Genomic DNA, 57,671 nt, shown 5'->3' with positions numbered 1-57,671 from the left:
CGACATCAAGACCTTCCCCGCGCAGCTCCCTTATTCTGTCGAGCAGATACTGGACGACGACTTCATACCGTAGCCATCACGCCTGAGCGTTGCAGCAGCGTGGCGCAGCGTTTGGAGAGGTGCTGCACTTGCAGCGTCTTGCCGGCGCGGGTATAGCGTTCGCTCAGCGCGGCGACCGCCACCACGGCCGAATGGTCGGCCAGACGCAAATGGCGACAATCCAGCACGGTCTGCACGGGATCATCCTGTGGATCGAACAGATCGTTGAAGCGCGCCACCGACGCAAAGAACAGGGTGCCGTGCAAGGTGTAGGTCTTCACCTCGCCCTCCATGGCGACATCGGCGCGGATCTCGCGCGCGTGGCGCCAGGCGAAGCCCAGCGCCGCGATCACAATCCCGCACAACACCGCGATCGCCAGATCGGTAGCGACGGTAATCGCGGTGACCACGATAATCAGCAAGGCATCATGACGCGGCACCTTGCCCAGCACTTGCAGCGAGCTCCAGGCAAAGGTCTGCTGCGCCACCACGAACATCACGCCCACCAGCGCCGCCAGCGGAATACGTTCGATCAGCGGCGACAAAAACAGTATAAACAGTAATATCATTATGCCGCTGACCGCGCCCGAGACGCGCGTACGACCACCGGAACTGAGATTGATCATGGTCTGGCCGATCATGGCGCAGCCACCCATGCCGCCGAACAGGCCGGAAGTGACGTTGGCTACGCCCAGCGCCACGCATTCGCGGTTTGGCAAGCCACGCGTTTCGGTGATTTCATCGGTCAGATTAAACGTCAGCAGCGTTTCCAGCAGGCCGACCACCGCCATCAGCGCCGCGTACGGCAGCACGATGTGCAAAGTCTCCATATTCATCGGCACGGAAGGCAAGGCGAACTGCGGCAGGCCGCCTGCGATGCGCGCCATGTCGCCCAAGGTCCGCGCTGGCAAATTCAGGAAATGCGACAGCAGGCCCACGCCAAGGATCGCCACCAATGCTGGCGGCAATGCCTTGGTCAGACGCGGCAGCAGATAGACGATCACCATGGCCAGCGCCACCAGCCCGCACATCCAGGCTAGTGACGTCCCCTGCATCCACACGCCATCTACCTTGAAATGTTGCAGTTGCGACCACGCGATCACAATCGCCAGGCCGTTGACAAAGCCCAGCATCACCGGATGCGGCACCATGCTGACCAGCTTGCCGAGCCGCAGCATGCCAAATAGCAGCATGAACAGTCCGCTCAGCACCACGGTGGCAAGGAAATATTGCAACCCGTGCTGCGCCACCAGCGCCACGATCACCACCGCCATCGAGCCGGCCGCGCCGGAAATCATGCCCGGACGACCGCCGAACATCGCGGTGATGGTGCAAATAAAGAAGGCGCCGTACAAGCCGGTGAGCGGATTCAGGTGCGCCACCAGCGCAAACGCAATACATTCGGGAACCAGAGCGAAGGACGTGGTCAGACCCGCCAGCGCGTTTTTAGAAAATTGGGACGGCCACATTGAGGAAGAATCCAGCAAGAAACGATGCGAAAACGCAACAGCCCGCGTATTTTACACGGCTGAGCTGCTTTTCTCATCGTTATGGGTGAAGTGGCGCACATTCAGGACTGGGGCGAGGCGGGCACAATGGCACTGCATTACCGATCAACCGAACCAGTCAAACTACGCCATGACTACCCTGCTCTCCGCCAGCTACGCCCTGCGCCGCCAGAAAATTGCCGTGGAAAGAACGCTATACGCGCGTTCCGCCGAAGAATCCCTGCTGGCCGCCCGCTGGGCCAGCGCCTGGCACAAGCTGGTGCAGCGCAAGCTGGATCAGGATCTGGCTGCGCGCCTGCCGGCCCGGCCGGAGTTCGACGGCTTCCTGATCGAACCGCCTTCGCGCGTCCTGCACTGATCAAGCGGCGTAACGTTGTGGCGCCGGGGTGGCGATCACAGCGCCACGTGCTTGATAGCAGCTGCCGGCGCGGCGTTCCATGCCATCGCGGTCCAGCACCGTGACGCAGCCGCGGCGATACGTAATCAAACCTTCCTGCGACAACTTGCCGGCGGCGCCAGTAATGCTTTCACGGCGCACGCCCAGCATATTGGCGATCATTTCCTGCGTGACTTTCAATTCGTTGCTGAGCGAGCGGTCGAGCCGTTCCAACAGCCAGCCGCACAGCTTCTGTTCGATGCTGGTATGACGGCTGCCGGCCACGCTTTGGGCCAACTGGGCGAACATCATGCTGGTGTAGCGCATCAGCTGCTGGGCCAGCGGGCCGCCGGTGTAGAACACTTCGCGCAGCACGGCGGTTTTCAGGCGGTAGCCATAGCCGGCGGTCTGCACCACGGCGGCATAGCTGGCGCGTTCGGTCGGATGCAGGGCCACGCCCACCACGCCTTCGCGGCCGACCACGGCAATCTCGGTGGTGGCGCCATCTTCCATCACATATTGCAGGGAGACGATGGCGTTGGTGGGGAAATAGGTGTAATCGATGGCATCGCCGTAGTCAAACAGATGCTTCCCTTCCGGCAAAGCGACCAATTCCAGATCACCGAACAAAGCCAGCAAATCCTCGCGCGACAGGGCGCGCAGCAAATCATTCTGTTGCGCACCGATCAAGCTGATGGTCTGGGACGCGGCTGGAGAGGTAGGGATCGTGTTCATAATGTGCCCCGATGAGTTGTCTGTTGTCGATGTAGACACTATATCCAGCGGCCTAAACCGCCGGTATAGGAGCACCTTGTAGTCCTATGTAGGTTACGAACATTGCAAAATGTCATCTTAGTCCTACGTCGACACCGGGCTACACTCCGGGGTCAGGTCCTCCATTTCTACACGAACTCGTCTTTTCTCTGATCCGCAACAAGCCCTCCGAAGATGGATTGCTTACCTTATCGGGATGACACGTCCTCTCAGAATTGAATATCCCGGAGCGCTTTACCACGTCACCAGTCGTGGTGACCGCAAATCAGCCATTTTCCGCGACGACACCGATCGAGCGATGTGGCTACAGACACTTGCCGAGGTATGCGCGCATTTCAGGTTTTCGGTCCATGCCTTCTGCCAAATGGGAAACCACTATCACCTTCTGGTCGAAACGTTGGATGGCAAATTGGCGCAAGGAATGCGTCAACTCAATGGCGTGTATTCCCAGTACTTCAACCGGCGACATAAGCTTGTGGGACATGTGTTTCAAGGACGCTACCAGGCAATTCTTGTGGAAAGGCAAAACTATCTTCTTGAACTGTCGCGCTACATCGTGCTGAACCCAGTGCGCGCGGGAATGGTTGGTCGGCCAGAAGATTGGCCTTGGAGCAACTTCAACTACGTATGCGCCAACAACAAGGTTCCGTTATGGCTGGATATCGTCTGGCTACTTTCCAACTTCAGTCCGGACAGGAAACTCGCGATAGATGGCTACAAGATATTCGTGCTGGCAGGCATGGGCCTCGAAAGCCCACTGAAAAACACTTATCGGCAACTCATCCTCGGAAGCCAAGACTTCATCGCACGACATCAGCAAGCCAACGATGCCTCCAGCCGGGATGGCATCACCAAGATCCAGCGTAGCGCAGTGAGCTTATCGCTGGCAGCTTATCAAGAACGCTTTCCCGATCGCGACTTGGCAATGGCAGAAGCCTACCGCTCGCGAGCCTACACGTTGACCGAAATCGCCCGGCACTTCGGCGTAGCGCACACGACGGTCAGCCGCGCCGTAAAAAAACACCGCTGATACTGTCGGGTTCGTGTAGAAATGGAGGACCTGACCCCGGAGTTTAGTAGGTGACGCGCAGTTGGAGGTAGGCGGTGCGCGGGGCGGCGGTCATGCGGCCCGCGTTGCCGTCGACATTGCGGGTGTAGTAGCGCTTGTCCGCCAGGTTGTTGACGCCGGCCGCCACTTCGTAGGCGCCCGGTTTCCATGACAGTTGCGCATTCCATACGCGGAAACCCGGAATCAGGCCGACACCGCCGTTGGCCGCTTCCGCCACGGTGTTGGCGGTGTCGGAGTATTGCTTGCTTTGATGCGTACTCGACAGGTTGGCGGTCCACGCCCCCACGCGGTAGCGCGCGCCCACGGTGTCGGTGTTGCGCGCGTAGAACGGCACGTCCAGCCCCGCCGTCGCACCCGATTCCTGGATGGCTTTGGTGTAGGTGTAGTTGGCGTAGACGTTCAGCCCAGCCAACGCGCCGGCCGGGTCGAAGCTGTAGTCCACCGCGGTTTCGATGCCGTCGTGTTTGGTCGCGCCAATGTTCTGGAAGGTGGCCGGGGTGATGCCCGGCACTTGCGCGATCTGGTTGTCGAACTTGAGTTTGAAAGCCGTCACTTCGGCGCTCAACGCGGCGGTTTTCCAGCGCGCGCCCACTTCGGCGGTTTTGGCCAGTTCCGGTTTCAGCGGATTGGCCGGCGTTTGCGAATTCAGCTGGGTGTTCTGCACAGCGCCAAACGAGGTGGTGTAGTTGACGAATACGGTCAGCGCGCGGTTCACCAGGTAGGCCACGTTCAGCGATGGCAGGGCTTTGTTGTTGTCGGTCTCGAAGCTGGACCTGGAAGCCACGTCGTCGCGCGTCGAGGAGATTTTCTCGTAGCGCACGCCCGGCGTGATGCGCCATGCGCCCAGCGCGATGCGGTCGTCAATGTAGGCCGCGTGCGCATCGGTGCTGTTGATGAAGGTGGTGGTGGCGCCGTTCGCGCCGGTGGTCACGGTCTGATTGTAGCTGTTGTCGTCGCCGCGCTCGCGCAGGTAGCGGTAGCCCACCGTCAGGTCGTGCGTCATGCCGCCGGCGTTGAAGCGCTGGGTGTAGCGCGGTTCGATGCCGGTGACCTGGTAATTGCGGGGCTGCCAGGTGAGCTGGGTCTTGGCCGCGTTGATCAACGCGCTCTGGCGGAAGCTTTCGTTGTAGTAGGCCTTGACTTCGAATTCCTGCGTGGCCGAGATGGTATTCAGGTAGCCCACGTCCACGCCCTTGCGGTCGCCGCTCCAGAAGTCGGTCGGACGGGTGTTCTGGTAGGGATCGGCGTTGTACTGCGCTACGGTCAGGCCGCCCGGCGTGCGCGACAGTACGTCGTAGTACGATAGCTTGCCATACACCTCGCTGTGCTGGTCCAGCGGGTAGCGGAATTTCAGCGCGACGTCGTTGACGCGCTCGTCACTGCTCTTGCGCCATTCGGAGCCTTCCATGCCCGAGTACATCAGCGCCACGCCAAAGCCGTTGCTGGCGGTGCCGCCGACAAACGCGCTGTACTGCCGGTTGCTGCCGCCCTGGCCGAAGTCGTTGTAGCGCACGCTGGCGTCGCCGCTCAGGCCTTCGCCTTCCGGTATCGCGCGGCTGCGGAAGTTGATGATGCCGCCGACGTTTTGCGGGCCGTAACGCACCGCGCCGCCACCGCGCACCACGTCGATCGATTCAATATTGTTCAGGCTCACCGGCGCGAACGACAGTTGCGGCTGGCCGTACGGCGCCACCGCCAGCGGGATGCCGTCCAGCAGCACGGTCGAACGCGGCGAGTAGCGCCCGGTCAGCCCGCGCACGCCAATGTTGAGCGAAATGGCGCTGCCGGCCGTGCCCGAGTTGTCGCTCGCTTGTACGCCCGGAATCCGGCGCAGCACGTCGCCGATGTTGGCCGCGCCGCTTTCGGCGATGTCTTCCTTGCCCACCACGGTACGCGCGCCGGCAAAATTCTTCACGCTGTTTTGCAGGCCCGAACCCAGCCAGCTGCCCGATACCTGGATTGATTCCATTGGCGTCTCTTCGGTTTGTTGGGCGTGGACAGTCGGGGCCAGCAGGACGGATACAGCGGCAGCCAGTGCGGTCAGTTTGAATTCGGGCATATGAGGAAAGATTGTTATAAAGAACTTTTTAAATGATAACACTTCTCATTCTCAATTTCCAGCGATTCTGGCCATGGGCTATAATTGCCGAATGCTCAAGACTCTCCGACGCCAAACGCTGCATTTGTGGATCGCCATGCTGACCGTCCTGTTTGCCGCGCTCGCGCCGACGGTGTCGCATGCGCTGGCGGCGTCCACCACCGGCGTGCTGGCGGAGATGTGCTCGGTCGATGGTCCCGGCAAAAAAGCGCCCACCAACATCATGCACGGCATGGAGCACTGCCCTTACTGCGCCACGCATGGCGGTGCGCCTGCGCTGGAACCGCCGGGCCTGATCGGCTTCGCCGTCATCGGCGGCCATGATTTCTATCCGCCGCTGTTCTACACGGCGCCGCAGCCGCTGCACACTTGGCGCGCCGCCAGCCCGCGCGGCCCGCCCGCCTTTTCCTGATCGTTGGCTTTGCTCCGCAGCCGTGAGCTGCGGCCATCTATACGCATCATCAGGAATACAATGAAAACCAATATGTCTCCAATCGCATTGGCGTTGTTTGTCGCCTATGCGGCCGCCCATGCTGAAGAAGCACCGCAAACCGTCAACATCATCGGCACCCGCCCTACTTCGCTGCCGACGCAAATCCCGACCACGATAGAAAGCATCACGCGGGACGATATCGAACGCGGCATCAACGCCACCGATGCCGAGGACGCGCTCAAGTACCTGCCCAGTCTTCTGGTCCGCAAGCGCTACATCGGCGACTACAATCACGCCGTGCTGTCCACGCGCGCATCGGGCACCGGCAACAGCGCACGCTCGATGGTGTACGCGGACGGTATCCTGCTGTCCAATTATCTCGGCAACGGCGCCACCTTCGCGCCGCGCTGGGGCATGGTCAGCCCGGAGGAAATCGAACGTGTCGATGTGCTGTATGGCCCGTTCTCCGCGGCCTATGGCGGCAACTCGGTCGGCGCGGTGGTCGATTACGTCACGCGCATGCCGTCCAGGTTTGAAGCGCACGCCAAGCTGACGCTGACGCATCAGCCGTTCAAGCTTTACGGCACCAATGACAAGTACGACGGCAAGCAAGGCAACTTCGCGCTGGGCGACCGCCACGGCGCGTGGTCCTGGTTTGTGGACTTGAGCCGCACTGACAGCGAGGGCCAGCCGCTGACCTTTCCTACGCGGCTGCTGAGCGCTGGCGCCACCGGCAACGCCGGCACGCCGGTGACCGGGGCGGTGGCTGGCCTCGATCGAACCAACAATCCGTGGTACTTGCTGGGCGCGGCCACGCAGTATCACACGGTGCAGGATCAGCTGAAGGCCAAGCTGGCCTACGATTTTTCGCCAACCATGCGCGCGACCTACACCTTCGGCTTGTGGCGCAACGATTCCGAGGGCCGTCCGAATTCGTATCTGCGCGATGCGGCCGGGCAGCCGGTCTACAGCGGCGCGATCAACATCAATGGCCGCGGCTACACGCTGGGCAAGACCGACTTCAATCTGTCCAACGAAGACCTTCAGCACATCATGCATGGCCTGACGGTGAAGACCAACACCAAAGGCGTGTTCGACTGGGAAGTCGCAGCCAGCGTGTATGACTACGACAAGGACCAGCTGCGCGCCGCCACGATGGAACTGCCGGGCGCCTTCACCGGCGGCAAAGGACGTCTGGTGAATCAGGGCGGCACCGGCTGGAATACCTTTGCCGCCAAGGGCGTGTGGCGTCCCGGCGCGGCGCACATCGTGGACTTTGGCTACCAGCGTGAAGCCTACAAGTTAAGCAGCACGGAAACGCCCACCAACGACTGGATCAGCGGCGCACCGGTCGGCACTCCGACCTCGCGCTTCGCCGGCAAGACCGAGATCAACAGCCTGTATGCGCAGGATACGTGGAAGTTCGCGCCGCAATGGAAGACGGTGCTGGGTGCGCGCTTCGAGCACTGGCATGCGCATGATGGCGTGACCGCCAATGCTTCCAACTCGGCGCAGCATGCGGAACGCACGGAAAATTACGTTTCGCCGAAAGCGGCGCTGGCGTATCAGGCCAGCGAGGATTGGTTGCTGAAAGCCTCGCTGGGCCGCGCGGTACGGATGCCGACGGTGTCCGAGCTGTATCAGGGCGGGCTTAATGCGGCCGGCCAGTTGACCAGCAACGACCCGAATCTCAAACCTGAGAAATCGTGGACCACAGAGCTGACCGGCAAGCGCAAACTGGCCGAAGGCTATCTGCGCCTGACCGCGTTTGGCGAGCGCACCACGGATGCGCTGTACTCGCAGACCAATGTACTGATTCTGCCGATGGTGACGAATATCCAGAACGTGGATCTGATCCGTACCAAGGGGTTGGAGGTCTCTTATGTGGCCAAGGTGTTCGGGCTGGACGTGAGTTCCAGCGTAACGTGGACTGATTCCAGAATCATTCGCAACGATAAAGCCCCGTCCAGCGTCGGCAAGTGGCAGCCGCGCATTCCGGAATGGCGCGCGACCGGCATGGCTACTTATGCGTTCGACGACAGGCTGTCCGTCACGCTGGCAGCGCGCTACAGTGGCAAGCAGTATTCAACGCTGGATAATTCGGACGTCAACGGCTTTGCCTATCAGGGCTCCAGCAAGTACTTCACGGCGGATACGCGCCTGCGCTATCGCCTCAGTCAGCAGTGGAGCGTGGCGCTGGGCGTGGATAACCTGAATAACTACCAATATTGGAATTTCCATCCTTATCCGCAACGTACCTACGTCGCTGAATTGAAGTTCGATCTCTGACGCGGACGCGCCGTCAAAATTTTTGGCGGCGCTTTGTGCGCTTTTAAACATTCATATGATATACTTCTTTACGTCAAAACTTCATTGAGACCGAGAGAACCATCATGCTGAGCACCGAACACAAAGCCATCATCACCGCCACCGTCCCTATCCTCGAACAAGGCGGCGAAGCCCTGACGCGCCACTTCTACCAGACCATGTTCCGCGATTATCCGGAAGTGAAGTCGCTGTTCAATCAGGCCAATCAAACCGAAGGCACGCAGCAGCGCGCGCTGGCCAATGCGGTGCTGATGTATGCGAAGAATATCGAGAAGCTGGAGAATCTCGGCCCGCTGGTTAACACCATCATCAACAAACACGTTTCGCTGCAAATCCAGCCGGAGCACTACCCTATCGTTGGCGCCTCCCTGTTGAAGGCGATCCGCGAAGTACTGGGCGCGGAAGTGGCGACCGATGCGGTGATCGAAGCCTGGGCGGCGGCGTATGGCCAACTGGCCGATATCCTGATCGGCGCGGAGGAAGGCATTTATAAACAGAACGAGCTGGCCGAAGGCGGCTGGCGTGGCGCCCGTGCTTTCAAGGTGGTGTCGAAGACGGTTGAAAGCGACGAGATCACGTCCTTTGTGCTGGCGCCGGCCGATGGCGGCAAGGTGGTGGCGCACAAGCCTGGCCAGTACATCGGCCTGACGGTGAAGGTGAATGGCAGCGAACAGCGCCGCCAGTACTCGCTGTCGGCGGCGGCCAATGGCACCACGTATCGCATCAGCGTGAAACGTGAGGACGGCGGTCTGGTGTCGAACTTCCTGCACGATCAGGTGAATGTGGGCGACAGCATTGACGTGTTCCCGCCGGCCGGCGATTTCGTGCTGGCCGATAGTGACAAGCCGCTGGTGCTGATCAGTGGTGGCGTCGGCATCACGCCCACGCTGGCGATGCTGACGGCGGCACTGAAAGGCAATCGTCCGGTGCACTTTATTCACGCGGCGCGTCACGCCGGTGTGCACGCGTTCCGCGAGCATATCGATGCGCTGGCGGCCAAGCATCCGCAGCTGCGCCGCTTCTATTGCTACGAGAAGGCCGATGCGCAATCGCCGCAGCCCGACGCCACCGGTTATCTGAATCCGCAGCACCTGGCCAGGTGGCTGCCGGAGTCGCGCGATGTGGAAGCGTACTTCCTCGGCCCTACGCCGTTCATGAAGGCGATTAAATCGCATCTGGTCGAACTGGGTGTGCCGCAAACGCAGACTTACTATGAGTTCTTCGGCCCGGCGGAAGCGCTGGCTTGATGCGGTTTTCAACTATGTAAAGCTGGATTTCTTCGTGTACTCGGGTGGGCGTGGATGCAATACTTAAAGCATCCATGCCTCACTCAAGGAAAACATGAAGCGCAGAACTCTGTTGAAACTGGCGGCCGGTAGCGCCGCCGTTGCCGGCTTTTCCCCTGTCTCGCTGGTTGTTGCCGCGCCGCTCAAGGAGCTGCGGCTCGACTACGCATACTATTCGCCCGCCAGTCTGGTGCTCAGGCGCTTTGGATGGCTGGAAGAGGAATTCAAGGCCGATGGCGTGCAGGTGCGCTGGGTGCTGAGCGCCGGCAGTAATCGCGCGCTGGAGTATCTGAACGCGAATAGCATCGACATCGGTTCTTCGGCTGGCCTGGCGGCCTTGCTGGCCAAGGCGAACGGCAATCCAATCAAGACGCCATATATTTTCTCGCGTCTCGAATGGACGGCGCTGGTGGTGCGCAAGGATTCCAATATCCGCACGGTCGCCGATTTGAAGGGCAAGAAGGTGGCGGCCACCAAGGGCACCGATCCTTATCTGTTCCTCTTGCGCTCTTTGCAGACGGCTGGCTTGAAGCGCAGCGATATCGCGCATGTGAGTTTGCAGCATGCGGATGGCCGCGCGGCGCTGGAGCAAGGCAAGGTGGACGCCTGGGCGGGCCTTGATCCGCATATGGCCGCCAGTGAGCTGGAATCCGGCTCGAAGCTGATTTACCGGAATGTGGCGTTCAACACCTATGGTTTCCTGAATGTGCGCGAGGACTTCCTGGCCACGCGGCCGGCGGAAGTGGCGCGCGTGATCAAGGCTTACGAACGGGCGCGCGCGTGGATACGCGCGAATCCAGGCGAGGCGGCCAGGATTTTGTCGGAGGAGGCCAAGGTGTCGCTGCCGGTGGCGCTGTTGCAGGTGAAGCTGCGCAGTGATTTCAGCAACCCGCAGCCGGGCGCGGAGCACGTGAAGGCCTTGCAGGTCGCGGCGCCGATACTGAAAGATGAAACACTGGTCAAGGCCGATACGGACTTGAACCGCGCCATCGCGGAGCTGGTCGATACCCGCTTCGCCCAACCTTACATCGCCCGCAGCCAGGAACGGCAGTCATGAGCAGCCAACTGGTCGCCCCAGCCCACGCGGAGCGTCGGCGCGCGGGTATAGGGCGCGATGCGGCGCAGTTGGATGCGCCGTCGGTTGCGGATGCGGCGGAGTTGGCGTCGGCTGCGCGAGTGGCGCAAGCCGGGGTCGCTGCTGTCGCGCGGGCGGCAGCGGGCGAACGCGTGCGGCGGATTTTGCTTGCGTTGTTGCTGCCGTTGGCGGCCCTGCTGACGATTGAATTCTCGGTGCGCGGCGGACTGATTCCATCTAACCTCATGCCGGCGCCAACGCAAATCCTCGACACGCTGCGCGACCTCGGCGCACAAGGCCTGCCCGGTCACATCGCCGCCAGCACGGCACGCGTGGCGGCGGGTTTCGCGGCCGGCGCGCTGCTGGCGATCCTGCTCGGCGCAACCGTCGGCTTGAGCCGCCACGCCGAAGCCATTCTTGATCCCACATTCCAGGCCCTGCGCGCCATCCCGTCATTGGCCTGGGTGCCCTTGCTGCTGCTCTGGCTCGGCATCGACGAAGCGCCAAAAATCGTCCTGATCGCCATCGGCGCCTTCTTCCCCATCTACATGGGCGTGGCCTCCGGCATACGCGCCGTGGACCGCAAGCTGATTGAAGTCGCGCGGCTTTACCGCCTATCCAACATCGCCCTGACAAAGCGCGTGCTGCTGCCGGCCGCCTTGCCGGCCATCCTCACCGGCTTGCGCAACGGCCTCAGTCTCGCCTGGATGTTCATGGTGGCGGCAGAATTGATCGCGGCCAGCAAAGGCCTCGGCTACCTGCTCTCGGACGGCCGCGAAACCAGCCGCGCCGACATCGTACTGGCGGCCATCTTCCTGCTGGCTATCCTCGGCAAAATCAGCGACACGCTGATGGCCGTCATTGAAAAACGCAGCCTCGCATGGCGCGACAGCTACGCATGAGCATTGCACTCGATATTCACGTTGAAGAAAAGCGCTACGGCGCCCGCACCATCCTGCGCGACGTCAGCCTGCAACTACAGCAGGGCGAAGTCGTCAGCCTGATCGGCGCCAGCGGCTGCGGCAAAAGTAGCCTGCTGTCGATCGCCTCTGGCCTCGACCGCAATTTCAAAGGCCAGATCAAACTGGCCGGCACGCCGCTGACAGGCGCCAGCGGCGACATCGGCTTCATCTTCCAGGAACCGCGCCTGTTCCCCTGGCTGACAGTGGCGGAAAACGTCGCCTTCGACAGCAACAACGCGCTGGCGTCGCAACGATTGGTCACGCGCCTGCTGGCCGAAGTGGGCCTGCAAGACCACGCCCATGCCCTGCCCAAGCAGCTCTCCGGCGGACAGGCGCAACGCGCAGCCATCGCGCGCGGCCTGTTCACGCAACCACGCGTGCTGCTGCTCGACGAGCCCTTCTCCGCCGTCGACGCCTTCACCCGCATGAAACTGCAAGACTTGCTGTTGAAGGTCGCCTACCAGCACAAGCTCACCGTGCTGCTGGTCACGCACGACATCGACGAAGCGCTCTACCTGAGCGACCGCATCGTGCTGCTGGACGGCGGCCTGACCGAGTTCCATCCCGGCCCGGCCCCGCGCAAGCGCGGCGACGCGGAGGCGGCCCAGCTAAAGGCCGCCATCTTCGACAGCCTGCACGTTTAGAATTTGGCGCGCACGCCAAACACCACGTTACGGCCCGGCAGCGGCGCGATATCTTTCAATACCGAGGTCGAAACGCGGATCTCTTCATTCGTCAGGTTCTTCGCCAGCAGGAACCAGGTCAGGTCATAGTCGCCCGCTTTCTGCGTGTAGGAGACATTGGCGTTCAGCTGGTTGTAGCCCGGCGTGTCGGTGGTTTCGAACGAAGCCAGACGGTCCTGCGACTGCGCGTGCACCAGCGACAGGCCTGCGCGCCAAGCGCCCATCTTGTAAGCGGTGCTGATGCCGACACGGGTGGCCGGTTGCAGCGGCAGGCTGCCGCCACGTTCCAGCTTGCCGTGCGAGGTGTCGGCGAACACGCGGCCCGACCAGCCGGCGCCAGTCGGGTTGTATTCCAGCTCCGCCTCCGCGCCCTGAATCGTGGCGTCGGCCTGCTCGAAGATGCGCTCACGTAGCTCGTCGCCGGGATTGCCCTCTTCATCCAGCAGATTGCCGGTGATGTGGCCGTAGATGAAATCACTGACCTTGTTGCGGAACACGTTGGCCTTCCAGCGCAGCAGGCCCGTGGTCTTCTGCACATTGATTTCGATATTGCGCGAAGTCTCCTTCCTGAAATCGGCGTTGCCGATGTCGAAGGTGACGGTGGCGTCGTGCGGTCCGGCGGAATACAGTTCCTCGGTCGACGGTGCGCGCTGCGCGTACGAGAAGGTCGCGCCCAGCGCATAGCCATGCACGAACGGCCACTGGCCGCCCACCGATGCCGATTGCAGGTTGAACGAGCGGTTCACGCCCGTCACCGGCTCGCGCTTGACGCGCTCCACGCGGCCGCCAGCGTTGAATTTCACCGGGCCGAAGTCGGTTTCTTCCACCAGGAAGGCGGCGTTGGAGGTCGAGTGCGTGACCGGCACGGTATCCGGGCCGCCTTCCGCGCTCAGCGCCGAGAAGTTGGTGTTCTCGGTTTGCACGCCGAAGGTGCCGTGCCAGCCGGCCACCGGCTTGTGGGTCAGCTCAAAACGGGTTTCCAGCGAATGATTCTTGAACAGTACTTCCGGTGCGCCGTCTTCGCCGATTTCGGCGTGCTTGTAGTCGGTGTAGCCGGCCTTGAACTTGAAGCTCTCAAAGCCTTCAAACGGCGATTTCACCAGGCTGTCGATGTCGAAGCGGTTTTGCTTCTGGTCGATCTTGGAACCCTCCGCGCTTGGGATGCCGTACACATTCGACAGACGCGAGGCCGATACGCCGATGAAGCCCCAGTTATCGATGTACGAGCCGCCGATGCCGCCAGTGCGCGAGCGGGTGTCCGAGTGCGCCAGCCGGCCGACCGGTGTGTTGTAGTCGTCCGCATTACGCAGATTGCCGTCGATGTGCCAGGCCAGCTTATCGACCGCGCCATCCAGCGTGCCGGAGACGTTGCGGCCACTGTCAACGGTGCTGCCGCGCGCTTCCATCTGGCCGGTCAGCTTGGGCTCCAGCGCGGTCGGAATGCGTTCGTTCACCACGTTGACCAGGCCACCGATCGCGCCCGAACCATACAGCAGCGCGGCCGGGCCGCGCAGGATTTCGATTTGCTGGGCGGTCGCGCCTTCCGCCGCCACCGCGTGGTCGTTGGACAGGCCGGAGACGTCGGAGACGGCCATGCCATTCTCCAGCATCTTGACGCGCGCCCCTTCCATGCCGCGAATGATGGGGCGCGAAGCGCCGGCACCAAACGCCGATGCCGACACGCCCAGTTCCTGCGACAGCGTTTCGCCCAGCGAGCTGCCGGCTTTGTCGCGCAGCTCATCGCCGGCCAGCACCTTGGCCGGGGTCAGGATCTGGTCGTTGGCGCTATTGCCGAACGGGTTGGCGGTGACCACCACTTGCGGCACCACGGCCGTCTGGGCGAAAGCGAAGGAATAGGCGGACAGGATCGCGCTGGCCAGCAGCGTGCGTTGAATATTCATGTAAAACCTCTGGCAAAATAGATAACGGCTCGCGCGGCGCGTCCTTGCGGCGCGCTGCGGCGAATAACTCAAAACTCGGGACGGATTTTGGGTGTCAGGCCAGAGGAGGCGCGCGGGATTGGAAGACGCAAGTGGTCCGCTCGCAAGCGGGCAGCGTGGCCTCGATGACGACCGGGCCGGTGCTGAGGGTGGAAACGGCCAGCGTCAGCGGCGAACTGGTGATGGCCGCGGCCATCTGCGCCACCGACACGCATTCCGCGCAGACCTTGTGGACCGCCACGCGCTTGCGGTGCTCGGCCTGGTCTTCGTCAGTCAGCTGGACATTTTGCTGCTCTGCGCCGCTCCAGTGGGTATAGACGTGGGTGATCCCGATCTGCTGCGTCAGGAGCAGCAGAAGCGCGAGCAACACATGAACTATTGGCGGGCGGCGAATCATGGCCGATATTCTAGCGTGATAAGATGGCGGGATGCAAACCTCCATCGCCGAATCTCAAATCCGCTCGACCGGCGCGCGCGTCACCCGCCAGCGCGTGCTGGTGCTTGATTTTTTGCTCACGCAGGACAAATCGCTGACCCATCACGAGATCCAGTCCCACCTCGCGCGGCAGGCGCACGCGGAGCTGGACCCGGTCACGCTGTACCGCGTGCTCGAATGGCTGACCGAGCATGAGCTGATCCACCGCATCGCCGGCGCCGACCAGGTGTGGCGCTTCAGCGCGGGCGCCGGCCACCACGCGCACGAACACGCGCACTTCCAGTGTACCAAGTGCGAACAGGTGACCTGCTTCACCAACGTGACACTGCCGCGCCAGATCGAACTGCCGGAAGGATTCGAGACGCAGGAGATCGATTTCCTCATCAAGGGTACTTGTCCTAACTGCAAGCGCAAGTGATGTTATGATGCGCGTCCATGAAAAAGACGCTCATCACCCTCGCCTGCACGCTCGCCCTGAGCGCGTGCGCCCCGTTCGCCCAGCAAAAACCGGCTGGCTCTGATCTCACCGTCGGCAGCCTGCGCTTCATCGGCGAACAACGCCTGCCGTGGCGCCACCAGTTCCAGGGCACGACAGTGGGCGGTCTGTCCGGGATCGACTACGACGCCGCGCGCGACGAATGGATCATGATCAGCGACGACCGCTCGCAATTCAATCCGGCCCGCTACTACCGCGCCAGGCTGTCCTACGACGAGCGCTCCTTCAAGTCGGTGGAGCTGACCGGCGTGGCGACGCTGCTGCAACCAGATGGCAGCGGCTATCCGTCGCGCGAGGAATACAAGCGCACCAACGGCGTGGTGCCGGACCTTGAAACCCTGCGCGTCGATCCGCTCGATGGCAGCATCTGGTATGGCAGCGAGGGCGATGTCGCGCTGTCGCTCGATCCCTTCATCCGCCGCGCGGCGCCGGATGGCCGTTACCAGGACACGCTGCCGCTGCCGCCGCTGTTCACCGTATCGAAGGAGAACAAATTCGGGCCGCGCAATAACCAGAGCTTTGAAGGCCTGAGCTTTACGCCGGATGGGCGCAGCCTGTGGGTATCGCTGGAAGGCCCAATGTATCAGGATGGTCCGGAGCCGACGCCGCTGCACGGCGCGGTCAACCGCATCACCCACTTCACGCGCGATGGCAAGGTGCTGGGCCAGTATGCCTATCCGCTGGAGCCGATTCCAGCCACGCCGGGCAAGGGGAAATACGCCGACAACGGCATCTCGGAGATTCTGTCGCTGAGCCAGAAGCGCATGCTGGTGATGGAACGCGCCGGCGTACAGGCCGATGACGGTTCGTACAAGGATTATGTACGCATCTACGAGATCGACACCGAGGGCGCCAGCGACGTGCAGCACCTGCCCACCTTGAAGGACGCCAGCTACACGCTGGTGAAAAAGCGCCTGGTGCTGGATATCGGCGACTTACATTTGCCGATCGTCGACAACCTCGAAGGCATGTCCTTCGGTCCGCGTTTCGCCAACGGCCACGCCAGCCTGGTGCTGATCTCCGACGACAACTTCAGCAAGACCCAGGTCACCCAACTGCTGCTGTTCGAACTGCTGCCCTGAGGCCTCGGCGATGACCGGCGGCGACAGGCAGTTGTCGCAGCGGCAGCACCGTTCAAAGCCCGGCACCGGATCGCCGAAGTAATCGAGCAGCAGCTTCCAGCGGCAAAATCCGCTTTGCGCGTAGCCGATCATGCGCTCCAGCTTCTCGCGATCGAGTTCATGCTTTTCGTCCGGCGCCTTGCTCTTCATGAGGAAGAATTTCTGTAGCCGCGTGTCGTCGTGGTAGTACAGCAGCGTGCATTCGGCATCCTCACCATCGCGCCCGGCGCGGCCGGATTCCTGGTAATAGGCTTCCAGATTGCCCGGCACTTGCAGGTGGATGACGAAGCGGGTATCGCTCTTGTCGATGCCCATGCCGAAGGCGTTGGTGGCCACCATCACGCGCCGCTCGCCGTTCATGAACAGCTCCTGATTCTCGCTGCGCTCCGCCGCTTTCAGCTTGCCGTGATAGAGGGTGACGCTTTCGCCGGCGTCGGCCAGCAGTTGATACGCCTCTTTCGCCGCCTTGACGGTGGCGGCGTAGACGATGCCCACGCCCGGCGTGGCTTGTACCAGTTCCAGCAAGGTGGCGTTCTTTTCGTCCGGATTGGTGACCTGGCGCACGCGATACTGCAAATTGGGCCGGTAGATGCCGGTGTTCACCACCCGCATGCCGGGCCGCCCGAGCTGGATGCGGATATCGGCGATCACGTCGTCGGTGGCGGTGGCGGTCAAGGCCAGCACCTGCGGCTGGTCCAGCGCCGCCAGCGCCACGCCGATTTCCAGATAGGCCGGCCGGAAGTCATGGCCCCATTGCGAAATGCAATGCGCCTCGTCGACCACCAGCAGGCCGACACCGGTTTGCTGCAACAGCGCCTGGAATTCCGCCGTGGCCAGCCGTTCGGGCGTGCAGAACACGATGTCCTTGCCGGCGTTTTCTATCGCTTGCAGGGCTTCCTGCTCATCGCTGCGCGACAGGCTGCTGTTGACCTGGGCGGCGCTGGCGATACCGGCCTCCTCCAGCTTTTCGGCCTGGTCCTTCATCAGCGCGATCAGCGGCGAGACCACCACCGTCAGGCCTTTTTTCATCAGCCGCGCCGGCAACTGATAGCATAGCGACTTGCCGCTGCCGGTCGGCATCACGGCCAGCGTATCGCGCCCGGCCAGCACGGCGTCAATCACGCGGCGCTGGCCGTCGCGCAGCGCCTCAATGCCAAACACCTTGCGCAGCAAGCGTTGGATCTGGAGATTTAGTGAGATAGCCATGCGGCCAAAGTAGCAAGGAACACAACGCGCGACTGTGCGGCAGCGCACGGCGCTGGCGGTGTGGGCGGCGGATCTGTCATACTAGCGCTTTTAGAGGTTATCCCAAACAACGATGGACCCGAGACGCGAGCATGTCAGGCGCCTGCTGCAAGTAGACGCCTACATCACTGACATTCATGGCAAGAACACCACCACCGTGCAGATCATCGATATCTCGCGCATGGGCGTGGCCTTTGTCAGCGACCGTCCGATGCCCGTCAACCAGCAGTTCGTGCTGCATTTCAGCTTTCCCGGCAGCGCCATCCGCAACGAGATCACGCTGACGGTGCTGCACAGCGCCCCGGTCGGCACCCACGGCCGCTTCCGCAATGGCGCGCGCTTCCTCACCATTTCCGAGGACTGCGCCGAGCGCATCTTCGAATACGTCACCACCGCGCCGGCCTGAGCCGGCGGCCGATGCTTACCAGCCGATATCCCTCAACAGCGGGAAGGTCAGGTCGAACGGCGGCCTGACCTCGTGCTTCAGGTCGGCGTTGATGGCCGGCTCCATCAGCTGATTGGGCGTGGCACTGGTATCGTAGTGCGACACCGACGACCCCGGCTGGTTGGGGCGCGGCGCGTACATCAGCACCCGGCCCAGCGCATCGGTGCCGGCGCGCACCGCCAGGTTCACGCCCAGATTGGCAAACAGGCCGGAATGCGTGCGCGTGCGCCTGGCCAGCGCCTGCTTGAGCGCCAGCCCATCCTCCAGCGTGATGCGCACCGCCGGGATGACGATGCGCGCATCGCTGCCACCCAGCCCCGGCGGCGGCGCGCCCGGCACGTTGTCCGCGATAATCGCGCCGATGGCGCCGGCCTCCTGCACATTGCGCACCTTGACCACGAAGGTGCAAACGCCGCGGTCAATCAGCGCGATCTTGCCTTTCACCGCCTGCGCGTTGATAGCGGACAGCGGCGCGCAAGCCAGGCCCAGGTCGGGCGACGTGTCGACCACCGGCATTACTTCGCCGGTCAGGCCGGGCGAACTGAGTGGCGGACCGAAGGCGGCGGTGCCGATCTGGATCACGCCCGCCACCTCGGGCGGCGTCAGCAGCGTGAGGATGGGCGTGCCGGCTTGCAGCACCAGCTGCGCGGCGTTAGTCACCCGTACCCCGCTCCACACCAGCTTGCCGGACCTGACGGCCGAGGCCGCGCGCCCGGCGTTGCTCATGTCCTTCCACACCTTGCCGGTGCTGGTGTCGAGCAGGAAGTAATCCCAGATGCTGGGAATGCCGGCCAGCAGCTCGCCGGTCTGGTCGTCGGTGTAGGTCTGGAAGCCGAGGCCGTGGGCGAATTCGTGCAGCAGCACCGTCACCAGGTCGGTGTTGGCGCCATGGTTGTTGTCCAGCCCCAGATAGAATGGCGAGCCGGTGAAACAGCCCGGCTGGCCGAGGTTGACGTTGAAGCGCGCGCGGATGTCGGGCGTGGCGGGATCGGCGTCGAAGCCGATCAGCTTGTTGGTTTCGGCCTTGCCGAACCAGGCGTTGCGCTGCGGGGCTTCCGGAAAATCGGCAAACACCTCCAGCGCGCCGGCGCTGCCCAGCACGGCGGCGGTATCGGTGCAGGGCAAGGCTTCCCACGTGGCCAGCACGCGGATCGGCACGCCGCTGTCCAGCGTCTCGCCCCATTTGCTGGCGGCGGCCTGGAAGGCGTTGAGGCGCTGCGCGCCCAGCGTGGTACCGGTGTTGCCGCCGACCGGAACGGCCGGCGTGGGGTCGTTGAAGCCGCTGCCGGGCGGGTCGCCGTTGACGATGGTGATGGTGGCGGCGGCCCAGCTGGCGGAGGCGATCAGCATGGCCATGATGGCCGTCAGCAGGGTTTTCATTTCAGTTCTCCCGGCGCCGGTTCGCAACTTTCGCTGATGCTGCCGTCGGGCGCCTTGCGGGCCATGGCGTAGCGCACCTGGCGGTCGTCCAGCATCAGGCTGACGCCCCCGCCCTGCACCGGACGCGTCGCCGGGCGCGCTTGCCGCACCAGCGGCGCCGGCGCGCGCGCGGCCGCGGTCAGCAACGCGGCCTGCTCGGGATCGGGGCCGGTCAGCTGGCCGGTGACCGGGTCCTTGTAGGCCATGAAACCGCCCTGCTCCGGCCTGGACGGCGGCGCCGGCTGGTTCACCACCTGCACATGGGGGAAGCGCATGACGCCGTCGGGCGCGGCCTGCGCCGCCGTGCCGGTGGCGGCCAGGCCGGCGGCCAGCAGCCAGTTGCGGCGCCGGCGGCGCGTCCGCGGCGGCGCCATCAGCGCCAGCGCGCCCAGGCACACCAACGCCACCGTGCCGGGGGTGGGGATGGCGTTGATGCTGACCGTGTCGATGCCGATGTAGTTGCCGTTGAGGCTGGTGTCATCGACCACATAGCGGAAGGCATAGCGGCCGCTGGCCGGCGCGGCCAGGCCATTGATCAGCAAGCCGCGGTCCTGCCAGCCGGTATCGGTATCGGATTCAAAAGCGCCCAGTAAAGCGAAGTCGGCAAGGTCGGTGCTGCCTCCCTTGCTGCTGAAATACACCTCCACCCGGTCCAGCACGCCCTCACCAAGCAGGCGCAGCGAGAAGTTCAGCGATTCGCCATTGGCCAGCAGCACTTGCGGCGTCAGCAGCCAATTACTGACCGTGCCGCCGAACGCGGCGTTGTTGAAGTTGGCAGCGAGGTAGGAATCGGCCGGGCCGGCGGCCGCCGGGAAGAATGCGGGATTGCCCTGGAACCAGCCGGTGCTGCCGGGCGGCGCGCTCTGATTCAGCAACACCCAGCCCCCAGCCGGCAGCGCGGCCACATCGTTAAAACCTTCCGACAACAAAGGCGCCGCAACAGCAGAGCAACTGGCGGCGACCGCAAGCAGTCCCACCAGATATTTCATCAGGTCCATATCATCCCCCAGGGTATCGTCACACGGCTCAACTTGCTGTGGTTAGACAGCACAAGCCGAAAGGGGGTTCCCGGAAAACGATAAAAAAACCTACCTGGGCCAGCCTGCGGCGTAATGGCGCGTCTGGAATTGAAGAATGTCGGCGTAAAACGGCATGATGTCGCAACTGGAGTGCCACTCCCTAGCGAGCGGATCGTTTAGATCCGGATCATCGCAAGGCGCCGCCGGCTTGTACGGCAGCAACGCGGCACGCAGCTTTCGACTTTGCTCTGCCGGGAGAACACTAAAATGCGCCAGCGAGTCTGAAAAATAACCGACGTCATTACGAAATGGCCCGTCCAGTGCGCCCAGATCTGGCAGCAAATCGTAATACCAGATAGCTTTCGCAAGATAAATAATATATTCATGATCGACACCGTGCAGTCCATTTTGCGCGATATCACTTAACATCTTCTGAGCTGGCGTCATTATCCTTCCTCCTTTGCCATTGGAGTTTCACATAAGCGATTGTGCCGGCCAAATTCCTGCCAACATAGTATTGCGACGCCTCGGTCGCCAAGCGTTCAAACTCATCCCATGAGGCAGAAGGTTCCTGTAGCAATACCAAAATATCCTCGACGTCCACCACCGATAAACGGCCAAGCTTGGATATAGCAACATCCATCGGATTTGGCAGCCAAACTGTCAGCGGCGATGCGTCCGATTGGCCTCGTTCCAGCTGCGTTGCGCGATCCTGATAGTCCATGTGCAATGGACAAAGCGTCGTATTGAATCGGCGGTCTATATTCAATCCAACTTCTCTCCCCGCAACACTTCTGTAGGCTACCGCCGGCAACTCGCTCAACACCAGCAAGACGTCATCGCGATGAATTAAATTGTAGTCAAATTCTGCGTCAAGATCTTCACTCACACGATTGCGTTCGTACATGTGCACGGCGCAACCGCCAAACAAATAGGCACGCACCGCGCCACTGGGCAAGCCTGCCGCGGCCAGACGATCGCCCAGATCGTCAAACAGTCTCAAGATGGCTTCGGTAAAGGATTGCATATGACCTCCCGCGCGAGAGGCCATCTTGTGCCGCGAATCAGGCCATGTATTGATCCACCTCAGGCCAGCGCGGTGTCGATGCGCAGGCCGGCTTTGAGGGTGAGGGTGACGGGAGTCTTTTCGGCGATTTCGGCCATGCGGGCTTTTTGCTGATCGTCCACCGCGCCGCCGATGGACAGCGTGCGGCGGATCAGCATGGCGCCGTCGTCGCCATGGGTCAGGTGCAGGTCGACGTCGACCGCGTCCACCGGCCACCGCTTGCGGTCGGCGTACATGCGCAGGGTGATGGCGGTGCAGGCGCCCAGCCCGGCCAGCAGGTAGTCATACGGCGCCGGACCCGCATCCTGGCCGCCGTTGCGGGCCGGTTCGTCGCCCACCAGCGCATGCCCGCCGACCTCGATCCGCGTGGTGTATTTGTCCTTGCCGATATGCGCCACGCCACGTGCCATGCTGTATTCCTCTCTCTTTGTAAAGCCAAGGTAAAGAAGCGTAAATGCCGTTATTTACCCTGTAAGCCGCTGATATAATGTCAACTCTACCGTACGATGACGGCGTGCCGTCGATAACATGCAAAAGATACTGCTTACCTGCTGCCTGACCGGCAGCGCTATTCTGCCAGCTTACGCCCAGACCACCACTCCCGAAAAGCCAGCCGCAAAGCCAGCCACGACCACCAAGGCCAAGGAAGCCCCGGCGGTCGTTCCCGAGGTAACTGTTTCCGCCGAGCGTCCCACCAACCGCATCGACCGCCAGGTCTACGATGTGAAGTCCGATGTGTCGAGCACCAACGGCACCGCCGCCGATGCACTCAACAACGTGCCGTCCGTGAACGTCGATCCCGACGGCACCGTCACCCTGCGCGGCAGCACCAATGTGCAGATCATGGTCGACGGCAAGCCTTCCGCCATGCTGCAAGGCGAGAATCGCGGCCCGGCCCTGCAAGCCATGGCCGCCGACGATATCGAATCGGTCGAGGTCATCAACAATCCCGGCGCCCAGTTCGGCAATGAGGCCGGCGGCGGCCCCATCCTGAATCTGGTGATGCGCCGCAACCGCAAGCCGGGCGGCTTCGCCACCGTCAACGGCAACGCCGGCACCGCCGGCCGCTACAACAGCGCCGTCAACGGCACTTACAACGAAGGCCCGTGGGGCTTCCAGGGCAGCGCCAACGTGCGCCACGACGGCCGCAACTCGGTGGCCGACGTCACCCGCGACCGCCTCGACCCGGCCACCGGCCAGTTCGTGCACAGCAGCCAGCAATCGTCCGGCCGCGGCCTGAACGACATGGCCATGCTGAACGGCCAGGTCAGCTACAACCTCAGCCAGACCGACACCCTGACCGGCAGCGCCAACTACAGCAGCCGCACCAACGACCAGCGCGCCAGCGACCACTACATCAACGGCGCCACCAGCCTGATCCCGGCCAGCGACTACGTGCGCAGCACGGTGCGCACCGGCGACAGCAAGAACTTCAGCTGGGGCGGCCGCTACGACCACAAGGGCGAGCTGCCAGGCGAGACGCTCAAGATCGACCTGCGCGTGTCGGCCTCGGAAAACGAGAACACCAGCGCCTACAACAACGACTACAGCGCGCCGGCCACGCCCGACACCCGCGCCAACCAGTTCAGCCAGAACAGCACCCGCATCGCCGACTTCACCGGCGACTACGAGCGTCCGCTGTGGGGCGGCACCGCCAAGGCCGGCTACAAGGTGGCCACCAACAAGACCAGCTTCGACACGCTGTACACCGACATCGACCCGGTCACCGGCGCGGCCACGGTCAACACCGGCCGCACCAACGCCTACGAGCTGGACGAAACCGTGTACGCCCTGTACGGCAGCTACCAGATGCGCCTGAACGAGCGCTGGGGCGCGCTGGCCGGCCTGCGCGCCGAGTACACCGACATGGACATCGACCAGATCACCGGTGGCGTCAAGGCGGACAACCACTACATCAACTACATCCCGAGTTTCTTCGCCACCTACAAGGCGACCGACACGGCCAACATCCGCTTCGCCTACGCGCGCCGCATCCGCCGTCCCAACGCCAACGACCTGAATCCGTACGTCACCTACCGCGACGAATTCAACGTCTCCTCGGGCAATCCCAATCTGAAGCCGACCAAGACCGACTCGTTTGAAATCGGCTACGAGACCAAGTTCGGCGGGCTGGAAACCAATCTGCGCGGCTACTACCGCAAGGACACCGACGCCATCGTCGACTACCGCTACTTCGTCGCCCCCAACGTGCTGCTGACCACGAAGGCCAACGGCGAAGGCAGCCATTCGAGCGGCCTGGAATTCACCGTGAGCGGCAAGCTGACGCCGTCGCTGACGCTGAACACCAGCGGCAACCTGATGCGCGCCCAGCAAAGCTTCTACGACGACACCGGCGTGCTGGTGACCCGCACCGCCAATTCCCTGAGCGGCCGCGCGCGTCTGAACTATCAGTATGACGCCGCCAACCAGATCCAGATGGCGCTGCAAATGATGGGCAAAACCTTGTCCGGCCAGGGCTACCGTTCGCCCAACCACACCTTCAACATGAGCTGGCGCCACACCGTCACGCCGCAGCTGTCGCTGGTGGCCAACGTGACGGACCTGTTCAATACCAATAAGATGGAGACGGTCATCAACAGCGCCACCCTGCGCGAGACCAGCACCCGCCGCTTCGACGGCCGCGTGTTCTACGTCGGCCTGTCGTACCGCTTCGGCGGCGCCAGTGCGTCGGGAGAGAAGGAAGAAGGCGGCTGGGGCCCGCGTCCCGGTGGTCCGGGTGGCCCAGGCGGCCCGGGCGCCGGCGGCCCGCCGCCCGGCGCCTGATTACTTCACCACCGCCAGCTTCTGGCGCTTGCCGCCCTTGAAGGTGAAGATGGTCAGCACGCCGTCGCGGATGTCGCCGCGCTCGTCAAAGGAGATGTTGCCGGTCACGCCCTTGTACTGGATCCTGGCCAGCGCCGGCAGGTACCTGGCCGGGTCCGGCGAGCCGGCTTTCTGCATCGCGGCCACCATGACCATCAGCGCGTCGTAGGTGTACGGCGCATACGTCTGCACCTCGATACCGTACTTTTTCTTGTAGGCCGCGCGGAAATCGGCCATGCCTTTTTCCTGCGACGGCTCGACCCCGCCCGCCTCCGCGCAAATCACCTGTCCGTCGCTCATGCCGTCGCCGGCCAGACGCGGCACCGAATCCGAGCACATGCCGTCGCCGCCCATGAACTTGATCGGAAAGCCCAGTTGCTTCATCTGGCGCAGCATCGGCGCCGCCACGGCGTCCATGCCGCCGAAGAAGATCATGTCCGGCCTGGTGGCCTTGATGGCGGTCAGGATGGCCGTCATGTCGGTCGCCTTGTCGTTGGTGAACTGGGTCGAGACGATGCTCGAACCGGTCGCCGCGCCGGTGCGCTTGACGGTCTTGCTGAATTCATCGGCCAGACCCTTGCCGTAAGCCGTGCGGTCATCCACCACCGCGATGCGCCTGGCCTGCATGCTCTGCATGGCGTAACGCGCCAGCGCCGGTCCCAGTTGCTCGTCATTGGCGATGTTGCGGAAGGTGGTGTTGTAGCGCTGGCGCGTGTAGGCCGGCGAACTGGCCGACGGCGTGATCTGCGGAATGCCGGCGTCATAGTACAGGCGCGAAGCCGGAATCGTGGTGCCCGAGGTCTCGTGGCCGATCACGCCCTGCACCCTGGCGTCCACCAGTTTTTGCGCCACGGTGGTGGCCTGCTTGGGATCGCCGGCATCGTCTTCGGCCAGCATCACGACCTTGTATTTCTTGCCGCCGATGAGTACACCCTTGGCGTTCAATTCTTCCACCGCCATGCGCGCGCCGTTTTCATTGTCCTTGCCAAGATGGGCGATCGGGCCGGAGGTGGCGGCCACGTGGCCGATTTTGATGATGTCTTCCGCATGTGCGGCGGCGCCCGCAGCGCCGATAAAGGCCAGCGCCAGCGCGCGGCAAACTGTTTTTGTTGTGAACTGCATAAAATCCTCATTAATCAAGACCAATAGGATACCAGACGCCTCGCACGATTGCTCCAGAGCCCCTCGTCGGCCGCCCAATTGAAGTAGAATAAATCTTTCCTAACGAGAATCAGCATGAATATCTCGCGTCGCATTTCGCGCTCCCAGCCCCTGGCCACCACCGCCATGCACGGACGGGCGGATGCCATGAAAGCGCGCGGCGAAAGCGTGATTGATTTCTCCATCGCGATCTCCCATTTTCCCGCGCCGCAGGCGGTGCTGGACAGCGTGCGCCAGGCGCTGCAACAAGCCACCCTGCCCTATACCGCCGTCGGCGGCGACGCCAGCGTGCGCGCCCGGCTGGCCCATCACGTGGCCGCCGCCCACCGCATTCCCGCCACGCCGGCCGAGATCCTGATCACCAATGGCGCCAAGCAAGCCCTGTATCAGGCGCTGTACACGATGGCCGATCCGGGCGACGCCGTCATTATCTTCAAGCCTTACTGGCCGGCCTATGTGGCCACCTGCAAGCTGCTGGAGCTGGAGCCGCTGCTGGTCGACCTGCCGGCGCAGATCACCGATGAGATACTGGACAGCCTGCCGCCGGCACGCATCCTGATCATCAACAATCCGCACAATCCGACCGGCAAAGTACTGAGCGAAGCCGAAGTGGCCCGCATCGCCGCCTGGCTGAAGCGCCGCGGCGCCCGGGTCATTGTCGACGAAAGCTATGACCAGTTGCTCTTCGAGGGCCGCCATACCAGCTTGGCGGCGCGCGCGGACTGGCGCGAACTGGGCGTCGTCACCCTGTACTCGGTGTCGCAAAGCCACGCCATGATGGGCTGGCGCGCCGGTTTCGCGGTGGCGCCGGCGCCGCTGGTGACCGCCATGGAAACGCTGCAAGGCCCGATCACCGCGGCCGCGCCGATGCTGACACAGCTGGCGCTGGCCGCCGCCATGGAAAGCGGCCAGCCGGCCGCGATGCTGGCCGATTACCGCCACCGGCGCGATCTGGTGCTGGACCTGGTGCATGGCTTGCCGTGGCTTTCCATGGCCCGTCCCGCCTCCGGCGCCTACCTGTGGGCCGACATCTCGCCGCTCACGCGCGACACCATCGGCTTCTGCGAGCAGTTGCTGAGCCAGCGCGGCGTGGCGCTGATGCCGGGCGAGGCGCTGGGCGCGCCGGGCCACATCCGCATCGGTTACATCGGCGGCGATCTCGCCACCCTGCGGCGCGGCGTACAAGCCATCATCGACTTCGGCAACCAGTTGTATCAAGCGGCCTGACGACGCGCATGGCCTTCCTGCTCTTCCAGCTCAACAGCCTGCGCAGCCGATTGGTGCTGCTGGTGCTGCTGGCGATCGCGCCGATCGCCGTCATGACCTTCGTGAACGGCGCGCGCGAACGCCAGCATGCGGTGGAAACCGCGCAGGAAAACCTGCAACGCCTGACCAACCTGGCCGCCGCCAACGAGGCGCAATCGATCGCCGGTGCGCGCCAGATCCTGCGCGACATCGCCAGCATTCCCGACCTGCTGGGCGACCAGGCCCATTGCAGCCGCCTGCTGGCCAACGTCCTGCGCCAGAATCCCGACTACGCCAATCTGGGCCTGATCCAGCTGAATGGCGACGTCACCTGCACCGCCGTGCCTTCCAAGGTGCCGGTCAACCTGGCCGACCGTTCCCACTTCCGCCGCGCCGTGCATCTGCGCCGCTTCGTCGCGGGCGGGTACGTATTCGGCCGTGTGATCCAGAAGCACACCGTCAACCTGACCTACCCGGTGCTCGACGACCAGGAGCGCGTGCAAGCCGTGGTGTTCGCCGCGCTCGACCTGACCAAGCTCGATCGCTTCGTGGCCGACATCCAGCTGCCGGCCGGCTCGTTGCTGCTGACCGCGGATTCCGAAGGCAAGATCATCTCGCGCAAGCCCAATCCGGAACAGTGGTTCGGCAAGCAGGTCTCGCTGGAGATGCGCAACGCCATGGCGGCCGAACCGGGCAAGCCGGTGATGCTGGAGGGGCCGGATGGTGTCCAGCGCCTGCACCGCTTCGCGCGCGTCGGCGCCAACGGCCTGTCCGATTACTCCGTCACGATCGGCATCCCGCTGGACGAAGTCACCGCCAGCGCGCGCCATGACCAGACGCTGGACTTGCTGGCACTGGCCGCCACCATCGGCCTGGCGCTGCTGGCCGCGTGGTTCGTGGGCGATGTGCTGGTGTTGCGGCGCGTGCAGTTGCTGGTCAACACCGCCAACCGCATCGCCTCCGGCACGCTGGAAGCGCGCAGCGGCATCACCTACGGCAAGGAGGAGATCAGCGAACTGGCGCGCGCGCTGGACGCCATGGCGGAAGCCCTGCAAGAGAAGGAACTCCAGCACCTGAAAGCGGAAAGCCAGTTGCGCGAGGCCGACCGCCGCAAGGATGAATTCCTCGCCATGCTGGCGCACGAGCTGCGCAATCCGCTGGCGCCGATCAGCGCCGGCGCGCAGTTGCTGCAAAGCGGCCATGCCAGCGACGATGCGGTGCAGCGCACCGCCGGCATCATCGTGCGGCAGGTGCATCACATGACGCGGCTGGTGGACGATCTGCTGGACGTGTCACGCGTCACACGCGGGCTGGTGACGCTGACGCGCGCACCGCTGGATGTGAAGAAAATCGTCGCCGACGCGGTGGAACAGGCAGAGCCCCTGCTCAAGGCGCGAGAACACGGCTTCGAAGTGGTGCTGCCGCCATATCCACTGGTGGTCACGGGCGACCACAAACGCCTGGTGCAGGTGCTGGTGAATGTGCTGAACAACGCCGCCAAGTACACGCCCGCCGGCGGCGCCATCAAACTCGCAGCACATGCGGAAGGCGGCAACGTCAAGCTGATTGTCAGCGACAACGGCATCGGCATGTCGCCGGAATTGCGCAGCCATGTATTCGATCTGTTCGCCCAGGCCGACCGCAATTCGGACCGTTCGCAAGGCGGGCTGGGACTGGGCCTGGCGCTGGTAAAGTCGCTGGTGGAGCTGCACGGCGGCAGCGTGGCGGTCGAGAGCGAAGGCGAACAAAAAGGCAGCACCTTCACCATTACCCTGCCCTGCACCACCCAGCAGCAGCCAGTGCAGGAACCGTCCGCCGGCGGCGTCAAGCCGGCGCAAAGGCTGCGCGTGCTGGTGGTGGACGACAACGCCGACGCCGCGCAAACCCTGCAACTGCTGCTGGAAGCCGGCGGCCATCAGGTCAGCGTGGCGCACAACGGACTGCAAGCGCTGGAACTGGCGCAGGCCACATCGCCGCAACTGTGCCTGCTGGATATCGGCCTGCCCGACATCAACGGCTACGACCTCGCGCGCGGCCTGCGCTCCCTGCCGCACACCGCGCAAGCCACGCTGGTGGCGGTCACCGGCTACGGCCGCCGCGAAGACCGCGAACAGGCGCGCGCCGCCGGCTTCGATCATTACTTTGTCAAACCGCTGGATGTGGAGGCGCTGATGGCGCTGATCGCCAGCCTGCCTTCCATCAATGGAGCTTCATGAAGCATCTGCTACTCAGCCTCGCCATCGCCGCCGCCTTGCCGGTCCACGCACAAGAACAGGAAATGGCGCGCATCGCCGCCCAGCCGGCGGTAAAACAGGCGCTGGCCTACATCGAAAAGAACGAAGCCACCACCACCGCCAACACGCTGGCCATCAACGCCATTCCTGCCCCCACCTTTGCCGAAGGCGCGCGCGCCCGCGATTACGCGGAACGCCTGAAAACACTGGGCCTGCAAGACGTGCATATCGACGGCGCCGGCAACGTGCTGGGCACGTATCGCGGCAGCGGCAAGGGACCGGTCGTGGTGCTGGCCGCGCACCTGGACACGGTCTACCCGGCCGGCACCGACCTCACGGTGCATGAGAAGGATGGCCGCTATTACTCGCCCGGCATCGCCGACAATGGCCGTTCGCTGGCCGCCATGCTGACCATCGTCGCCGCGCTGCGCGAGGCGCGCGTGCGGACCGAGGGTGACGTGCTGGTGGTCGCCAACGTCGGGGAGGAAGGCCTGGGCGATTTGAAAGGCGTGAAGTATCTGTTCAGCCAGCGCAAGGACATCAAGGCTTTCGTCGGCCTGGAGCCGGCGCTGGGCACGGATGGCGATCCGGTGACCTACATCGGCACCGGCAGCCGTCGTTTCAAGGTCACCATTCACGGGCCGGGTGGACATAGCTACGAAGGCTTCGGCCTGCCGTCGGCGGTGCATGCGCTGGGCCGCGCCATCGCCCGCATCGACGAGATCCGCGTGCCGGCGCAGCCCAAGGTCACGTTCAACGTCGGCGTGGTGCAAGGCGGGCAATCGGTAAACAGCATTTCGGCCGAAGCGTCGATGCTGATCGATATCCGCTCAGCCGATGCGCCGCTGCTGGCCAAAGTGGAACAACAAATCAAGGACGCCATTCAACAGGCGGTGGCCGACACCAATCAGCGCTGGAGCAGCAACGCCATCACCGCCGAGGTGGCGCTGATCGGCGACCGTCCCGCAGGCCAGATGGCGAAGGATGCGACGATTGTCAGGACCGCGCTGGCGGCGGCCACCGTGCAGGGCCGCCCGGCGCTGCTGGACAGCGCCCACTCGACCGATGCCAATCTGCCGATGAGCCTCGGCATCCCGGCCGTCACCATGTCCGGCGGCGGCAGCTCGGGTGGCTACCATTCGGAAAAGCTGGAATGGTGGTCGGCGCGCAATGCCCACACCGCGCCGCAGAACGTCATGCTGACCATCCTCGGCCTGGCCGGCGTGCAAGACGTGGCGGCGCCGCTGGCAAAATGAGGCTGCGGCTGATACTTGGGGATCAGCTGAATCCCCTGCACAGTTGGTTCTCGCGTCCGCAGGACGACGTGGTCTACGCCATGATGGAAGTACGGCAGGAGACCGACTACGTGCTGCACCACGCGCAGAAGATCATCGCCATCTTCGCCGCCATGCGCGACTTCGCGCGCCAGCTGCGCGCTGCCGGCCATCGCGTGCACTACCTCGCCATCGACGATGCGGACAACCGCCAGACCGTGCCGGGCAATCTGGATTACCTGCCGGCGCATCACGGCGCCACCGAATTCGCGTGGCAGGCGCCGGACGAATGGCGGCTGGACCAGCAACTGTCTGCCTACGCCGCTGCCCTGCCCATTCCGTCCGCGATGGAAGACACCGAACATTTCTACACCAACCGCGACGATGCGGCGCAGATCTTCGCCGGCCGCGAACACTGGCTGATGGAACAGTTCTACCGCCGCATGCGCACGCGCCACCGGGTGCTGATGTCGGATACCGGCAAGCCCGCTGGCGGCCAGTGGAACTTCGATCACGATAACCGCGAGGCATGGAACGGCATCCCGTGGGAACCGGCCGACCTGCGCGGCCGTCACGATCACAGCGCCCTGTGGCAAACTATTCAAGCCTCCGGCGCCAACAGCTTCGGCGAGCCGGATGCGGCGCAATTCGCATGGCCGCTGAATCAGCAGGAAGCCTTGCAGCAGCTGGAGCGCTTTGTCGAACACGCACTACCGCACTTCGGCCGCTTCCAGGATGCCATGAGCGTGAAAGCTTGGCGACTGTTCCATTCGCTGCTGTCGTTTGCCATGAACGTCAAGATGCTGTCGCCGCGCACCGTGGTGGAAAGGGTGGAAGCGGCGTACCGCGACGGCGCCGTGCCACTGGCCTCGGCCGAAGGCTACATCCGCCAGATACTGGGCTGGCGCGAATACGTGCGCGGCGTCTACTGGCATCGCATGCCGGGATACGACCGGCTGAACGCCTTCGACCATCACGCGCCGCTGCCGTCGTGGTTCTGGGACGGCCAGACCCGCATGCGCTGCGTGGCCGCCGCTATCGGCCAGTCCTTGCAGCATGCGCACAGCCACCACATCAACCGCCTGATGGTGATCGGGAACTTCGCGCTGCTGGCCGGCTTGTCGCCGCACGAGCTGCATCAGTGGTATCTGGGGATTTACATCGACGCCTTCGAATGGGTGGAGCTGCCCAACACGCTGGGCATGAGCCAGTTCGCCGACGGCGGCCTGCTGGCCACCAAGCCTTACGTCTCCAGCGCGGCCTATATCGACCGCATGAGCGACTACTGCAAGGGATGCCACTACGATAAAAAGGCCCGCACGGGCGAACGCGCCTGTCCGTACAACGCCTTGTACTGGGACTTCTTTGACCGCAATCGCGACCAGTTGGCGGGCAACCAACGCCTCGGCATGGTCTACCAGCAGCTGCGACGCATGGATGAAGGGGCGCTGGCGGCACTGCGCGAGCGCGCCGCCGACCTGCGTGGACGGCTGGCGGAGCTTTAAGTGCTGCCGCGCTGGATCAGTTCAAAGCCGGTGTTGACGATGCGCTCGGCAGAGTCGTCGCCGTTCAGGCGGTCCAGCAAGGCTTGCGCCGACAAGGCGCCGATCTTGGCGCCGTCCACCTTGACAGTCGATAGCGGCGGATTGGTGTAGCCGGAAAAATTCAGGTCGCCGAAACCCATGATGGCCAGGTCTTCCGGCACGCGCAGGCCGCGGCTTTGCGCTTCAATCAGCACACCGTGCGCCAGCGTGTCCGAACTACAGAAGATGGCGTCAATCTCCGGATGCTCGTCCAGCAGCGCCACCGCGCCCAGCCGCCCTTGCGGCAAGCCGCCCGGCGCCGGCATCTGGCGCGAGGCCACCACGTTGATGCCCTGCCGCGCCAGCGCCACCTGGAAGCCCTGGTTACGCTGGCCTGCGCGCGGGTCGTTCGCGGTCAGCATGCCGAAGCGGCGATAACCCTGCTCCAGCAGATGCGCGGCGCACGAATGCCCCACCTCCTCGTGCGAGAAGCCGATCACCATATCGATCGGATGCGGTGTCATGTCCCAGGTCTCGACCACCGGCGTGCCGATTTGCAGCAGGCGCTGGCGCGTACTGTCGGTGTGCAGCGAACCGGTGAGGATCACGCCATCCGGACGGCGGCTCAGGACAGTCTCGACCAGCATCTCCTCGCGCCAGGTTTCATAGCCGACGATACCCAGCAGCAGCTGATAGCCGGCGGCGGTGAGGCGGTCGGTGGCGCCCTGCACCATGTCGGCGAAGGTTTGCGTGGAAATGGTCGGCAGCACCAGCGCCACCAGCTTGCTGCGGCTGGATGCCAGGCCGCCGGCCAGCATGTTCTTGACGTAACCCGTGCGCTTGACCGCCTCCTGCACCTTTGCCAGCGTGGCCGGCTTCACCAGATGCGGCTCGTTCAGGGCGCGCGATACGGTAATCGGCGAGACGCCGGCCGACTTGGCGACGTCGATCAGTGTAACGGGGGTGGCGGGCATCTTTTCTCTCATGACGTTGATTGCGTAATCATTCTAACTGACAAATCAAAATGATTGCGCTATCATTATTTTACTAATAGGAGACAATATGCACCGCTACCTCGGCGCCGGCCTGCTGGCCCTGCTGCCCCTCGCTTCCCAGGCAGAACGCCACTCCATCAATGACGGCTGGCGCTTCCAGCGCGGCGATCCCGAGGGCTTTAGCGCCAAATTGCAATACGACGTACGTCCGGAGATCAGGCAAAGCGCCGATGGCAAGGTGGCCGACGCCCGCCCCGACGAGGCCGAGAAGGTCCAGCGCCCCGCCGAAGGCCTGCTCAAGCCGTGGATACTCCCGAGCGGCAACGCCTTCGTCGCCGATCCCGCCAAACGCGCGCCACGCCCGGCCGCCGATCCCGCCATTCCCCTGCCGTTGCTGCGCGCCGACTTTGACGACCGCGCATGGCGCGCCGTCACGCTGCCGCACGACTGGGCCATCGAAGGCCCCTTCCTGGCCACCGGCCCGTATGGTGGCATGGGTCGGCTGACCACGTGGGGCCCGGCGTGGTACCGCAAACAACTGGACATTCCGGCGCGCGACAAGGGCAAGTCCATCTTCCTCGACATCGACGGCGCCATGTCGCATGCCAGCGTGTGGCTCAACGGCCGGCTGGTGGGCGGCTGGCCCTACGGCTACAACGCGTTCCGCCTCGACCTCACGCCTTACGTGACGCCAGGCGGCAGCAACCAGCTGGCGATCCGGCTCGATAATCCGGCCGAGTCGGCGCGCTGGTATCCGGGCGCGGGCTTGTACCGCAATGTGTGGCTGTCGATGAACGATCCGGTACACGTGGCGCATTGGGGCACGGTGGTGCGCACGCCGGAAGTCTCGCGCGAAACGGCGCAGGTGGCGCTGGCCGTCACCGTCGATAACGACGGCAAGGAAGCCGCCGCGCTGGACGTCGGCACGCAGCTGTTCGTGCTGGGTGAAGACGGCAAGCGTAGCGGCAGCGCCGTCGCCACCCTGCCGGTGCAGCGCGTGAGCGTGGCCGCACGCGGCAGCGCCACCGTCAACGCCACGGCGCGCATCGCGCAGCCGCGTTTGTGGGGACCATTGCCGCAACAGCGGCCCAACCGCTATGTGGCCGTGACCACGGTCAGCCGCAACGGCATGGCGGTCGACAGCTACGAGACGCCGTTCGGCATCCGCTCGCTGCGTTTCGACCCTGACCACGGCCTGTTCGTCAACGGCGAAAAGATCATGATCAACGGCGTCAATAACCACCACGATCTCGGTGCGCTGGGCGCGGCCTTCAATGTGCGCGCCGCCGAGCGCCAGCTGCAAATGCTACAGGAGATGGGCGCCAATGCCGTCCGCATGAGCCACAACCCGCCGGCGCCGGAACTGCTGGAACTGACCGACCGCATGGGCATCCTGGTGATGGACGAAGTGTTCGATTCCTGGGAGCGCAAGAAAACCCCGCTCGACTTCCACCTGATCTTCCCCGACTGGTACGAGCAGGACTTGCGCGCCATGCTGCGGCGCGACCGCAATCACCCTTCCATCATCATGTGGAGCGTGGGGAACGAGGTGGGCGAACAATACACGGGCGAGGCCGGCGCGGCGATCGGCACCAAACTGGTGAACATCGCACGCGAAGAAGATCCGACCCGCCCCATTACCGGCGCCATGAACTACGCCAAGCCTGACATGGCCTTGCCGGCCACGGTGGACGTCATCAGCCTGAATTACCAGGGCGCCGGCATCCGCAGCCTGCCCGGCCAGTTCCCCGGCTTCCACCAGAAATTCCCCAACAAGATGATCCTGTCGACCGAGAGCGCGTCGGCGCTGAGCAGCCGTGGCGAATACCAGTTCCCGGTGCCGGGCGTGAACAGCGCGCCGGTACGGCCGGGCGCAGGCGGCGATCCGAAACGCCAGCAGGTCAGTGCCTACGAATTGTTCGCCGCCGATTTCGGCAGCTCCGCCGACCGCTCGTGGGCGGCGCAGGACCAGAACCCTTACGTGGCGGGCGAATTTGTGTGGACCGGCTGGGACTACCTCGGCGAGCCGACGCCCTACTACGGCGCGCGCAGTTCCTATTCGGGCATCATCGACCTGGCCGGCTTCCCGAAAGACCGCTACTACCTGTACCAGTCGCGCTGGCGTCCGGACCTGCCGCTGGCGCACCTGCTGCCGCATTGGACCTGGCCGGAGCGCGTGGGCGAAGTCACGCCGGTGCATCTGTTCACCTCCGGCGACGAGGCGGAGCTGTTCGTCAACGGCAAATCGCAAGGACGCCGCAAGAAAGCGCCCTACGAGTACCGCCTGCGCTGGGATTACGTGGTCTACGAACCGGGCGAAATCAGCGTGATCGCCTACAAGGACGGCAAGGAATGGGCGCGCTCCTCGGTGAAAACCGCGCAGGCGCCGGCTGCCTTGCAGGCCAGCGCCGACCGTGGCACCATCGCCGCCGATGGCCGCGACCTGTCCTTCATCACCGTGCGCGTGACCGACGCCAACGGCATCACCGCGCCGCGCGCCGACCAGCGTATCCGCTTCACGGTGGAAGGCCCGGGAGAGCTGGTCGCCACCGACAACGGCGATCCGACCAATCTTGAATCCTTCAAGTCGCCCGAACGCGCCGCCTTCAATGGCTTGGCGCTTGCCATTGTACGCACAAAGCCCGGTCAACGTGGCATCATCACGGTACGGGCCACGGCCGAAGGGCTGCAAACCGCCACCATACAACTACAAGGACGTTAAAAACATGATGAAGCGAGCCGCCTGTCTTGCCCTGCTGGCCGTCCTGTTTTCAGCACAGGCGCAGCCAGTGCAAAACTGGACACCCGACAACGGCAACGGCACCTTCACCAATCCGTTGTTCTACGACGAGTTCTCCGACCCGGACATCATCCGCGTGAACGACTGGTTCTACCTCACCGGCACCACCATGCACGCCATGCCAGGGCTGCCGGTGCTGCGTTCGAAAGACCTGGTCAACTGGGAACTCCTCAGCTACGCCGCCGAGCGCCTCGACTTCGGCCCGGCCTACCGGCTGGAGGGCGGCAAGAACATCTACGGCCAGGGCATCTGGGCGCCCAGCCTGCGCCACCGCAACGGCGTGTTCTACATCTTCAGCAATGTGAATGGACGCGGCACGCAGATCTATTCCGCCATCAATCCACGCGGCCCGTGGACGCACTGGGAAATGAAGCGCAGCCTGCACGACCTGTCGGTGCTGTTCGACGATGACGGCAAGGCCTACGCGGTGTGGGGGCATCAGGACCTGCACATCGCCCAGTTGACCGATGACCTGCTGGACATCGTGCCCAACACCGAGAAGGTGTTGTTCGCCAAGACCGACGGCATGGGCGAAGGCGCGCACTTCTACAAAATCGGCGGCAAGTACTACATCCTGAGCGCGAACTATGCGGGCGGCTTCCGCATGCCGGCCGCGCGCGCCGATCATGTGTACGGCCCATACGAAGTCAATCAGGCCATCAGCAAGGACGAAGGCTTTGGGCTGGTGCGCGGCTACCGCTTGAACAACAAGGCGTATCCATTTGACGTCAGCCCGCCGAATCCGGCCTCGCGCGATGGCACCGCCATGCACCAGGGCGGCATCGTGCTGACCGAGGCCGGTGAATGGTGGGGCTTCTCGATGATGGACTATAACTCGGTCGGCCGACTGCTCAGCCTTGCGCCGATCACGTGGAAGGACGGCTGGCCGTACTTTGGCCTGCCCGGCAACCTGGGACGCAATCCGCGCACCTGGGTCAAGCCGCGCACGGCGGAGCGGCAGCCGGTCAAAGTGCCGTTCGAGCGCAATGACGATTTCTCCGATCCGGCGCTCAAGCCGCTGTGGCAGTGGAACCATGTGCCAGTGGAAGACCGCTGGTCGCTCAGCGAGCGTCCCGGCTTCCTGCGTCTGCGCTCCATGCCCGCCACCTCGTTCTGGGACGCGCGCAACACGCTGACGCAGCGCGCCATCGGGCCGATGTCCACGCCCACCGTGGCGCTGGACGTGGCGGGCCTGCTGGATAATGATGTCGCCGGTCTCGCCTTGCTCAACCTGCCCTACGCCACGCTGGGTGTGGAGCGCAAAAACAGCAAGCTGTCATTGGCCTTGTTCGACCAGGCCCGCAACCAAACCGTGCGCGTGCCCATCACCGCCACCCGTTTGTGGCTGCGCGCCGATTGCGACTTCCTGAAAGAGAAAGCCCGCTTCAGCTATTCCACCGATGGCCAGAATTTCCAGCCGATCGGCGCCGAGTTCACCATGATCTTCCAGCTGACCACCTTCCAGGGCGTACGCTACGCGCTGTTCAATTACAACACCGGCAAGCAGAACGGCGGCGCGGCGGACTTCGACAGCATCGAGATCAACCAGCCCCACCCGCGCGGCCTGATGCGTCCCATCCCGTACGAGCGGGCGATCCAGCTGAAGGCTGCCGCTGGGCGGGCGCCGGCGCAAACGCTCAACTTCACCGTGCGCGACCTCGGCCTCGGCCGGGTGGCGCTGCAAGCGGGCGATAACTACCTGAGCATCGGCGCCGATGGCAGCGCTTCGCTTCAGGCCGCCCGTCCCGGCATTCCGCAAGCCTTCCAGTGGATGGAAACACCCACCGGCGAGCTGCTGCTGATGTCGCTGCAAACCAATTTCTACCTGCGCATCCACCCGCAAAGCGGCGCCCTCGTGGCCGACAGTCCCGGCCCCATCCCCGACGGCAGCGACGGCGTGCGCTTCAGCTGGTCGGCGTTGTAAAATCGCCGACTTTGCCGCCCTAACCTGATGAGATCGATTTTCCGACCGCTTGCCATTCTTGTTTTCGCCCTGTTTCTGAGCGGCTGCGCCGGCGTGCCGGCCCGCTCGGACCTGCCGGCGGCGCCGACGCCGCATACGGTTTATGTGGTGCAGTACGGCTGGCATACCGCGCTGTTGTTTGACGGCCCGTCCATCCTGGCCCGCAGCGGCAAGCTGAAAGCCGGTATCGGCGAGCACAAATATGTGCTGGTCGGCTGGGGCGACGGCGAGTATTTCGTGATGGCGCATCCGCCCTTGTCCAAGGCGGTGAAGGCGCTGGTGGCGTCGGACTATCCCGCCTTGCAGGTGGGCGGCCGCGACACCAATCCGCCGCTGGGCGCGCAGGCGGGCGACGTGGTCGCGCTGGCGGTGACGGAACGCGGCTTCCGCGAACTGGTGGACTATATCGACCGCAGCATCGCCGCCGCGCCGGACGGCACGCCCATCAACCTTGGCAAGCAACCCGACAATCCCGACCGCTTCTATCAGGCCACCGGCAACTACAGCCTGCTCAACAACTGCAATTCCTGGGTGGTGGGCGCGCTGCGGGCGGCCGAAATGCCGGTGTCCGGCTTCAACCTGACCGCGCGCGCCGTGTTCGAACAGGCGCAGCGCATCTCACAGCTGCAACAAGGCAGCTGACTTAGTACAGCACCACCGAACGGATCGACTCGCCGCTCTTCATCAGATCGAAGCCCTGGTTGATGTCTTCCAGCTTCAGGCGATGGGTGATCAGGTCGTCGATATTCAGCTTGCCTTCCATGTACCAATCAACGATCTTCGGCACGTCGGTGCGGCCGCGGGCGCCGCCAAAGGCCGAGCCTTTCCATTCACGACCGGTCACCAGCTGGAATGGACGGGTCGAGATTTCCTGGCCCGCCGCCGCCACGCCGATGATGAAGGACTGGCCCCAGCCCTTGTGCGTGCACTCCAGCGCCTGGCGCATGAGGGTGGTGTTGCCGACGCATTCGAAGCTGTAGTCGGCGCCGCCGTCGGTCAGCTGCACGATGGCGTCCACCACGTTTTCCACTTCATTTGGATTGATGAAGTGGGTCATGCCGAACTTGCGGCCGATCTCCTGGCGCGCCGGGTTGATGTCAATGCCGATGATCTTGTCGGCGCCGACCATCCTGGCCGCCTGAATGACGTTCAGGCCGATGCCGCCCAGGCCGAACACCACCACATTGGCGCCCGCCTCCACCTTGGCCGAGAACAGCACGGCACCCACCCCGGTGGTGACGCCGCAGCCGATGTAGCAGACTTTATCGAACGGCGCGTCGGAACGGATTTTCGCCAGCGCGATTTCCGGCACCACGATGTAGTTGGAGAAGGTGGAAGTGCCCATGTAGTGGAACAACGGCTTGCCATCCAGCGAAAAGCGGCTGGTGGCGTCCGGCATCAGACCCTTGCCCTGGGTGGCGCGGATAGCCTGGCACAGATTGGTCTTCTTCGACAGGCAGAATTTGCACTGGCGGCATTCCGGCGTGTACAGCGGGATGACGTGGTCGTCCTTCTTCAGCGTGGTGACGCCGGGACCGACGTCCACCACCACGCCCGCGCCCTCGTGGCCGAGGATGGCCGGGAACAAGCCTTCCGGATCGGCGCCGGACAGAGTGTAGTAATCGGTATGGCAAATGCCGGTGGCCTTGAGCTCGACCAGCACCTCGCCCGCGCGCGGGCCTTGCAGGTCGACTTCCTCGATGGTCAGCGGCGTGCCGGCGCGCCAGGCAACTGCGGCTTTGGTTTTCATGGTGTGCGGTTCCAGTAGCGATCAAAGCCGCCATTGTGGCCGCGTGCGCGCGCCGTGTGGCCGTAACGCGTCGAGAATGGCTGGAATTGATACAATAATGACCGGATTTTTCACAGCCCTGCCCGCACACCTCATGAAAACAGTCGATATCGTGGTCTATCCCGGATTCAAAGCGATGGAAGCGGTCGGCCCGATGTCGGTGTTCGAGTACGCCAACCTGCACTTGCAGCGGCGCGGCAAAGGCAGCGGCTACGACGTGCGCATCGCCTCGCACAAGACCGGGCCGGTGCGCTCGGACACGCTGATGTCGCTGGACGCCACCAAAGCCCTGAACACCCTGTCGCTGCCCGACAACGCCATCATCGTCGGCGCGCGCCACATCCAGGATGCGCTGGTGGACAGCGCCGCCATCACCGACTGGGTGGCGGCGGTGGCCGCGCGCATCGAGCGCCTGACCGCGCTGTGCTCGGGCGCCTTCTTCCTCGCCGCCGCCGGCGTCCTCGATGGCAAGCGCGCCACCACCCACTGGAGCGTGGCCGAACGCCTGCAAGCCGAATATCCGGCGATCGACGTCGATGCCGACGCCATCTTCGTGCGCTGCGAGAAGATCTGGACCTCGGCCGGCGTCACCGCCGGCATCGACCTGGCGTTGGCCCTGGTGGAGGAAGACTATGGGCGCGACCTGGCGCTGGAAGTGGCGACCGAGATGGTGGTGTTCCTCAAGCGTCCCGGCGGCCAGTCGCAATTCAGCGCCCACCTGCTAAGCGAGCGGACCACGCGGCCGAACATCCGCGAGCTGCAAAACTGGATACTGGACAACCTGCACCAGCGCCTGACCGTGGCGCAATTGTCGCAAAAAGCCATGATGAGCGAACGCCACTTCACCCGCGTGTTCCAGCAGGAAGTTGGTCTGAGCACGCAGGAATTCATCGAACAATGCCGCTTCGAGCGCGGCACCGGCCTGCTGGCCGAGCTGGCGCTACCGCTGAAAACCGTGGCCGCGCGCGCCGGCTTCAGCGATGAAGCCCACATGCGCCGCGTCTTCATGAAAAAGCTGGGCATCACGCCCAAGCTGTACCGCGAGCGCTTCGCCACCACCGGGGTAGATTAAAAAAATGCCGAGTGGTCGTATTTCACGGTTGATTGGCATTTCTGCTCAGCAGCAATATGAACCCGCCGTGCCTTGCAGGCGCACGTCAAAAGCTGGTCGGGGATCTGGCTTTGGAAAAGAATGCCCGCACAAGCTGCTCACCGACGGCGGTGTGCGCCTGGGGGGGGGGGGCGCGGGGTCAGCGATAAGAGAATCCGGTGTTGAATGCGCATCGCTATTTACTGAACTTGTTGTGCGACTCCCAGTGTCGCCGGTTTTGGTGCTGATTTTAAAGGACCAGTCGGAGGCTCCCCCGCAGTCGGACCAGCAGCTGCGGCACCGTTATTTGAACCAGCTGTTGCTGGAGCTGCGGGTACTTTTGGCGCACTTGGTACTGTAGGTGCGGCGGGAACGGCAGGTGCCGCAGGCACCACTGGAGCTGCCGCAACACCTGCAACGTCTGCATTGCCAGTCTGGCCAGCGATCGAAACTGCTGGAGCAACACCGGAAGTTGTCTTGCCATCTTCTTCAGGCTTTGGTGCAGCAGGCGCCACTTTTAGGGCGTTTGCCGCAGCCTCCAACCCGGTGACAATGTTGCATGCCGAATGGTACGCAATCGCATCAGCAATCGCACGATTCACAGGATATTCAACGAGCGACTTTTGACGTAATGCAGTGTACTGGACCAACAGACCCTCTCGCTGTTTGCTGATACCGCTGACGATCACATTCACGGTCAAATTGCTAAAATAAGTCTCGTCATAGAGTGTATTTACACCTGTGGCTACACCACTTCCAGCTGCAAGAATTTGTGCCGAAGATATCGGATGGGTTACGCTCGCAGCACCGGATAGCAGAAGTGAGAGACTGCCCCACCCCATCTTCGTCTGCGCCTTCGATGCAACCAGTTGCCGCAGGTAGTAGCCACACCGCTGATTGGAAGCCGCAAATATCCTATCCTGCAAATCATTACGAAGGTACTTGTACTTATCAGCCTTCGACGACAGCTCATTAGAAACAGTATCTTGATTGTTCAGATGATATTCCGCCAACAAGGCATTGATATCTATCCGCTCATATTTATCCGCACTTGATTGAGACTGCACCAACGAGCCCGCCCCACTCAAAAGATTATCTTCGGGGGGCATCATCTTTTCACGCAACATAGCGCACCCGGAAAGCAAAAAGGCAAAGGTCAAAAGCAATAGCAGCTTATTTCTCACGATTATTTCCCCAGTTAAGATATTACTTTTATAATATAAAAATTATAAAAGACAATTTTTGAGGGGAAACTATCAAAATGTCACATGATGCAAAAACGCGACTTAAGGCATGCTGCGGAAGGCGGTTCGGCCGTCCGATTCGACGGCGCATACAAAAAAATGCCGAGTGACCATCGGCCGCCTCGGCTTAACCACGTGGAATGAGGACTCCACACGGGAGACTGTTACCAATGCCAGATGCGCCACTGGAGCGAACACATTGTTATCGATAACTGAATTGATTCTAGCACAGCGGATTTCGATGTCAACAGATTTCTGTTATCGATAGCAGGAAATCCGCCTTGACCTACTCGCTGGCGGCGGTGGACTCGCGCACTTCCAGCCGGTACGGCATCAGCTGGTGCTTGGGCGGCACGTCGTGGCCGGCGCGGCGCTCTTTCACATGGTCGATCACCAGCTCCACCGCCGCCCTGCCCATCTCGGCGATCGGCTGGTGAATGGTGGTCAGTTCCGGCCACACGGTGACGGCCACCGGCGTATCGTCGAAGCCGGCGATCGCCACGTCTTCCGGCACCTGCAAGTGCAGTCCGTGGGCGACGGCGATGGCGGCGGCGGCCATGTCGTCGTTACTGGCGAAGATGGCGCTCGGACGGGTCTTCTGGCCCAGCAGCTCGCGCGCCGCCAGCAGGCCGGAACGGTAGGTGAACATGCCTTGGGCAATGCGCTCGGCCGGCACTTGCAGGCCCGCTTCGCGCATGGTGTCGATGAAGGCCTGGTAGCGCAGTTGCGCCGGCGTGTGCTCCGGGTCGCCCTTGATGAAGGCGATGTCGGTGTGCCCTTCCGACAGCAGATACTTGGTCATGGCGCGCGCGCCGTCATAGTCGTCGATGCGCACGGCCGACGCCTGCGGTGACGGTTTTGCGGTGGCCACCGCCACCGTCGGCATGCCGATTTCCTTGAGGTGCTTGAGCGCGGAGCGCGAATCGCACAGCGGCGGCGGCACCAGGATGCCGTCCGCGCCCACGCTGATCAGGCGCTCGATCGCCTTGCGCTGCGATTTCAGGTCGGCGCAATGCTCCAGAATCAGTTCCGCGCCGCTGCGGTTGCACTGGCCCATGGCGCCCACCAGGAAGGCGCTGAGGAAGGCGGCGCTGGGGTTGCTGTACAACAGGCCGACCCGCAGCGTGCCGACGCGGGCGGCGCGGGCCGCCACATTGACCTTGTAGCCCAGCTCGTCGATGGCGCGCATGACTTTCTCGCGCGTCTTGTCGCTGACGTGGGCATTGCCGTTGATGACGCGCGACACCGTCATCCCCGACACCTTGGCGCGCTCGGCGACGTCGTACAGGGTGACGCTGGCCCCCGGACGCAATGGCTCGTCCGGTACAGCCTTGTTATTCGTGGCACGTGGCATTGTTAAGCTCTCCAATGGCTATGCCCACAGGGAAGCACGCCATGTTATCGATTAAATTTTTTGTCATCCTACCCTAGATAACGCCCCTCGGCAAAAAAACGTGAAGTTTTCCTACATCTTTAGCCAAAGGCCGCGCAACAGAATGCCCTTTGCTTTTGGCGAAATAGTTCTGCTAGAATGTGATCGATAACAAATCATGGAGACTGATTCATGCTCGACAAAACTTACTACGCCACGCACCCCGACATGATGGCGCAGGCCAGCAACGATGACCTGCGTCAACGTTACCTGGTCACCGGCCTGTTCAATCCGGAGCGGATTTCACTCAACTACAGCCACGACGAGCGCTTCATCATCGGCGGCGCCCTGCCCCTGGATCAAACGCTGGCGCTGCCGCCGCAGCCGGCCACGCCCGGCGACGGCGCCGTGCCCTTCCTGGCCCGGCGCGAACTGGGCGTCATCAACGTCGGCGCCGGCGCCGGCCGCGTGACGGTCGACGGCGTCACCACCGAACTGGCGCCGCGCGACGGCCTGTACATCCCCATGGGCAGCGTCAGCGTGGAATTCAGCTCGGACGACGCCGGCAATCCGGCCCGCTTCTATCTGGCCTCGACACCGGCCCACGCCCGCTACGAGCTCAAGAAAATTACCCACGCCACCGCCGTTCCGCTGGAGCGCGGCAGCCTGGAAACCTCCAACGCCCGCACCATTTACCAGTACGTCATCCCCGGCGTCTGCCAGTCGGCGCAGTTGCTGCTCGGCCTGACCGAGCTGAAGACCGGGAGCGTCTGGAACACCATGCCGCCGCACGTGCACGAGCGCCGCTCGGAGGTCTATTTCTACTTCAACCTCGCCAGGGAACAGCGCATCTTCCATTTCATGGGCCAGCCCGATTCCGCGCGCCACATAGTTATCGATAACGAAGAAGCCGTGCTGTCGCCGCCATGGTCGATCCACATGGGTTCCGGCACCGCCAACTACGCCTTCATCTGGGCCATGGGCGGCGAAAACCTCGACTACACCGACATGAAGGTGCTGGACATCTGCCAGCTCAAATAAGAGACCACCATGCACAATCTGTTTGACCTGAGCGGGCGCACGGCGCTCGTCACCGGCGCCAACACGGGCCTGGGCCAGGCCATCGCCATCGCACTGGCCGAGGCCGGCGCCGATATCGTGGCGGCCGGCCGCAGCGATCCTGCCGACACCGCCGCCCGCGTGCGCGCCGCCGGCCGCCGCTTCCATGCCGTGCAGGCCGACCTGTCGCAACAGGATCAATTGCCCGGCGTGGTGGAGCAGGCGCTGGCCGCCTTCGGCCGGCTCGATATTCTGGTGAACAATGCCGGCATCATCCGCCGCGCCGACGCCATCGACGTCACCGAGGCGGACTGGGACGCGGTGCTGGACACCAACCTGAAGTCGCTGTTCTTCCTGTCGCAGGCCGCCGCGCGCCACATGCTGGCCAACGGCGGCGGCAAGATCATTAACGTGGCCTCGCTGCTGTCCTTCCAGGGCGGCGTCCGCGTGCCGGCCTACGCCGCCAGCAAGAGCGGCGTGGCCGGCCTGACGCATGCCCTGGCCAATGAATGGGCGGCGCGCGGCGTCAACGTCAACGCCATCGCGCCCGGCTATTTTTCCACCAATAACACGGCCGCCCTGCGCGCCGATCCCGAACGGGAGCCGCAAATCCTGGCCCGCATTCCGGCCGGACGCTGGGGCCAGCCGGGCGATCTGGCCGGCGCGGCGGTGTTCCTGGCCAGCGCCGCCAGCGATTATGTGCACGGCGTGCTGCTGCCGGTCGATGGCGGATGGCTGGCACGATGAGCAGTCCGAAGACGTCCGCCACCGGCCGCCAGCTGGCGCCGCAGATGTGGCGGCTGGAATGGGCTTACGGCAGCGCCGAGGTGCAGGCGCTGGGCGCGATGCTGGGACCGCTGCATTTCCGCCTCGACGCCGAGCGCGATTTGCAAGTCATGCACGTGGCGCCATGGGCCGGCACCACCAGCTCGCTCAGCCTGCCCGGCGTGCTGCGGCGCATGCGCGGCGAATGGCCGTGCGTGCCCTTCGGCCGCACCGACCTGCCGGCCGACCTGCCGCCGGACTGGATCGCCCTCAGCCCGGAGGACAGCTGGTCGCACGGCTACAGCGCCAATCACCGCTGGCACTGCGAGCACGCCAGCAGCGAGCGCGTCTGCATGGCCATCGACTATCCCGAGGACTCGCCCATCGCCCGCATCGAGCGCCACCTGCAAGCCGTGCCGGACGCGCCGGCGCTGGACATGGAACTGGTGATCCGGCCGCGCCGCAGCCTGCGCCTGCCGGCCGGCCTGCATCCGACCTTCCGCCTGCCGCATCCGAGCGGCCGGGTCAGGCTGGAGCTGGGCGAGCACGCCGGCATCTTCAGCTATCCCAGCGGCAGCGCCGGCGCCATCAGCCGGCTGCTGCCCGATACCCGCTCGGAACGCCTGGACGCGCTGGCCGGCCTGCACGGCCCACTCGACCTCAGCCACCTGCCCCTGCGCGAGGACGGCGAAGAACTGCTGCAAGTACGGGCGCTGCAAGCCGGACGCCATGCCGCCCCCTTCAGCCTGAATTACCTCGACTACGACGCCCACGTCGGCATGTGGTGGGACACCCGCCAGTTCCCCGACCTGATGCTATGGCTCAGCAACCGGGGCCGGCCGGAATTCCCATGGCAAGGCCGCCACGTGGCGTTGGGTGCGGAGCCGGTCAACAGCGTGTTCGACCTGAGCCGCGTGGCGCATCCGCCAAAGGACCACCCGCTGGCCGACCGCCTGGGCATCACCCTGCAAGCCGGCCAGCCATGGCGCACCCGATACCGCATTGCCGCCTGGAGCGGCGCCCTGCCAGCCCGCCTGGCGCCATCTTTTACTGACTGGAGTCCGACATGACGCCGCAATTCCGATCCCCCGAAGCGCTGCAACAACACATCCAGGAAACCATGCGTTTCTATCACCCGCGTTGCATCGACGCCAGCGGCGGCTTCTATCACTTCTTCAAGGACGACGGCACGGTCTACGACCGCGAAACCCGCCACCTGGTCAGCAGCACGCGCTTCGTCTTCAACTACGCCATGGCACACCGTCATTTCCCCGGCGACGAATACCTGAACGCGGTACGCCACGGCGTCGCCTTCCTGCGCGAGGTGCACCGCGATCCGGCCACCGGCGGCTACGCCTGGCAGCTGCGCTGGGATGGCCAGCGGAAAACCGTCGAGGATGGCGACAACCACTGCTACGGCCTGGCCTTCGTGCTGCTGGCCTACGCGCAGGCGCTGGCCGCCGGCATCGAAGAGGCGCGCCAGTGGATGGCCGAGGTCTACGATCTGATGGAGCGGCACTTCTGGGAGGAACAACACGGCCTGTACGCCGACCAGGCGTCGGCCGACTGGAAGGTCCTGCCGTATCGCGGCCAGAACGCCAATATGCACGCCTGCGAGGCGCTGATCACCGCTTACGAGGCCAGCGGCGAGCACCGCTACCTGCTGCGCGCGGAAAAAGTGGCGCGCAACATCACGCAGCGCCAGGCTGGGCTGTCCGGCGGCCGCATCTGGGAACACTACGACGCCAACTGGCAGATCGACTGGGACTACAACCGCGACGACAAGACCAATATCTTCCGTCCATGGGGCTACCAGCCCGGCCACTTCACCGAATGGGCCAAGCTGCTCCTGCTGCTGGAGCGCCACCTGTCGGCCGACTGGCTGCTGCCGCGCGCCATCGCCCTGTTCGACGACGCCGTCGACCACGCGTGGGACAACCAGCACGGCGGCCTGGTGTACGGCTTCGGCCCGGACAACGACATCTGCGATGGCGACAAATACTTCTGGGTGCAAGCCGAATCGCTGGCCGCCGCCGCCGTGCTGGCGGTGCGCACCGGCGAGGAGCGCTTCTGGGACGAATACGACCGCCTGTGGCGCTACAGCTGGACCCACATGATCGATCACCGCCATGGGGCCTGGTACCGCATCCTGAGCCGCGACAACCGCAAGCTCAGCGATGAGAAGAGCCCGGCCGGCAAGACCGACTACCACACCATGGGCGCCTGCTACGAAGTGCTGCGCGCCCTGGGGAGCGAGGCATGAATACCCTGCCCCTGTTTGTCTCGGCCGGCGAAGCCCTCACCGACCTGGTGCGCACCGGCCCCGATCAATGGACCAGCCTGACCGGCGGCGCCGGCCTCAACGTCGCGCGCGCCATGGCGCGGCTGGGCGTGCCCAGCGCCTTCGCCGGCGCCATCTCCAACGACGTATTCGGCCTGGCGCTGCAAGCCAGCGCGCAGGAAGCCGGCCTCGATCCGCGCTTCCTGCAACTGAACGACCGCCCGCCGCTGCTGGCGGTGGTGCACGAAACCGCGCCGCCGGACTACTTCTTCATCGGCGAAAACAGCGCCGACCAGCAGTTCGCGCCGTGGGATTTGCCCGCCGGCTGGGAGCGCGAAGCACGCTGCGTGCACTTTGGCGGCATCAGCCTGGCGCGTCCGCCGCTGGCCGACCGCTTGCTGTCGCTGGCGTGCGGCCTGAAGTCCGCCGGGGTCAAGATCAGCTATGATCCCAATTTCCGCAAGCTGATGGATGAGCGTTACGATCCCATGCTGCGCAAGATGGCGGCGCTGGCCGATGTGATCAAGGTCTCGGACGAGGACTTGACCGGTCTGTTCCGCACCACCGACCTGCGCCAGGCCCTCGCCAGCCTGCGCGCCCTCAACCCGGAGGCCAGTATTTTGCTGACATGCGGCGCCGCGGGCGCGGAATTCCACAGCGGCGGGCAAGCCTGGCATGCCCGGCCGCCCGCCATCAAGGTGGCCGACACCATCGGCGCCGGCGATGCCAGCATCTGCGCGCTGTTGTACAGCCTGATGCAGTACCCTCAGGCCACCGGCATGGGACATTTGCGCATGGCCGTCGCCGCCGGCGCCGCCGCCTGCATGCAGGCCGGCGCCACGCCACCTACCCTCAAACAGATCGAGGCGCTGGCGCCGTCGGTCTACGTTACGCAGGAAGAAAGCACCGTATGCGTCGCCTGATTACAGCATTGATTCTGTTGGTTTGCGGCCTGGCGCAGGCCGCTGGACTGGAAGAGCAGCTTGCCTCGCCGGATGGCAAGATCGTCCTCACCGTACAGCAAAAGACTGATGCCGCCGGCAAGCGCGCGCTCTACTACAGCGTGCGCTACGGCGAGCAGACGATGATCCGCGAATCGCTGCTGGAACTGCGGCTCGACAATCACCTGTCCGAGAGCGCCATGGCGCTGCCGGTCGACCGCCGCGCGCGCTGGTTCGAGAACCTGGCCGTGACCGGCGTGCGCCGCGACAGCCATGACAGCAGCTGGACCCCGGTCACCGGCGAAACCGCCCGCATCCGCGACCACTACCAGGCCATGGCCATCGATCTGGTCAAGGACGACAACCCGGTCTACAAGCTGTCGGTGGAGGCGCGCGCCTACAACGAAGGCGTGGCACTGCGCTTCGCCTTTCCGGAAAACGAGAAAGGCAGCTACTACCGGGTGATCGGCGAGGACATCGAATTCGCCCTGCCGGCCGGCACCAGGGCCTGGTACCACGGCTGGGCGCAAGCGCCCTACAAGCTGCTGCCGCTGCGCGACTGGCCCGACCAGTCCGAGCGCCCGCTGACGCTGGAACTGCCCAACGGCCTGCACGTCGCCCTGCTGGAAGCGCAGATGGTGGACTACGCCCGCACCAAGTTCAAGCTCAGCGCCGACAAGCCGGACACGCTGGTCACCGCCATGCACGACGTGGCCGACCTGATCTCGCCCTTCGCCACGCCATGGCGCGGCATCATGATCGCGCACACCCCGGGCCAGCTGGTGGAAAACAACCACTTCATTCTCAACCTGAACCAGGCCACGCCGCTGGCCGACACCGCATGGATCAAGCCCGGCAAGATCATGCGCGTGATGACCCAGACCACCGCCGCCGCCAAGGCCAATATCGACTTTGCCGCGCGCCACAAGCTGGAATACATCCTGTTCGACTGGAAATGGTACGGCCCGGCCTTCTCCTTCGGCTCGGACGCCACCAAGGTCGCCATCCCGGACTTCGACCTGCCGGCCATCATCGCCTACGCCAGGGAGCGCGGCATCGGCGTGTGGCTGTACGTGAACCAGCAGGCGCTGCTAACCCAGTCCGACACCCTGTTCCAGACCTACCGCGACTGGGGCGTCAAAGGCGTCAAGTTCGGCTTCGTGCAGGTCGGCTCGCACCGCTGGACCACGTGGGTGGAGAAAGCCATCCGCCAGGCCGCCGCCGCCGGCATCATGGTCAACATCCACGACGACTGGCGCCCGACCGGCGAACAGCGCACCTGGCCCAACCTGCTGACCTCCGAGGGCATACGCGGCAACGAGGAAATGCCGGACGCCACCCACAACACCGTGCTGCCGTTCACGCGCTACCTGGCCGGCGCGGCCGACTACACCATCTGCTACTACGATCCGCGCATCAAGACCACGCACGCCCACCAGCTGGCGCTGGCCGTGGTGTATTACAGCCCGCTGCAAACCCTGTACTGGTACGACAAGCCGGAAATGTCGCGGGACGAGCCGGAACTGGCGTTCTGGGACCGCATTCCCACCGTCTGGGATGAAACCAGGGTGCTGGACGGCGCACCGGGCCGCAACGTCAGCATCGCCCGCCGCAGCGGCAAGGAATGGTATGTCGGCGCCATCACCAACAACGACGCGCGCACGGTACAGCTCAAACTGGACTTCCTGCCGGCCGGCCAGCGCTACGAAGCCACCATTTACGCCGACGACGCCAGCGCGCCCACCCGCACCAAGGTCGGCATCCGCCGCCAGAACGTCGACGCCAACACCGTGCTGACGCTGGCCATGCCGGCCTCCGGCGGCCAGGCCCTGTGGCTGCGGCCTCTTGACAGTCCGCCCCAAGCGCGATAGGTTATCGATAACAACTATAAAGACAATCCGGAGACCACTCTGTCATGACTAGCAAGCAGTCGCATTTCCGCTTCCTGTGCACCTTTGTGTACGTCTATTTCTTTGCCCAGGCCATGAGCATGTCGCTGCTGGCCCTGTGGCTGCGCTCCACGCTGCAACTGTCGGGAACCGAAACCGGCATCGTATTTTCCGCCAACTTCATCGCCGCCATGTGCTCGCAGCCGGTGTATGGCTACCTGTCGGACAAGGTCGGCATGCGCAAGCATGTGCTGTGGGCGGTTGGCGTGATGTGCATGCTGTCCGGCCTGTTCCTGGTGTATGTGTACGGCCCCCTGCTCAAGAGCCACATCCTGGCCGGCGCCGCGCTGGGCGGCATCTACCTCGGCATCACCTTCATCGCCGGCAGCTATGCGATCGAGTCCTATGTCGACCGCATCGGCCGCGCCTACGGCTTCGAGTACAGCCGCGTCAGGCTGTGGGGTTCGCTGGGCTTTGCCAGCGCCGCCTTCATGACCGGCCGCCTGTACAACGTCGATCCGCACATCAACTTCATGCTGGCCTCCATGGCCGGCCTGCTGCTGGTGCTGATGCTGGCGTTCTGGCGCCTGCCGGAACATGACACCGTGGCCGCCGCCGGCGCCAAACTGCGTCTGGCCGACGCGCTGGGCCTGCTGCGTGACAAGGCCTTCTGGCGCTTCATGGTGTTCATCCTCAGCGTGACCAACCTGTATCTGGTGTACGACCAGCAGTTTCCCAGCTACTTCGCCTCGCAATTCCCGGACAAGGCCACCGGCGCCGCCATGTTCGGCTACCTGAACTCCTTGCAGATCTTTGTCGAGGCGGCCGGCCTGTTCGTGTCGCCGCTGCTGGTGCGCCGCATCGGCGCCAAGTATGGCCTGCTGCTGGCCGGCTCCATCATGATCTTCCGCATCGCCGGTTCCGGGCTGGCGGTCGGCCCGGTCTCGATTTCGGCCATGAAGATGCTGCACTCGATCGAACTGCCGATACTGGTGGTGTCGGTGTTCCGCTACATCGCCTGCCATTTCGACAACCGCCTGGCCTCCACCGTCTACATGGTCGGCGTCAGCTTCGGCCATTCGCTGGGCCTGGCCCTGCTGTCGCCGCTGGTCGGCAAAGCCTATGACCTGATCGGCTTCAACCACACTTACCTGCTGCTGGCCGCCATCGGCGCGGTGTGCCTGGTACTGTCGGCGTTCGCGCTGTCGCCCACGCCGCCCGAAGTCACCTCCCGCAAGAACGCAGCCGTCGCAACCACCTGAGGATTCTCCATGCAAGCAGCTTTACATCCGGCGCGTCCGGAACCTTTACAGACCGCCGGCCTGCCGCAGGCATGGCGTGAACCGCCGTCGCGCGCACGGCTGGACCAGGCCATCGCCGCCGCGCTGGCCGCCGTGGCGCGCAACGCCGTGCATTTTGGCGAATATTTTCCGAAACCGTCCAGCACCGGCGGCGTCTACCCGGCCATGGACAACACCGAATGGACCAACGGCTTCTGGACCGGCATGCTGTGGCTGGCCTATGAGCTGAGCGGCAAGCCGGAATTCCGCGGCGTGGCCGAAACCCACGTCGCCAGTTTCGACCGGCGCCAGCGCGAGCGCATCGCCACCAATCACCACGACCTCGGTTTCCTGTACAGCCTGTCCTGCGTGGCCGGCCACAAGCTGACCGGCAGCGAACAGGCCCGCACCGCTGCCTTGGGCGCGGCCGAGCTGCTGCTGGAGCGCTATTACCCGGGCGCCGGCATCATCCAGGCCTGGGGCGACCTGAACGACCCGGCCCAGCGCGGCCGCATGATCATCGACTGCAATCTGAATCTGCCGCTGCTGTACTGGGCCAGCGAGACCAGCGGCGACCTGCGCTTCCGCGACGCCGCCAACCGCCACATCGAGCAAGCCGCGCGCCACATCGTGCGCACGGACGGCTCCACCTACCACACCTTCTTCTTCGATGCCGACAACGGCCAGCCGCGCGAAGGCAAGACCCATCAGGGCTACAGCGACGACTCCTGCTGGGCGCGCGGCCAGGCCTGGGGCATCGCCGGCTTCCCGCTGGTGGCGCGCCACAACGGCGACACCCGCCTGCTGGAACTCGGCAAGGTGCTGGCCAACTACTACCTGAACCGCCTGCCGGCCGACGGCATTTGCTACTGGGACCTGATCTTTACCGATGGCCCGGAGGAGCGCGACAGCTCGGCGGCGGCGGTGGCCGCCTGCGGCCTGCTGGAACTGGCCAGCCGTCTGCCGCTGCTCGATCCGCTGCGCGCCGAATACGAACGCGCTGCCGCCGGCATGGTGCTCACCCTGTCCGAACACTACTTCAACCACGACGGCGCGCCTGGCGCCGGCCTGCTGCGCCATGCCGTGTACCACAAGCCGAACCGCATCGGCGTCGACGAATCCTGCATCTGGGGCGACTACTTCTATCTGGAAGCATTGACGCGCCTGAGCCGCATCTGGGAGCCCTACTGGTGAAGCGCCTGCCCCTGACCGCCGCGCTGGCCGCGGCCCTGCTGAGCCAGGCCGCCCTCGCCCCTGCGCAGACGCCGCCACCCGCCAACGCGCCATGGCTCGCCGACCTCGGCGACGGCCGCTACCGCAACCCGGTGCTGCACGCCGACTACGCCGATCCGGACGCCATCCGCGTCGGCGAGCGCTTCTACATGACCGCCTCCAGCTTCGTCAACACGCCCGGCCTGCCGTTGCTGGAATCGCAGGATCTGGTCAACTGGACGCTGGTCGGCCACGCCCTGCCCTCGCTGGTGCCGGCCGCCACCTTCGCCAAGCCACAGTATGGCAAAGGCGTGTGGGCGCCCTGCCTGCGTTATCACAACGGCCGCTTCTACATCTTCTATCCCGATCCCGACTTCGGCATCTACGTCATCGAGGCCGAACAGTTCGGCGGCCCGTGGAGCGCGCCGCGCCTGCTGCTGGCCGGACGCGGCCTGATCGACCCGGCGCCGTTGTGGGATGACGATGGCAACGCCTACCTGCTGCACGCCTGGGCGTTCAGCCGGGCCGGCAGGAACAACGTGGTGACGCTGCGCCGCATGGACGCCGCCGCCACCAAGATGCTGGACGATCAGGGCCGCGACATCATCAACGGCGCCGACTACCCCGGCTATCACACGGTCGAAGGCCCGAAGATCTACAAGGCCAACGGTTATTACTACGTGTTCGCGCCTGCCGGTGGCGTGGAGCAAGGCTGGCAGGCCGTGTTCCGTTCGCGCTCGCTGACCGGGCCATACGAGGTGCGCAACGTGATGGACCAGGGCGACACACCAGTCAACGGCCCGCATCAAGGCGCATGGGTCGATGCGCCGGACGGCAGCAACTGGTTCCTGCACTTCCAGGACAAGGGCGCCTACGGCCGCGTCACCCATTTGCAGCCGATGCAGTGGAAGGACGGCTGGCCGCTGATCGGCCAGCCCGGCCGCAAGCCCGGCACCGGCCAACCGGTGATCACCCACGCCAAGCCGGTGCAAGGCAAGCCGCTGGCCGCGCCGCCGACCAGCGACGATTTCAGCGCCCCGCGACTGGGCCTGCAATGGCAATGGGGCGCGAACGCGCGGCCGGAATGGTATTCGCTGTCGGCCAAACCGGGCGCGCTGCGGCTCTTCACGCAAGCGGTGGAAGACGCCGACGATTATGTGCGCGCCTCGCCGGCCATCCTCACGCAGAAGGCGCCGTCCTCGCGCTTCCTGGTCACCACCCGCGTCAAGCTGGAGCAGGCGCGGGACGGCGACCGCGCCGGCCTGATTTTGAACGGCATGCAGTACGCGTGGCTGGGCTTGCGCCGCAAGGACAAAGTCAACGAACTGGTGATGACGGTGTGCGGCCCGTTCGGCCCGCGCTGCAAGGAACAGTCCACCGTGGTGCTGGCCGACGCGCCTGCCCAGCTGACGCTGCGCGCCCACATGAACGAAGGCGCGTTCGTGAACTTCTCCTACAGCGTTGACGGTGTGACGTTCAAGCCCGCCGGCGGCCCCTTCCCCGTTACGCGTGGCACCTGGGTCGGCACGCAAGTCGGCTTGTTCAGCGCGGGCAAACAGACAGGCTCCTGGCTCGACGTGCAGAACTTTGAACTGACAGCCCCCGGCGTAGGCCCTTACTGAGTTTCCATCCCTGTCCAGCGTACCGGACGCGGCACCATTACCCGGACGGGATCAAACCCGCCCGGTTTTTTTGGCGCTTCGCCTCTGCCAGGCTATCATCGTATAACAACATCGGCGACATGCGGTCCAAGCTCTACCTGCCCGGGGTCCATGCGGTGGATCTTCTTCCCCCCTATATGCACATTGTCCAGTGTAATGCCGCGCACCATGCGCGACTCGTCATAGCCAGCGATCCATGAGGGGCCAAACACACCCTTCCCGGTGAAGGTTATATTCCTGAGCGTGACGTTCTCAATGCCGCCGCCCGGGCTCTCGCTAAAGCGATCGTCACCTATCACGGCAAAATTGAACAGCTTCCCTTCGATCATGTGATCGACACGGATATCGTCGAACAACACCCTGCGTACCACGGTCGAGTTGTTCGCATTGATGGCCATGACTCCCTGGAAGCGCGGTTGCGTTTCATTGATCTCAAGGACGTCAATGTTTCGAAACACGACATCCTCCGTGACCTCGGGCTTATCCTTGTTCCCGAAAAGTCCCATGTACATCGCATGCGCGACATCCGCCCAGCATGTCGAATCGGTGACATGAATACGGCGTACATCGCCGAATAGATCCCAACGGTGGTTGTACAGAGCGAAGCAGTCATCCGAGACCCGCAGAAAAACACGGCTGATGTCGACGTCCTGGCAAGAATAGATATCGATCCCATCGGCCCAAGGCCCCGCGCTGAACGCCTTGACATCCGTAATCGTGATGCCGCTTGATTGCATGCAGCCGACCGAAACGCCAGGGGGATTGATGATGGTCAGCCCCTCTATGCGGATATTGCGGGCATTGCGTATGCCTATTGTCGCGGAGCCGTCGATGTGCGCGTCGGGTGAATTGTCGTGGTCGGCAGCATCAGTCATGCGTACATCCCCCATCGGCCGTTCGATTAATCCGTGGCCCAGGATAGTCACGTCATGCACGCCGTCGAGATCGATCCCCGCTTCAAGAACCGCTTCGGCGTCTATCAGGATAGTTTGCCCTGATTTGAATTTGAACACCTTGCTGCCCGCCGGAGGACGATGAATTCCCGGACCGAACGTCACGATATCAGGGCCATCGACCTTCCGGGCTTGCTCAAGCCCGCCGGCAAAGACATGAAGGTTGTGGTGCTTGTCGCCGTCGAACTCGATCGAAAGATTGGCGGGCTTGTCGAGGGTGAGATAAACCGTATCCCCCTCGATGCGCGGCTTTATATGATGAATCGCCGGACGGACCGCCACTTTCGAGAAGCTTCCGTAGCTTTTTTGAATCGCCAACTCCACTTTTCCCCGGAAATCGAACCGTACCAAGGTGGCGGATTGCGGATTATTCCAGTCAACCTCCACCCGATGTTCAAACAGATTCCGCCACTCGCCGGATGCAACGCGCGCACGCACCACAAAATCGGGATTGCGAAACCTGTCCCGGATGGTATCGCCCGGCGTATACTTCACGCCACGCGGATAGCCGAAGGTCTTGAGTTCGGCGTCGACAGCATGTGCGAGACCATGCGCAAGTGCGGACAGGACTGCCGCGGCGTATATAAGATTCTTGAAAAAGGCAGGCATCATCGGCTTTCCGGCTTTCGTTTAGGGCGGTTGGCGGCGTCAAGCACCAACGACATGGCAGCCGAAAATTTCCGCGGCTGCTCCAGATTCGACACGTGCCCGCAATCCGCAATGGTTACCACCCTTGCATGCGGAAGCAGATCGAGGATAGGGTATCCGTTCCGTTCGCGGTCGCCGCGTATCACCAGCACCGGCATTTTCGGCTTGCGGGCCATGAGCTGGTGCCGGGCGGAACGGCCGAGCAGCAGACGTGGCTCTACATGCAATGGCTGCCAGGCCCGCCACTCATCGATCATACGCCATAGAGGCTGACGCAGCGCCTCGCGCCCGGTGCCGCTTTGGCTTACCAAATCCTCCAGCCACTTCCGCTTGAACGCAGCGATGCCCGCTTTGCGCGTGGCGGCAATGTCCTGCCGCCTTTGGGCCAGCGCTTCAGCTGTCCACGGTTCATCCGGCCCCGGTGCATCGAACAGGTCTCCGCCAGCCATGGTGGCGCTGATGACACGCTCGGGATACTGCGCGATGAAGTCAGTGACGACAAAACCGCCCAGCGATAAACCGACCAGGTGCGCGCGTCCGATCTGCAACGCGTCCATGAGCTGGAGCAGATCGTCGGCATGCTTGAAATCCTCCCCTTCCCGCGGCTCGGTGGAGCGGCCATAGCCGCGCAAGTCGTAGCGAATCACCCGGTGGGTGCGTTCGAAATGCTTTATCTGCGGCTGCCACTGGCGCCGGTCGAAGCTATGGCCGTGCAAAAAGATAATCGGCTCGCCGCTGCCGCTTTCTTCGCAATACAGCCGCGCACCACGCACCGGAAGCACCATGCGCCTGGTGGCGTGATCGACCGCCTCCTCCAGCGCGGCGCGGACCATGGGCGCGTAAATGGTCGATCCGAGGAAGGTGCTGTAACCATCCGCCAGCGCCTTGTCCACGTTGGCCTTGGCGATGACGACACCCCAGACACCGGACTGCCGATCGAGCCAGCTGTAGGCTCCGGCCCAACCGGGGGAAGACATAAGGGTCGGGATGCCGCTGCTGTCCACCTCCTCGCGCCATAGACCCAGACCGTAAATGTCCTTGCGCAGGTCCTGCCGTGCCAGTTCGACGTATTCGCCGCGCCGCACGGCCACATGCCCTACCTGGTCGGCCATCAGACTGCCTACCGCCTGCCGGCCGAGAATGCGCTTGCCTCGATATACACCCTGCTGTGCGATCATCGCCAGAAAACGCGCATAATCCGTCGCTGAGGTGAACAGGCTCCCGCCCAACATCGGACTGAAGCCAGGCTCCGCCGACACCGGCGCGTAGCCGCTGCCGGTCATGCCAAGCGGCCGCGCAATACGCGATTGAAAAATCTCGTCGAATGTCTGGCCCGTTGCTACTTCCGCCATACGCCCGGCAACCTGCATCGCCAGCCCCCCGTATTGAAATACCGTACCCGGTGCTGCGGCAGGCGGCAGATCGAGGATATGGGCAACCGCTTCCTTCAGGCTTTGATAATCGTCGCGTCGCCGGTTCGCGGGCTGGTAATCGGGGTAACCCGCCGTATGTGACAGCAGTTGCCGCAGGGTGGCTTCGCCCTTGATGTCGCTGAACTGCGGGAGGAGTTCACGCACACGGTCATCCCACGCCAGCTTCCCTTCATCCACCACGCAGGCGATGGCGGCAGCGGCGGTCCACTTGCCTGTGG

Annotated in this window: 47 protein-coding genes and 1 pseudogene (2 of these 48 running past the window's edge); 30 read left to right on the top strand and 18 right to left on the bottom strand. The window is 63.8% G+C overall.

Translation table 11 applies throughout. The features are described from left to right. On the top strand, positions 1–73 hold the 3' portion of the coding sequence (locus GM676_RS00690) for a DUF29 domain-containing protein (RefSeq protein WP_155461462.1). 380 nt of this gene lie to the left of the window's left edge; only the last 73 of its 453 coding nucleotides appear in the window; its start codon lies off the left edge, out of view; the stop codon is at positions 71–73. On the opposite strand, the gene GM676_RS00685 is transcribed toward GM676_RS00690, so the two are convergent. Continuing rightward, positions 63–1,508 (bottom strand): SulP family inorganic anion transporter, encoded by a 1,446-nt coding sequence (locus GM676_RS00685; RefSeq protein ID WP_155461461.1) that lies wholly within the window; start codon positions 1,506–1,508, stop codon positions 63–65. The two genes, GM676_RS00690 and GM676_RS00685, sit on opposite strands and share 11 nt — an antisense overlap. A gap of 169 nt (positions 1,509–1,677) precedes the next feature. On the opposite strand from GM676_RS00685, the gene GM676_RS00680 reads away from it, so the two are divergent. After that, positions 1,678–1,905 (top strand): hypothetical protein, encoded by a 228-nt coding sequence (locus tag GM676_RS00680; RefSeq protein ID WP_155461460.1) that lies wholly within the window; start codon positions 1,678–1,680, stop codon positions 1,903–1,905. On the opposite strand, the gene GM676_RS00675 is transcribed toward GM676_RS00680, so the two are convergent. Then, entirely contained in the window at positions 1,906–2,658 is a 753-nt protein-coding gene (locus GM676_RS00675; RefSeq protein WP_155461459.1) for a Crp/Fnr family transcriptional regulator, read from the bottom strand. A 235-nt stretch (positions 2,659–2,893) separates the two neighbouring features. Between GM676_RS00675 and GM676_RS00670 the strand changes: the two genes are divergently transcribed. Next, the gene (locus GM676_RS00670; RefSeq protein ID WP_155461458.1) at positions 2,894–3,727 is read left to right on the top strand and encodes a transposase; all 834 of its coding nucleotides are present in this window, start codon (positions 2,894–2,896) and stop codon (positions 3,725–3,727) included. A gap of 43 nt (positions 3,728–3,770) precedes the next feature. On the opposite strand, the gene GM676_RS00665 is transcribed toward GM676_RS00670, so the two are convergent. Continuing rightward, complete coding sequence (locus tag GM676_RS00665) at positions 3,771–5,825, bottom strand: TonB-dependent receptor family protein (RefSeq protein WP_155461457.1); 2,055 nt, start codon at positions 5,823–5,825, stop codon at positions 3,771–3,773. Positions 5,826–5,916: 91 nt separating this feature from the next. Between GM676_RS00665 and GM676_RS00660 the strand changes: the two genes are divergently transcribed. From GM676_RS00660 to GM676_RS00635, 6 genes are all read left to right on the top strand, one after another. Next, positions 5,917–6,276, top strand: coding sequence for a DUF2946 domain-containing protein (locus tag GM676_RS00660; RefSeq protein ID WP_155461456.1), 360 nt, complete (start codon positions 5,917–5,919; stop codon positions 6,274–6,276). A 72-nt stretch (positions 6,277–6,348) separates the two neighbouring features. Beyond that, a complete protein-coding gene (locus GM676_RS00655; RefSeq protein WP_229262469.1) occupies positions 6,349–8,586 on the top strand; it encodes a TonB-dependent receptor in 2,238 nt (745 codons plus the stop codon). A gap of 104 nt (positions 8,587–8,690) precedes the next feature. Then, positions 8,691–9,872 (top strand): NO-inducible flavohemoprotein, encoded by a 1,182-nt coding sequence (hmpA, locus tag GM676_RS00650; protein ID WP_155461454.1) that lies wholly within the window; start codon positions 8,691–8,693, stop codon positions 9,870–9,872. Positions 9,873–9,966: 94 nt separating this feature from the next. After that, on the top strand, positions 9,967–10,968 hold the full coding sequence (locus GM676_RS00645) for an aliphatic sulfonate ABC transporter substrate-binding protein (RefSeq protein ID WP_155461453.1): 1,002 nt from the start codon (positions 9,967–9,969) through the stop codon (positions 10,966–10,968). After that, on the top strand, positions 10,965–11,888 hold the full coding sequence (locus GM676_RS00640) for an ABC transporter permease (protein ID WP_155461452.1): 924 nt from the start codon (positions 10,965–10,967) through the stop codon (positions 11,886–11,888). Before GM676_RS00645 ends, GM676_RS00640 begins: the two co-directional genes overlap by 4 nt. Then, a complete protein-coding gene (locus tag GM676_RS00635; RefSeq protein ID WP_155461451.1) occupies positions 11,885–12,592 on the top strand; it encodes an ABC transporter ATP-binding protein in 708 nt (235 codons plus the stop codon). Before GM676_RS00640 ends, GM676_RS00635 begins: the two co-directional genes overlap by 4 nt. On the opposite strand, the gene GM676_RS00630 is transcribed toward GM676_RS00635, so the two are convergent. Further along, positions 12,589–14,532 carry a TonB-dependent receptor gene (locus GM676_RS00630; RefSeq protein WP_155461450.1) on the bottom strand — a complete coding sequence of 648 codons (1,944 nt, stop codon included), beginning with the start codon at positions 14,530–14,532 and terminating at the stop codon, positions 12,589–12,591. The genes GM676_RS00635 and GM676_RS00630 overlap by 4 nt on opposite strands. Before the next feature lie 94 nt (positions 14,533–14,626). After that, the gene (locus GM676_RS00625) at positions 14,627–14,968 is read right to left on the bottom strand and encodes a hypothetical protein (RefSeq protein WP_155461449.1); all 342 of its coding nucleotides are present in this window, start codon (positions 14,966–14,968) and stop codon (positions 14,627–14,629) included. Between the two features lie 31 nt (positions 14,969–14,999). Between GM676_RS00625 and GM676_RS00620 the strand changes: the two genes are divergently transcribed. Together GM676_RS00620 and GM676_RS31935 are read left to right on the top strand one after the other, a co-directional pair. Then, a complete protein-coding gene (locus GM676_RS00620; protein WP_155461448.1) occupies positions 15,000–15,425 on the top strand; it encodes a Fur family transcriptional regulator in 426 nt (141 codons plus the stop codon). Positions 15,426–15,442: 17 nt separating this feature from the next. Continuing rightward, a pseudogene (locus GM676_RS31935) lies at positions 15,443–16,477 on the top strand (esterase-like activity of phytase family protein); the annotation flags it as partial. Here the strand turns inward: GM676_RS31935 and GM676_RS00610 are convergent. Continuing rightward, positions 16,439–17,830 carry a RecQ family ATP-dependent DNA helicase gene (locus GM676_RS00610; protein ID WP_155461446.1) on the bottom strand — a complete coding sequence of 464 codons (1,392 nt, stop codon included), beginning with the start codon at positions 17,828–17,830 and terminating at the stop codon, positions 16,439–16,441. The pseudogene GM676_RS31935 and the gene GM676_RS00610 overlap by 39 nt on opposite strands. Positions 17,831–17,942: 112 nt before the next feature. Between GM676_RS00610 and GM676_RS00605 the strand changes: the two genes are divergently transcribed. After that, positions 17,943–18,275, top strand: coding sequence for a PilZ domain-containing protein (locus tag GM676_RS00605; RefSeq protein WP_155461445.1), 333 nt, complete (start codon positions 17,943–17,945; stop codon positions 18,273–18,275). 15 nt (positions 18,276–18,290) lie between these two features. Here the strand turns inward: GM676_RS00605 and GM676_RS00600 are convergent, their stop codons facing one another. The 5 genes from GM676_RS00600 to GM676_RS00580 form a co-directional block, all read right to left on the bottom strand. Further along, complete coding sequence (locus GM676_RS00600; protein WP_155461444.1) at positions 18,291–19,694, bottom strand: PA domain-containing protein; 1,404 nt, start codon at positions 19,692–19,694, stop codon at positions 18,291–18,293. Continuing rightward, positions 19,691–20,731, bottom strand: a complete 1,041-nt coding sequence (locus GM676_RS00595; protein WP_155461443.1) for a choice-of-anchor J domain-containing protein — start codon at positions 20,729–20,731, stop codon at positions 19,691–19,693. The genes GM676_RS00600 and GM676_RS00595 overlap by 4 nt, the downstream gene beginning before the upstream one ends. A gap of 90 nt (positions 20,732–20,821) precedes the next feature. After that, on the bottom strand, positions 20,822–21,199 hold the full coding sequence (locus tag GM676_RS00590) for a hypothetical protein (RefSeq protein WP_155461442.1): 378 nt from the start codon (positions 21,197–21,199) through the stop codon (positions 20,822–20,824). Further along, complete coding sequence (locus GM676_RS00585; RefSeq protein WP_155461441.1) at positions 21,171–21,779, bottom strand: DUF6036 family nucleotidyltransferase; 609 nt, start codon at positions 21,777–21,779, stop codon at positions 21,171–21,173. The genes GM676_RS00590 and GM676_RS00585 overlap by 29 nt, the downstream gene beginning before the upstream one ends. Positions 21,780–21,838: 59 nt before the next feature. Then, complete coding sequence (locus tag GM676_RS00580; protein WP_155461440.1) at positions 21,839–22,228, bottom strand: OsmC family protein; 390 nt, start codon at positions 22,226–22,228, stop codon at positions 21,839–21,841. A gap of 118 nt (positions 22,229–22,346) precedes the next feature. Between GM676_RS00580 and GM676_RS00575 the strand changes: the two genes are divergently transcribed. Next, a complete protein-coding gene (locus GM676_RS00575) occupies positions 22,347–24,602 on the top strand; it encodes an outer membrane beta-barrel family protein (RefSeq protein ID WP_155461439.1) in 2,256 nt (751 codons plus the stop codon). On the opposite strand, the gene GM676_RS00570 is transcribed toward GM676_RS00575, so the two are convergent. Then, the gene (locus tag GM676_RS00570; protein WP_155461438.1) at positions 24,603–25,763 is read right to left on the bottom strand and encodes a branched-chain amino acid ABC transporter substrate-binding protein; all 1,161 of its coding nucleotides are present in this window, start codon (positions 25,761–25,763) and stop codon (positions 24,603–24,605) included. It abuts the gene before it with no gap. A gap of 114 nt (positions 25,764–25,877) precedes the next feature. Between GM676_RS00570 and GM676_RS00565 the strand changes: the two genes are divergently transcribed. The 4 genes from GM676_RS00565 to GM676_RS00550 are packed head-to-tail and all read left to right on the top strand — an operon-like array spanning position 25,878 to position 32,060. After that, positions 25,878–27,029 carry a pyridoxal phosphate-dependent aminotransferase gene (locus GM676_RS00565; protein WP_155461437.1) on the top strand — a complete coding sequence of 384 codons (1,152 nt, stop codon included), beginning with the start codon at positions 25,878–25,880 and terminating at the stop codon, positions 27,027–27,029. A gap of 8 nt (positions 27,030–27,037) precedes the next feature. Beyond that, the gene (locus GM676_RS00560) at positions 27,038–29,263 is read left to right on the top strand and encodes a hybrid sensor histidine kinase/response regulator (protein WP_155461436.1); all 2,226 of its coding nucleotides are present in this window, start codon (positions 27,038–27,040) and stop codon (positions 29,261–29,263) included. After that, a complete protein-coding gene (locus tag GM676_RS00555; RefSeq protein ID WP_155461435.1) occupies positions 29,260–30,537 on the top strand; it encodes a M20/M25/M40 family metallo-hydrolase in 1,278 nt (425 codons plus the stop codon). The genes GM676_RS00560 and GM676_RS00555 overlap by 4 nt, the downstream gene beginning before the upstream one ends. After that, complete coding sequence (locus GM676_RS00550) at positions 30,534–32,060, top strand: cryptochrome/photolyase family protein (RefSeq protein WP_211923120.1); 1,527 nt, start codon at positions 30,534–30,536, stop codon at positions 32,058–32,060. Before GM676_RS00555 ends, GM676_RS00550 begins: the two co-directional genes overlap by 4 nt. Here the strand turns inward: GM676_RS00550 and GM676_RS00545 are convergent. Beyond that, complete coding sequence (locus tag GM676_RS00545) at positions 32,057–33,052, bottom strand: LacI family DNA-binding transcriptional regulator (protein WP_229262468.1); 996 nt, start codon at positions 33,050–33,052, stop codon at positions 32,057–32,059. The genes GM676_RS00550 and GM676_RS00545 overlap by 4 nt on opposite strands. Positions 33,053–33,140: 88 nt before the next feature. Here GM676_RS00545 and galB point away from each other — a divergent pair, with 88 nt between their 5' ends. The 3 genes from galB to GM676_RS00530 are packed head-to-tail and all read left to right on the top strand — an operon-like array spanning position 33,141 to position 38,478. Then, positions 33,141–35,795, top strand: coding sequence for a beta-galactosidase GalB (gene galB / locus GM676_RS00540; protein ID WP_155461432.1), 2,655 nt, complete (start codon positions 33,141–33,143; stop codon positions 35,793–35,795). A 4-nt stretch (positions 35,796–35,799) separates the two neighbouring features. Beyond that, entirely contained in the window at positions 35,800–37,797 is a 1,998-nt protein-coding gene (locus GM676_RS00535; RefSeq protein ID WP_155461431.1) for a glycoside hydrolase family 43 protein, read from the top strand. 27 nt (positions 37,798–37,824) lie between these two features. After that, entirely contained in the window at positions 37,825–38,478 is a 654-nt protein-coding gene (locus tag GM676_RS00530) for a DUF2459 domain-containing protein (protein ID WP_155461430.1), read from the top strand. Between the two features lies 1 nt (position 38,479). Here the strand turns inward: GM676_RS00530 and GM676_RS00525 are convergent, their stop codons facing one another. Further along, positions 38,480–39,586, bottom strand: coding sequence for an S-(hydroxymethyl)glutathione dehydrogenase/class III alcohol dehydrogenase (locus GM676_RS00525; RefSeq protein ID WP_155461429.1), 1,107 nt, complete (start codon positions 39,584–39,586; stop codon positions 38,480–38,482). A 133-nt stretch (positions 39,587–39,719) separates the two neighbouring features. Between GM676_RS00525 and GM676_RS00520 the strand changes: the two genes are divergently transcribed. Further along, a complete protein-coding gene (locus GM676_RS00520) occupies positions 39,720–40,697 on the top strand; it encodes a GlxA family transcriptional regulator (protein ID WP_170304181.1) in 978 nt (325 codons plus the stop codon). A gap of 218 nt (positions 40,698–40,915) precedes the next feature. Here GM676_RS00520 and GM676_RS00515 read toward each other — a convergent pair whose 3' ends face one another. Continuing rightward, entirely contained in the window at positions 40,916–41,899 is a 984-nt protein-coding gene (locus tag GM676_RS00515; RefSeq protein WP_155461427.1) for a hypothetical protein, read from the bottom strand. Positions 41,900–42,245: 346 nt separating this feature from the next. Beyond that, on the bottom strand, positions 42,246–43,313 hold the full coding sequence (locus tag GM676_RS00510) for a LacI family DNA-binding transcriptional regulator (RefSeq protein WP_155461426.1): 1,068 nt from the start codon (positions 43,311–43,313) through the stop codon (positions 42,246–42,248). A gap of 210 nt (positions 43,314–43,523) precedes the next feature. Here GM676_RS00510 and kduI point away from each other — a divergent pair, with 210 nt between their 5' ends. From kduI to GM676_RS00465, 9 genes are read left to right on the top strand one after another with little or no spacing between them, the layout of a single operon-like run. After that, entirely contained in the window at positions 43,524–44,372 is an 849-nt protein-coding gene (kduI, locus tag GM676_RS00505) for a 5-dehydro-4-deoxy-D-glucuronate isomerase (protein ID WP_155461425.1), read from the top strand. A 9-nt stretch (positions 44,373–44,381) separates the two neighbouring features. Then, positions 44,382–45,137 (top strand): 2-dehydro-3-deoxy-D-gluconate 5-dehydrogenase KduD, encoded by a 756-nt coding sequence (gene kduD / locus GM676_RS00500; RefSeq protein WP_155461424.1) that lies wholly within the window; start codon positions 44,382–44,384, stop codon positions 45,135–45,137. Next, the gene (locus GM676_RS00495) at positions 45,134–46,225 is read left to right on the top strand and encodes an aldose epimerase family protein (protein ID WP_155461423.1); all 1,092 of its coding nucleotides are present in this window, start codon (positions 45,134–45,136) and stop codon (positions 46,223–46,225) included. The genes kduD and GM676_RS00495 overlap by 4 nt, the downstream gene beginning before the upstream one ends. Then, positions 46,222–47,418, top strand: a complete 1,197-nt coding sequence (locus tag GM676_RS00490) for an AGE family epimerase/isomerase (protein WP_155461422.1) — start codon at positions 46,222–46,224, stop codon at positions 47,416–47,418. Before GM676_RS00495 ends, GM676_RS00490 begins: the two co-directional genes overlap by 4 nt. Beyond that, positions 47,415–48,359 carry a carbohydrate kinase family protein gene (locus GM676_RS00485; RefSeq protein WP_155461421.1) on the top strand — a complete coding sequence of 315 codons (945 nt, stop codon included), beginning with the start codon at positions 47,415–47,417 and terminating at the stop codon, positions 48,357–48,359. The genes GM676_RS00490 and GM676_RS00485 overlap by 4 nt, the downstream gene beginning before the upstream one ends. Next, positions 48,347–50,248 (top strand): glycoside hydrolase family 97 protein, encoded by a 1,902-nt coding sequence (locus tag GM676_RS00480; protein WP_155461420.1) that lies wholly within the window; start codon positions 48,347–48,349, stop codon positions 50,246–50,248. Before GM676_RS00485 ends, GM676_RS00480 begins: the two co-directional genes overlap by 13 nt. Positions 50,249–50,292: 44 nt before the next feature. After that, a complete protein-coding gene (locus GM676_RS00475; RefSeq protein WP_155461419.1) occupies positions 50,293–51,528 on the top strand; it encodes an oligosaccharide MFS transporter in 1,236 nt (411 codons plus the stop codon). A 9-nt stretch (positions 51,529–51,537) separates the two neighbouring features. Then, positions 51,538–52,740, top strand: coding sequence for a glycoside hydrolase family 88 protein (locus GM676_RS00470; RefSeq protein ID WP_155461418.1), 1,203 nt, complete (start codon positions 51,538–51,540; stop codon positions 52,738–52,740). After that, complete coding sequence (locus GM676_RS00465) at positions 52,737–54,380, top strand: glycoside hydrolase family 43 protein (protein ID WP_371866046.1); 1,644 nt, start codon at positions 52,737–52,739, stop codon at positions 54,378–54,380. The genes GM676_RS00470 and GM676_RS00465 overlap by 4 nt, the downstream gene beginning before the upstream one ends. A 95-nt stretch (positions 54,381–54,475) precedes the next feature. On the opposite strand, the gene GM676_RS00460 is transcribed toward GM676_RS00465, so the two are convergent. Next, positions 54,476–55,984: a glycosyl hydrolase family 28 protein gene (locus GM676_RS00460; RefSeq protein ID WP_155461417.1), complete on the bottom strand. Its 1,509-nt coding sequence runs from the start codon at positions 55,982–55,984 to the stop codon at positions 54,476–54,478. After that, positions 55,981–57,671: the 3' portion of an alpha/beta fold hydrolase gene (locus GM676_RS00455; RefSeq protein WP_155461416.1), read on the bottom strand. 241 nt of this gene lie beyond the right edge of the window; 1,691 of the gene's 1,932 nt are visible here — the last part of the coding sequence; the start codon falls outside the window, past its right edge; it ends in the stop codon at positions 55,981–55,983. The genes GM676_RS00460 and GM676_RS00455 overlap by 4 nt, the downstream gene beginning before the upstream one ends.

This window comes from Duganella radicis (assembly GCF_009720825.1).
GTDB classification, from domain to species: domain Bacteria; phylum Pseudomonadota; class Gammaproteobacteria; order Burkholderiales; family Burkholderiaceae_D; genus Rugamonas; species Rugamonas radicis.
This window is presented reverse-complemented; position numbering and strand designations above follow the sequence as displayed.

What these genes read in the sequence shown, in the direction of transcription:
- GM676_RS00510 (WP_155461426.1), bottom strand. Translation starts at nt 43,313, where the DNA reads ATGCCACGTGCCACGAATAACAAGGCTGTACCGGACGAGCCATTGCGT.
- hmpA (WP_155461454.1), top strand. Translation starts at nt 8,691, where the DNA reads ATGCTGAGCACCGAACACAAAGCCATCATCACCGCCACCGTCCCTATC.
- GM676_RS00460 (WP_155461417.1), bottom strand. Translation starts at nt 55,984, where the DNA reads ATGATGCCTGCCTTTTTCAAGAATCTTATATACGCCGCGGCAGTCCTG.
- GM676_RS00560 (WP_155461436.1), top strand. Translation starts at nt 27,038, where the DNA reads ATGGCCTTCCTGCTCTTCCAGCTCAACAGCCTGCGCAGCCGATTGGTG.
- GM676_RS00660 (WP_155461456.1), top strand. Translation starts at nt 5,917, where the DNA reads ATGCTCAAGACTCTCCGACGCCAAACGCTGCATTTGTGGATCGCCATG.
- GM676_RS00470 (WP_155461418.1), top strand. Translation starts at nt 51,538, where the DNA reads ATGCAAGCAGCTTTACATCCGGCGCGTCCGGAACCTTTACAGACCGCC.
- GM676_RS00670 (WP_155461458.1), top strand. Translation starts at nt 2,894, where the DNA reads ATGACACGTCCTCTCAGAATTGAATATCCCGGAGCGCTTTACCACGTC.
- GM676_RS00555 (WP_155461435.1), top strand. Translation starts at nt 29,260, where the DNA reads ATGAAGCATCTGCTACTCAGCCTCGCCATCGCCGCCGCCTTGCCGGTC.
- GM676_RS00545 (WP_229262468.1), bottom strand. Translation starts at nt 33,052, where the DNA reads ATGCCCGCCACCCCCGTTACACTGATCGACGTCGCCAAGTCGGCCGGC.
- GM676_RS00595 (WP_155461443.1), bottom strand. Translation starts at nt 20,731, where the DNA reads ATGGACCTGATGAAATATCTGGTGGGACTGCTTGCGGTCGCCGCCAGT.
- GM676_RS00590 (WP_155461442.1), bottom strand. Translation starts at nt 21,199, where the DNA reads ATGACGCCAGCTCAGAAGATGTTAAGTGATATCGCGCAAAATGGACTG.
- GM676_RS00485 (WP_155461421.1), top strand. Translation starts at nt 47,415, where the DNA reads ATGAATACCCTGCCCCTGTTTGTCTCGGCCGGCGAAGCCCTCACCGAC.
- GM676_RS00580 (WP_155461440.1), bottom strand. Translation starts at nt 22,228, where the DNA reads ATGGCACGTGGCGTGGCGCATATCGGCAAGGACAAATACACCACGCGG.
- GM676_RS00520 (WP_170304181.1), top strand. Translation starts at nt 39,720, where the DNA reads ATGAAAACAGTCGATATCGTGGTCTATCCCGGATTCAAAGCGATGGAA.
- GM676_RS00585 (WP_155461441.1), bottom strand. Translation starts at nt 21,779, where the DNA reads ATGCAATCCTTTACCGAAGCCATCTTGAGACTGTTTGACGATCTGGGC.
- GM676_RS00685 (WP_155461461.1), bottom strand. Translation starts at nt 1,508, where the DNA reads ATGTGGCCGTCCCAATTTTCTAAAAACGCGCTGGCGGGTCTGACCACG.
- kduD (WP_155461424.1), top strand. Translation starts at nt 44,382, where the DNA reads ATGCACAATCTGTTTGACCTGAGCGGGCGCACGGCGCTCGTCACCGGC.
- GM676_RS00620 (WP_155461448.1), top strand. Translation starts at nt 15,000, where the DNA reads ATGCAAACCTCCATCGCCGAATCTCAAATCCGCTCGACCGGCGCGCGC.
- GM676_RS00535 (WP_155461431.1), top strand. Translation starts at nt 35,800, where the DNA reads ATGATGAAGCGAGCCGCCTGTCTTGCCCTGCTGGCCGTCCTGTTTTCA.
- GM676_RS00630 (WP_155461450.1), bottom strand. Translation starts at nt 14,532, where the DNA reads ATGAATATTCAACGCACGCTGCTGGCCAGCGCGATCCTGTCCGCCTAT.
- GM676_RS00665 (WP_155461457.1), bottom strand. Translation starts at nt 5,825, where the DNA reads ATGCCCGAATTCAAACTGACCGCACTGGCTGCCGCTGTATCCGTCCTG.
- GM676_RS00680 (WP_155461460.1), top strand. Translation starts at nt 1,678, where the DNA reads ATGACTACCCTGCTCTCCGCCAGCTACGCCCTGCGCCGCCAGAAAATT.
- GM676_RS00480 (WP_155461420.1), top strand. Translation starts at nt 48,347, where the DNA reads ATGCGTCGCCTGATTACAGCATTGATTCTGTTGGTTTGCGGCCTGGCG.
- galB (WP_155461432.1), top strand. Translation starts at nt 33,141, where the DNA reads ATGCACCGCTACCTCGGCGCCGGCCTGCTGGCCCTGCTGCCCCTCGCT.
- GM676_RS00570 (WP_155461438.1), bottom strand. Translation starts at nt 25,763, where the DNA reads ATGCAGTTCACAACAAAAACAGTTTGCCGCGCGCTGGCGCTGGCCTTT.
- GM676_RS00490 (WP_155461422.1), top strand. Translation starts at nt 46,222, where the DNA reads ATGACGCCGCAATTCCGATCCCCCGAAGCGCTGCAACAACACATCCAG.
- GM676_RS00655 (WP_229262469.1), top strand. Translation starts at nt 6,349, where the DNA reads ATGTCTCCAATCGCATTGGCGTTGTTTGTCGCCTATGCGGCCGCCCAT.
- GM676_RS00610 (WP_155461446.1), bottom strand. Translation starts at nt 17,830, where the DNA reads ATGGCTATCTCACTAAATCTCCAGATCCAACGCTTGCTGCGCAAGGTG.
- GM676_RS00605 (WP_155461445.1), top strand. Translation starts at nt 17,943, where the DNA reads ATGGACCCGAGACGCGAGCATGTCAGGCGCCTGCTGCAAGTAGACGCC.
- GM676_RS00525 (WP_155461429.1), bottom strand. Translation starts at nt 39,586, where the DNA reads ATGAAAACCAAAGCCGCAGTTGCCTGGCGCGCCGGCACGCCGCTGACC.
- GM676_RS00640 (WP_155461452.1), top strand. Translation starts at nt 10,965, where the DNA reads ATGAGCAGCCAACTGGTCGCCCCAGCCCACGCGGAGCGTCGGCGCGCG.
- GM676_RS00530 (WP_155461430.1), top strand. Translation starts at nt 37,825, where the DNA reads ATGAGATCGATTTTCCGACCGCTTGCCATTCTTGTTTTCGCCCTGTTT.
- GM676_RS00550 (WP_211923120.1), top strand. Translation starts at nt 30,534, where the DNA reads ATGAGGCTGCGGCTGATACTTGGGGATCAGCTGAATCCCCTGCACAGT.
- GM676_RS00645 (WP_155461453.1), top strand. Translation starts at nt 9,967, where the DNA reads ATGAAGCGCAGAACTCTGTTGAAACTGGCGGCCGGTAGCGCCGCCGTT.
- GM676_RS00625 (WP_155461449.1), bottom strand. Translation starts at nt 14,968, where the DNA reads ATGATTCGCCGCCCGCCAATAGTTCATGTGTTGCTCGCGCTTCTGCTG.
- GM676_RS00675 (WP_155461459.1), bottom strand. Translation starts at nt 2,658, where the DNA reads ATGAACACGATCCCTACCTCTCCAGCCGCGTCCCAGACCATCAGCTTG.
- GM676_RS00575 (WP_155461439.1), top strand. Translation starts at nt 22,347, where the DNA reads ATGCAAAAGATACTGCTTACCTGCTGCCTGACCGGCAGCGCTATTCTG.
- GM676_RS00495 (WP_155461423.1), top strand. Translation starts at nt 45,134, where the DNA reads ATGAGCAGTCCGAAGACGTCCGCCACCGGCCGCCAGCTGGCGCCGCAG.
- kduI (WP_155461425.1), top strand. Translation starts at nt 43,524, where the DNA reads ATGCTCGACAAAACTTACTACGCCACGCACCCCGACATGATGGCGCAG.
- GM676_RS00475 (WP_155461419.1), top strand. Translation starts at nt 50,293, where the DNA reads ATGACTAGCAAGCAGTCGCATTTCCGCTTCCTGTGCACCTTTGTGTAC.
- GM676_RS00565 (WP_155461437.1), top strand. Translation starts at nt 25,878, where the DNA reads ATGAATATCTCGCGTCGCATTTCGCGCTCCCAGCCCCTGGCCACCACC.
- GM676_RS00635 (WP_155461451.1), top strand. Translation starts at nt 11,885, where the DNA reads ATGAGCATTGCACTCGATATTCACGTTGAAGAAAAGCGCTACGGCGCC.
- GM676_RS00600 (WP_155461444.1), bottom strand. Translation starts at nt 19,694, where the DNA reads ATGAAAACCCTGCTGACGGCCATCATGGCCATGCTGATCGCCTCCGCC.